Here is a 56,750-nt window from a genome sequence, read left to right as displayed (position 1 = left end):
TACGAATCGGCATTCGCGCAGCGCACCGCGGGCTAGTGCGTATACCGCAAGACCTACCCCAAAAAACAACCAAGCGCTCGTTTGTTTCAGTCGAGTAGCAGGGCTCATGCCCAAAACCGTCATCGTGCACAAAATGACGGTCGATTTCGTCATCCCATGCGCGAAATAGCGTGACGCCGAGATAATCACCGAAATCTACGGATTTGATTGTTACGACTACGTAACCGTCGCGCGCGCAGGTGGCTGAAATGCCCCTCAGGCTTCTAGTGTCGAGGCATGACAGAGAGCGGACAGCCCCTTGTCGTGGTCAAAGACGTACAGAAGCACTATGGCGACTTCCACGCACTCAAAGATGTAAACCTCACCGTGAACAAGGGAGAGGTCGTTGTCGTTATCGGCCCGTCTGGTTCCGGTAAGTCGACACTGTGCCGCACGATTAACCGTCTTGAGACGATCACGAGCGGTTCGATCACGATCGACGGCACAGAACTCCCCGCCGAGGGTAAAGCTCTCGCGCACCTGCGCGCGGAAGTGGGAATGGTCTTCCAGTCGTTCAACCTCTTCGCGCACAAGACGATCCTGCAGAATGTGACCCTCGGGCCCATTCAGGTGCTGGGCAAGAAGAAGGCTGAGGCAGAAGCCGAAGCCATGAAGCTGCTCGAACGCGTTGGCGTTGCCCACCAGGCACAGAAGATGCCGGCCCAGCTCTCCGGTGGCCAACAGCAGCGTGTTGCCATTGCGCGCGCACTCGCGATGCACCCCAAGGTCATGCTGTTCGATGAGCCGACGTCGGCTCTCGACCCTGAAATGATCAACGAGGTTCTCGACGTCATGATCGAGCTCGCGGCCGAGGGCATGACGATGATCGTCGTCACCCACGAAATGGGCTTCGCACGCAAGGCCGCGAACCGCGTCGTCTTCATGGCCGACGGCCAGATCGTCGAAGAAGCGACTCCTGACGAGTTCTTCACGAACCCCAAGAGCGCTCGCGCCAAAGACTTCCTTTCTAAGCTCCTCACGCACTGACGTGAGAAAAAGTAACCCTACCAAGGAGGAAAACATGCGTAAGTCACGCACCCTGACCGGCATCGGTATTGCAGCCGCTGCTCTGCTTGCTCTCACGGGTTGCCAGAGCGGCACCCCGGGCGACGGCGGAACCGGTGGCGACGGCGGCGACGCTGGCGCCGGCTCGGAGAACCCGTGGACGGTAGCCACCGACGTCAAGCTTGAAGGCTCGCCCACGTTCGACAAGATGACCGCTGACGGCAAGGTCATCGTCGGTGTCAAGGAAGACCAGCCCGGTCTCGGCTACCTTGACGTCACCACCAACGAGCGCACTGGTTTCGATGTTGACATCGCTCGCTGGGTCGCAGCTTCGCTCGGCTTCGATGAGGACGCCATCGAGTTCAAGGCCATCCCGTCGGCAAACCGCGAGCAGGCCATTGTCAACGGCGACATCGACTACTACGTCGGTACCTACTCGATCAACGACAAGCGCAAGGAACAGATCGACTTCGCTGGTCCGTACTTCATCACCGGCCAGGGTCTGCTCGTCGCGAAGGACAGCGAGATCACCGGTGAGGCAGACCTGAACAAGGACACCACGGTGTGCTCCGCAACGGGTTCGACGCCGATCCAGAACATCAAGGAGAACTTCCCTGAGGTTCCGACCAAGGAGTACGACCTGTACTCGCTCTGTGTCGAAGACCTGATCAGCGGCAAGGTGCAGGCAGTCACCACCGACCAGGCCATCCTCATCGGCTACGCCGCCAAGGACCCGGACCTGATCAAGGTTGTTGGCGAGCCCTTCTCGGTTGAGAAGTACGGCATCGGTCTCCCCAAGGGTGACGACGCTCTGCGCGAGCACATCAACACCATGCTGACCGATGGTGGCGACGTCTGGCAGGGTATCTTCGACAAGAACCTGGGTGACTCGGGTATCGAGGTCGAGCAGCCCGCGGTCGACAACTACTAAAAAGTCGAAGGGGGGGCGGAACCGTTCGTTCCGCCCCCCTCATCTGTTGCAGAGAGGAGGAACATGGACGCCATTACCGGCAACCTCGATCTATGGGGTGAAGCGATCGGTAACACGCTGATCCTGTTCTTCGGTGGTGCAGTTCTCGCACTTGTCTTGGGTACACTCGTCGGCGCTATGCGCGTTTCACCGGTGCCCATTGCCCGCGCCGTAGGAACGGTTTACGTCAACTGGATCCGAAACACGCCACTGACTCTCGTCTTCTTCTTCTTCGTCTTCGCTTACCCCCAGTTGGGTCTGCCGAAGATTGACTACGTGCCGACGGCAGTCATTGCCCTCGGTGTGTACACGGCGACATATGTCGCCGAGGCGATTCGTGCTGGCATCAACACTGTTCCAGTTGGTCAGGCAGAAGCGTCGCGTGCGATTGGCCTCAACTACGGTCAGGTCATGTCGCTGGTGGTCTTGCCGCAGGCCTTCCGTGCCGTGGTTCCGCCCATGCTTTCCGTGCTGATTGCACTCCTGAAGAACACCACCGTCGCTGCTGGCTTCTCGGTTGCTGAGCTCGCCGCCGTTCGTGCGGCCATCGCTGACAGCGCCGGACGCCCCGGAACCATGCTCGAAGTTCTCCTGTGGGTTGCCCTCATCTTCGTGGTCCTGGTCTTGCTCCTGAGCTGGCTCCAGCGCTTCCTTGAGAACAAGTGGAGGATCGCACGATGACTTCTGTTCTTTACGACGTTCCCGGCCCCAAGGCCATTCGTCGCAACCGCATCCTCGGTGCTATCACCGTCCTGGTACTGATTGCCATTATCGGGTTCGTGATCTGGCGTCTCATTGAGACCGGACAGTTCACCGCGCGCAAGTGGGCGGTCTTCACGTACGCCAGCGTGTGGACCGATCTGGTGCTGCCAGCGCTCGCCAACACGCTCATCGCGTTTGCCGTGGCAGCCGTGGGCTCGCTCATCTTCGGCATCCTGTTGGTCATCGGCCGCCTCAGCGACCACCGCGTCGTGAGCGTCGTTGTCACCTGGATCACTGAGATCCTCCGTGCCGTTCCGGTGCTCGTCATGATGATGCTGGTGTACTTCGGTTTGCCGGTGCTCGGGCTCAAGACGACCCCCTTCATTGCTGTTGTTGCTGCTCTCATTGCGTACAACGGTTCCGTTCTCGCCGAAGTTTTCCGTGCGGGTATTGAATCGCTGCCACGCGGTCAGGGTGAAGCGGGTTACGCGATCGGCCTCCGTAAGAGCGGTGTTATGGCGTTCATCCTGTTCCCGCAGGCTATTCGCGTCATGATGCCGGTCATCATTGCTCAGCTTGTTGTGACGCTGAAAGACACGTCGCTCGGCTCGATCATCACGTACGACGAGTTGTTGAAGCTCGCGAAGAACCTGATGAGCCAAGACGGCCGCCCGATCATCCCGACGACGATTGTCGTCTCGGTGATTTACATTTCGATGTGTTTGCTGCTGTCGTGGGTTGCCCACATCGTGCAGAAGCGCGTCTCCGCATCGCCGAAGGCTATTCGCCTCGAAGCTGACGAGACGGCCGTTATGCACGAAGGCACGGTGACCGAGGTCATCGCCGCGCAGACGACGCCGAAGAAGCCAAAGCGGTAAAACAACCCCGCGCCAAGACATGGTGCCCGCCGGTGAGTATTCCCGGCGGGCACCATCGGCGTTTCTGGGGGAGCGGAACCAGGGGAGCGGAACTACGGAACCGGGGGTGCGGAAATAAGGGGCGTGACGGCCGGTAGACTCGGTTATTGTGTCTGACTCACCAAACATCACTCCGGAAGCGGTCGCCGCAGCCGTGCAGGATGCCCTGGCCGCGTTCGCCGCAGCTGAGGATACTGCCGCGCTGAAGGCGGCTCGAGCCGCGCACTCTGCAGAAGGTTCGCCCCTTGCGAAGCTCAATGCATCGTTGCGCTCTGTCGCCCCCGAAAACAAGGCCGAATTCGGCAAGCTTGTGGGGCAAGCCCGAGGTGAGGTGAACAAGGCCTTTACGCAGCGCGAGGAAGAACTCGCGCAGGCAGAAACGGCCGCTCGCCTGGAGGCAGAGCGCGTCGACATCACCGCAATCGCTTCGCGCACGCGCGTGGGTGCTCGCCACCCGCTGACGTTGTTGCAGGAGCAGATCAGCGACATCTTTGTCGGCATGGGGTGGGAAATCGCCGAAGGCCCCGAGCTTGAGCACGAGTGGTTCAACTTCGACGCCCTGAACTTCGACGAAGACCACCCGGCACGCCAGATGCAGGACACGTTCTTCGTTGACCCGGTCGCTCGTCACCTCGTGATGCGCACGCACACGTCACCGGTACAAATGCGCTCGATGCTCGAGCGTGATGTTCCGATCTACGTGTTGTGCCCGGGGCGTGTGTATCGCACCGATGAGTTCGACGCGACGCACCTGCCCGTCTTCAGCCAGTTCGAGGGTCTGGTCGTTGACAAGGGCATCACGATGGCGCACCTCAAGGGCACGCTTGACCACGCCGCCAAGGTGCTGTTCGGACCCGAAGCGAAGACGCGGTTCCGCACCAACTACTTCCCGTTCACGGAACCGTCGGCGGAGCTGGATCTCTGGCACCCCACCTTCAAGGGTGGCGCCCGGTGGATCGAGTGGGGTGGCTGCGGCATGGTGAACCCCAACGTTTTGCGTGCCGCGGGGCTTGACCCCGAGGTGTACTCAGGATTCGCGTTCGGTATGGGCATTGAGCGCACGCTCATGTTCCGTAGCGACGTTCAAGATATGCGCGACATGGCCGAAGGCGATGTTCGCTTCAGTGAGCAGTTCGGAATGGTGGTCTGATGCGCGTCCCGCTTTCGTGGCTTCGCGAATACGTTGACATTCCGGCGGAAGCAACGCCCGAAGACATTCTCGCGTCGCTGGTTTCCGTCGGCTTTGAAGAAGAAGACGTTCACACGTTCGAGCTGACCGGCCCGATCGTTGTGGGTCAGGTTCTCGACTTTGTCGAAGAGCCGCAGTCCAACGGCAAGACGATCCGCTGGTGCCAGGTGCAGGTTGCTCCCGAGGGAGAAACCGCCGCTGACGGCGGCGAAGCCATTCACGGCATCGTGTGTGGTGCGTCGAACTTCCTCAAGGGCGACAAAGTCGTTGTGACGCTTCCGGGTGCCGTGCTGCCCGGCCCGTTCCCGATCGCCGCGCGCAAGACCTACGGTCACGTCTCCGACGGCATGATGGCCTCGGCGAAGGAACTCGGTCTCGGCACCGACCACGCCGGCATCATCCGTCTCGCCGAGTTCGGCGTTGACGGCCCGATCGGTTCTGACGCGCTCGCGTTGCTCGGTCTCGATGACGTTGCCGTTGAAATCAACGTCACGCCTGACCGCGGCTACGCCATGAGCCTGCGCGGTGTCGCGCGCGAATACGCGCTGGCTACCGGTGCTGAATTCCGCGACCCGGCAGATGTTGACTTCGCCGCTCTCGAGCAGGGCACCGGCTTCCCGCTGACCGTGCAAGACGACAACCCGATCCGTGGCAAGGCCGCGGTCAACGAGTTCGTCGTGCGCGTTGTTCGTGACGTTGACCCGTCGCGCCCGACGCCGCCATGGATGGTCGCGCGCCTCACGCTCGCGGGCATCCGCTCGCTCGGCATCCTGATCGACATCACGAACTACGTGATGCTCGAGCTCGGCAACCCGCTGCACGGCTACGACCTCGACACGCTCACCGGTGGCATCACCGTGCGCCGCGCGCACGAGGGTGAAACCTTCGAGACCCTTGACGGACAGAAGCGTAACCTCCACGTCGAAGACCTCCTCATCACCGATGACAAGGGTCCAATTGGTCTTGCCGGCGTGATGGGTGGCCTGCACTCGGAGATGAGCGGAACCACGAAGAACGTCCTCATTGAGGCGGCAAACTTCGACACGGTTTCGATTGCGCGCTCGGCTCGCCGTCACAAGCTGCCGTCCGAAGCGTCGAAGCGCTTCGAGCGTGGCGTTGACCCGCTCATCGGCTTCGTTGCCGCTCGCCGCGTGGCCGACCTCATGGTCGAACTTGCCGGTGGTACGCACGACACCACCGGTGGCGCCCTGTTCACCGAGGTCTTCACCGAGGCCATCGCGCTACCGCACGGTTTCGTGTCTGGCCTGATCGGCGTTGACTACACGTCAGAAGAGGTCGTTGACGCACTCACGCGTATCGGCTGCGACGTCACCGACGAGGCTGACTCGTACGAGGTCGTACCGCCGACGTGGCGCCCCGACCTCACCGACAAGTGGACGCTCGCCGAAGAGGTTGCGCGCGTACACGGCCTCGACCGCATTCCGTCGGTGCTGCCGACGCCGCCGTCGGGCCGTGGTTTCACCGCTGCCCAGCAGGCTCGCCGCCGTGTGTCCAACGCGCTGGCCGCAGCAGGCTTCGTCGAGACCCCGTCGTTCCCGTTCACGACGGCTGAGGCGAACAACCTGCACGGTTCCGCCGCCGGCGACGAGCTGCCCAGCATTAAGCTGGCCAACGCTCTCGACGGTCAGGCGCCGTTCTTGCGCCGCTCCCTGGTTCCGGGTCTCCTCGCCGTTGCTCACCGCAACGCCTCGCGCGGACTCACCGACCTGTCGCTGTTTGAAACCGGTGCGGTCTTCCTGCCCGAACCGGGTGTCGAATACGGCACCGTCGACGTTCCGCCGCTGGGGGAGCGCCCGAGCGAAGAGACGCTGAACGCGCTGTTCGCGGCCATCCCGCCGCAGCCGCGCCACGTTGCGGTGCTCCTCGCCGGCAATATCGCGCCGAAGCAGCCGGGCCGTGCCGCCGAGGCTGCCGGTCTTGCCGAAGCCCTCGACGCCGTGCGCGTCATCGCTGCTGCCGCCGGCGTTCAGATTGACGTGGTTCAGGGACAGCGCGCGGCGCTGCACCCAGGGCGCACGGGTCTGCTGAGCATCAACGGAACCACGGTGGGCTACGTGGGTGAAGTTCTGCCCGCGGTTGCCGAAGAAGCAGATCTGCACGGCCGCGTTGTCGTCGCCGAGCTCGACCTCGACGCTGTGATTGACGCTGTCGGTGCCCTCCAGGTCGCCGAGAACCTGAGCAGCTTCCCCGCGGCAACGCAGGATGTGTCGCTCATTGTTCCGGCGGAGGTTCCGGCGGTCGAGGTTGCCGCGGCGCTCGTTGCGGGTGCTGGCGATCTGCTGGAGTCAACGCGTCTGGTTGACGACTACCGCGGACAGGGCGTAGACGAGGGTTCCAAGAGCCTCACGTTTGCACTGCGCTTCCGCGCCGGAGACCGCACGCTCACGGCCGCTGAGGCGACCGAAGCGAAGCTCGCCGGTGTGACTGTCGCCGCCGAGAAGTTCGGCGCGCAGATCCGCGACTAAGAATTAACGAAAAGACCTCCGGGCGCGCACATGCGCTCCGGAGGTCTTTTCGTTGTGCTGGCAGCCAGCCCGCTGGTTCCGCAGCCCTATTCGGCAGACTTTGCCTGCTCAAGGTACGAGTACGCGGTCACGCGCGAAATACCGAGACGTTTCGCGATGGCCTCGACCGACTTGCGCATTTGGGTCGCGCCGCGCTGATCCAGACGCTGCAACACGAGGATCTTGTCGTCACGCGTCATCTGGGTGACCGGAACCCCAATGTCAGTGATGACTTCGGTAATCATGGCGTCCATGACCGTGACGAGGTCGGTTCCGAAGTGCTCGCGCGGAGAGGCGCCGGTGCGCTCGTCGGGCATGAGGGCCTGGAGCGCGAGCTTGGCGTTCTGCAGGGGGCTGAGGTCGACGTTGACGCACAGTGACGCGATGATGCTGCCCTCGTCGTTGCGGAAGTACATCGATGAACAGCGCAGGGGGCGACCGTCGCTCGTGGTTGCGCTGAAGCCGAACGCATTCTGCTCGCCCTGACGATCACGCATCACATCAAGACCGAGTGACGTTGACGGGCCGCCGACCTTGCGGCCGGTGACGTGACCGTTTGTAATCGCCATGATCGTGTGGTCGAGATCGACATCGCTGCCATCGAGATTGTGCAGCACGACCTCGACGTGGGGGCCGGCGGCTGACGCCAGCGTGCGCAAGACAGGGCCGTACAACTCGAGCACTTCGCCCGCGTTCTCAAACGTGCGATTGACGCTGCCGCCGGCAAACATGTCGGTGATATCGGGAACCCCTGTGTTCATGTACCCATCATGCTTTACAAAATGTCTCTACACCCTTTTACAAATTGTCTATTGCACGTACATGCTGTCTAGGTCGCAGTGGTTTATCGACAACGTACGTGGGGACGGCGTTGCTGTTCCCTCCTGTATTCACGGAGCAAGGAGGCTCACATGGCGGTTGGTGGCGATCGACTAAATCTCACCCCGAAGCAGCGCAAACCCATTGCTGGGGGTGCCATCGGCACCCTCTCCGGTGGTCTGATGGCTCCGAGCTCGACAACATCCTGGTTGAAATCGACGTGGTGGCAGCGCTTCCGCAGGCGTAATTCGCGCGACCAATGAGAGTGGCGGACGAGTGGGTAATCCACTCGCCCGTCACTTTTTGTTCACTGTCGCAATACCTATGGAAACTCTTAGTGACGATTTAGAGGTGGCTTAGGGGTGGTCTCCACGATGGAAATACCAAGACCTCAAGGAGTCATCATGGCCACGCAATCCATCATCATGCTGGGCGCGAACCTCGCCGCCGTTCTCATCCTCACACTCGCGTTGTACTACCCGCGTCATCACCGGCGTGACCTCGTTGTCGCCTTCACCGGTGTCAACATCGGTGTCTTCGCCGTCACCATCGTGCTCGGCTCAGCCGAGGTCGCGATGGGCCTGGGACTCGGACTCTTCGGCGTGCTGTCGATCATTCGCCTGCGGTCGTCAGAGATCTCGCAGCGCGAAGTCGCGTACTACTTCGCTTCTCTCGCCATCGGCCTGCTCTTTGGCCTCGGCAACGCTCAGCTGTGGGTTCCGGTCGCGCTCGCGGCATTGATTCTCACGGTCATGGCCGTCGTTGATCACCCGGCCGTATTTGCCAGCACGCGTCACCAGGTCATCAACCTCGATCGCGCCATCACGAACGACGAAGAACTGAAGTACACCCTGGAACAGCGCCTCGGTGCGACGGTGCGCTCGTTCTCGGTTGAGCGCCTCGACCTGGTGAACGACACCACCCTTGTCAACGTGTGCTTCCGGGTTCCGTCGACCAAGCGCCCCGTGGTTCCGGCACCGCCCGCGCCCCTGCGGTTCACAGCGCGTGCGCAGCAACCTGCAAGCGTGCTGACCGGTGGTGCCTGATGCGTGCCACACAGCGATTCGCCCCAATCAGTCTGCACGACCTCGTTTCCGACGCCGGGCTCATGACGAGGCTCGACCGCAAGTACCTTTTGCCGCTCGATGACGTTGCGCCGCTCCTTCACCAGCTCAACCCGGCGACGCGCGTTCTGCAAATCGATGATGAGCGCACGTTTCGCTACCGCTCGGTGTACTTCGATACGCCCGATTTGAAGAGCTATCACACCGCCGCGCAACCCCGCCGGCGCCGGTTCAAGGTGCGCACGCGTAGCTACGTTGACACCGGGGGAGCATTCATCGAAGTGAAGCTCCGCGGGCCGCGCGGCGTGACAGCAAAGAGGCGTCGCGAGATTGCTCAGACTGAGACTGATCGTCTCACTGATGACGTTCGTGCCGAGGTTGCCAACTTGCTTGAGTCCGGTGCCGTCGATGGTGCGATCGCGTGGGAGCTCCAGCCCACCGTGGCCTCCACCTACGAACGCACCACGCTGTTGGCTCACGAGGGGTACGCGAGGGCCACGATCGACACCGCGCTCGCGTGGGATGACCACGACGGTGACCGCCTGCGCATGGCCGACATGGCCATCGTTGAAACGAAGTCGTCAGCGCAACCGTCCGAGATTGATCGTCGACTGTGGCGCATGGGCTACCGCCCGCAATCGATGAGCAAATACGGCACCGGTATGGCGGCGCTGCGGCCGCATTTGCCGTCGAACCGCTGGACGCGATTGGTACGCGGGCCGTTCTCCGGCCACTGAATTTCGGCTTCATAACGGGGCGGCAGATTGCGAACGCGATTTGCCGCCCTCTGCCTTGGAAGAGTAACCTCACACCATGCCTTGCGCTCAGCCGTCGACCACGCTCGCTTCGAGCGTCTCTGTCGTGCGCCGACGCCGCGGCGGCCGCCGAATTTAGGCGACCCGCGTTCAGCGCTGCGTATGCAGAGGAATGCCGGTGTCGCCGCCTTGGGCCCCCATTCCGCTGAATTAAGGTAGAGATATGACGTATTCGGTCGCCGTATCCGGCGCATCCGGTTATGCGGGCGGCGAGATTCTGCGCCTCCTGGCAAACCACCCCGACGTTGAGATTCGCACGGTTACTGCGCACTCGAACGCCGGTCAGCCACTCGTGCAGCACCAGCCGCACTTGCGTTCGCTCACGCACCTGGAGCTGCAAGACACGACGCCGGAGATTCTCGCCGGGCACGATGTTGTCTTCTTGGCGTTGCCGCACGGTCAGTCGGGTCAGTACACCGACGCCCTCGGCGACACGCCTCTTGTGATTGACGCGGGCGCCGACCACCGCCTCACCGACCCCGCGTCGTGGGAGGCCTTCTATGGTGGTCACTTCAACGACCCGTGGACGTACGGCGTGCCCGAGCTCCTCGTCGGCGACGGTCGCAAGCAGCGCGAGAACCTCGTCGGGGCGAGCCGTATTGCCGCACCCGGCTGCAACGCATCGACCGTCAGTTTGAGCCTCGTACCCGGTATTGCTGCCGGCGTGATCGAGTCTGAAGACATCGTCACGGTGCTCGCAGTGGGCCCGTCGGGTGCTGGCAAGAGCGCAAAGACCAACCTTCTCGCCAGCGAGATCCTTGGTTCTGCTAATCCTTATGCCGTGGGCGGAACACACCGCCACATTCCCGAGATTCAGCAGGCGCTGAAGAACGCGGGTGCCGGAACCGTGACGCTGTCGTTCACGCCGGTGCTGGTTCCGATGTCTCGCGGAATCCTCGCGACCTCGACCGCGAAGATCGCCGATGGCGTCACCGACGCGCAGATTCGTGATGCGTGGGAGAGCGCGTACGGCAACGAAACGTTTGTGCAGTTGCTGCCCGAGGGGCAGTTCCCGCGCACCGCAGATGTCGTGGGCGCGAACACCGCGCTCATGGGCCTGGCTATTGACCATGCCGCTAACCGCGTCATCGTGGTGACCGCCGTCGACAACCTGGCCAAGGGCACCGCTGGTGCCGCAATTCAATCAATGAACATTGCGCTGGGGCTCAACGAGAGCACCGGCTTAAGCGTGAATGGAGTAGCACCGTGAGTGTCACGGCAGCACAAGGATTCGAAGCCGCAGGCGTTGCGGTCGGCTTGAAGTCGACCGGCAATCGAGATGTTGCTGTCGTCGTGAACCGCGGGCCGCTCAAGGTGGGTGCTGCCGTGTTCACGTCGAACCGCGCGCAGGCCAACCCCATCATTTGGTCGAAGCAGGTGTTGCAAGACGGCGTTGTTGAAGCTGTCGTGCTGAACTCGGGTGGCGCAAACTGCTTCACCGGTTCGTTTGGATTTCAGACCACGCACCAGACCGCTGAGAAGGCCGCCGAACTGCTGGGCGTGAGCGCAGGCGACATCGTGGTGTGCTCCACGGGCCTCATTGGGTTCGGTGACGAAGGCTTCCGTGCCAAGGTTCTCACCGGCGTTGAGCAGGGTATTGCCGAGCTGTCGACCGACGGCGGCGAAAACGCCTCGCTCGCGATCATGACGACCGACTCGAAGCCGAAGCGTGCTGTTGCCGAGGGCGACGGCTGGACGATCGGCGGCATGGCTAAGGGTGCCGGCATGCTGGCTCCGGGCCTCGCCACGATGCTCGTCGTCATCACGACCGACGCGGTGCTGACCGCTGAGCAAGCCGACCAGGCGTTGCGCGCAGCGACCAACGTCACGTTCGACCGCCTCGACTCCGACGGCTGCATGTCGACCAACGACCAGGTCACCCTGATGGTTTCAGGCGCTTCGGGCGTCACGCCTGACCTCGACGCTTTCACCGCCGCGCTGCGCGACGTGAGCGACAACCTCGCCGCACAGCTGCAGAGCGACGCCGAGGGCGCCAGCCACGACATCACGATCGACGTGCAGAACGCTGCGACCGAAGCCGACGCTGTTGAGGTGGGTCGCTCGGTTGCCCGCAACAACCTGTTTAAGGCCGCGATCTTCGGCAACGACCCGAACTGGGGTCGTGTGCTCGCCGCGATCGGAACCACGCAGGCAGCGTTTGACCCGTACGACGTTGACGTCTTCATGAACGGCGTGCGCGTCTGCACCGCCGGCGGCCCCGACCGCCCGCGCGAAGAGGTCGACCTGACTCCTCGCGCCACGAGCCTCGTGATCGACCTCAAGGTCGGCACCGCTGAAGCTCGCATTCGCACCAACGACCTCACGCACGACTACGTCCACGAGAACAGCGCCTACGCCTCATGACAGATAAAGAACTCCAGGTCACTGACCCCATCGCCGCGTCAGACCGCGCCGCGACGCTGATCGAATCCCTGCCGTGGCTGAAGCGCTACCAGGGTGCGATCATCGTCGTAAAGTACGGCGGCAACGCGATGGTCTCCGAAGACTTGCAAGACGCGTTCGCCGCTGACATCGCGTACCTCCGCTACGTCGGCATTCAGCCCGTCGTCGTGCACGGCGGCGGCCCCCAGATCTCGAACATGCTCGATCGACTCGCGATTCCGAGCGAGTTCAAGGGCGGCTACCGCGTCACGTCCACCGAAGCGATTTCGGTCGTGCGCATGGTGCTGACCGGCCAGATCAACCCGCAGCTGGTTGCCAAGATCAACGCCCACGGCCCGATCGCGACCGGTCTGTCTGGTGAAGACGCCGGCCTCTTCGGTGGCCGCCGTCGCGGTGTCGTTGTCGACGGCATTGAGGCCGACCTCGGCCGCGTGGGTGACGTCGTTCAGGTTGACGCGACCCCGGTGCTTGACCACCTCGCGGCTGGCCGCATTCCGGTCGTCTCGTCGATCGCACCCGACCTGGATCACCCCGGTCAGTCGCTCAACGTCAACGCCGATGCCGCGGCCGCAGCGCTCGCCGTGGCGCTCGGCGCCCAGAAGCTTGTCGTGCTCACCGACGTCGCCGGCCTCTACGCTGACTGGCCGAACCGCGATTCGCTGGTTTCGCACCTGAAGGCGTCGGAACTGCGCGAAATCATGCCGAGCCTGCAGTCGGGAATGATCCCCAAGATGCAGGCGTGCCTCGATGCTGTCGACGGCGGTGTTGGTTCCGCCGCCATCATCGACGGCCGCGTGCCGCACTCGGTACTCGTCGAACTATTTACCAGTAACGGAATCGGTACAGAGGTGGTTGCAGGATGACCTGGCAAGATGACGCAGCACGCGACTTGACGAGCCTGGGCGGACGCCTCGCGCTTCTCGAGCGCGGTGAGGGCTCAGCTGTCTGGGACGCCGACGGCCAGCGCTACCTCGACTTCCTCGGCGGTATCGCAGTGAACTCGCTCGGCCACTCGCACCCGGCATTTGTGAAGGCCGTGAGCGCGCAGGCAGCCGTGCTGTCGCACGTGTCGAACTACTTCGCCACGCAACAGCAGCTCGACATGGCCGCACGCCTCAAGCGCCTTGCAGAGACGGGGGAGTCGGGCCGCGTGTTCTTCGCGAACTCGGGCTCCGAAGCGAACGAGACCGCGATCAAGCTCGCTCGCCTGCACGGCGGCAAGTACGGCAAGTCAACGATCCTGAGCCTGAACCACGCCTTCCACGGCCGCTCCACGGGTTCGCTCGCGCTCACGCCGAAGCCGATGTACCAAGACCCGTTCCGTCCGCTGCTGCCGGGCGTGCAGCACATCGACAACACGATCGAGGCGCTCGAAGCAGCGTTCACCGATGATGTCGCGGCGATCTTCATCGAACCCATTCAGGGCGAGGCGGGCGTCGTTGAGCACCCCGAGGGCTTCCTCAAGCGTGCCCGCGAACTGGCCACCGAGCACAACGCGCTGCTCATCGTTGATGAGGTGCAGACCGGAACCGGCCGCACCGGCGCGTGGTTCGCGCACCAGCTGTACGGCGTGGTTCCGGACGCTATGACGCTCGCCAAGGGCATCGCCGGTGGCTTCCCGCTCGCCGCAATGGTGACGTGGGGCGACGCTAGTGACTTGTTCTACCCGGGCACTCACAACTCCACCTTCGGCGGCAACCCGCTCGCGACCGCCGTCGGCAACGCCGTGCTCGGTCACATCGAAGATGAAGACCTGCTCGCCAACGTGCGTGCCCGCGGTGCTGAGCTGCGTGCAGCCGTCGCGTCGCTGCCGCTGGTGACCGGAACCACGGGGCAGGGGCTGCTGATTGGTATTCACCTGTCGGCACCGGTTGCCGGAGAGGTTCGTGCTGCGGCACACGAGCTTGGTCTCATCATTAACGCGCCGACCGACGATGTCATTCGCATCGCGCCGGCCTTCACCATTGGCGACGCCGAGGTAGCGGAGTTCACTGACCTGTTTGGTCAGGCTCTTGCCGCTGTCGTTGCCGCCCACCCCGAACTTCGCACTGAGGAGAACAACTCGTGACCCGCCACTTCTTGCGTGACGACGACATCACGCCCGCCGAGCAGGCAGAAATTCTTGACCTTGCTGTCTCGCTGAAGGCAGACCGCTGGTCGCAGCAGCCGCTCGAAGGCCCGCAGACCGTCGCCGTGATTTTCGACAAGTCGTCGACCCGCACGCGCGTCTCGTTTGCCGTTGGTATCGCTGATCTGGGCGGCTCGCCGCTGATCATTTCGACTGCCAACAGCCAGCTCGGTGGCAAGGAGACCCCGGCTGACACCGCACGTGTGCTCGAGCGCCAGGTCGCTGCGATCGTGTGGCGCACCTACGCACAGGCAGGCCTCGAAGAGATGGCGGCTGGCACCCGTGTGCCCGTTGTCAACGCACTGTCGGATGACTTCCACCCCTGCCAGCTGCTCGCCGACCTGCTCACGATCAAGGAGCACAAGGGTGAGCTTGCCGGTCTCACGCTGTCGTTCTTCGGCGACGGCCAGTCCAACATGGCGCACTCCTACGCCCTGGCTGGCGCGATGGCAGGTATGCACGTGCGTGTCGCGTCGCCCGTCGACTACGCACCGCGCGAAGACATTGTCGCAGACGCTGACCGCATTGCTGCCGCAACCGGTGGTTCCATCACCCTGATGACCGATGTCAACGAGGCTGCCGCCGGCGCCGACATCATCGTCACCGACACATGGGTGTCGATGGGTAAGGAAGAAGAAAAGCTCGCACGCCTGCGCGACCTCGGCGCGTACAAGGTCACCCAGGAGCTCATGTCGCTGGCCGACGGTGAAGCGATCTTCATCCACTGCCTCCCCGCTGACCGCGGCTACGAAGTCGACGCTGACGTGATCGACGGCCCGCAGTCGGTTATTTGGGACGAGGCAGAAAACCGCCTCCACGCGCAGAAGGCCCTGCTGGTCTGGCTGCTCGCGAAGCAGGGAGAAGCAGCGTGACCGAAGAGCACGGAACCAATGAAGGCGCCCTGTGGGGTGCTCGCTTTGCGGGTGGACCGTCGGCAGCGCTCGCCGCGCTGAGTAAGTCGACGCACTTTGACTGGGCACTCGCCGACTACGACATCGCCGGTTCGCGTGCCCACGCGACGGCGCTGAACGCTGCCGGATACCTGACCGACGACGAACTCGTGGGCATGAAGAACGCCCTCGACCAGCTGCAGGCTGACGTTACCTCGGGTGCCTTCGTTGCCGCAGAGTCAGACGAAGACGTTCACGGCGCTCTCGAGCGTGGCCTGATCGAACGCGCTGGTGCTGAGCTCGGCGGGCGTTTGCGCGCTGGTCGCAGCCGCAACGACCAGATCGCGACGCTCGTGCGCCTCTACCTGCTTGACCACGCCGCGGTTATCGCGGGCGAGGTCGCTGGTCTTATCGACGCGCTCGCTGTGCAGGCTGACGCGCACCCGGGCGCCATCATGCCGGGCCGTACGCACCTGCAGCACGCACAGCCCGTGCTGCTCGCACACCACCTGCTGGCACACACCTGGCCGCTCGTGCGTGACCTGGAGCGTCTCCGTGACTGGCGTGAGCGTGCCAGTGTCTCGCCGTACGGTGGCGGAGCGCTCGCGGGCTCGACGCTGGGTCTTGACCCGCAGCTGGTTGCTCGTGAGTTGGGCCTCGCTCGCCCGAGCGAAAACTCGATGGACGGCACGGCCGCCCGCGACGTTGTCGCTGAGTTCGCGTTCATCGCGACGATGATCTCGATCAACCTGTCGCGTCTGGCAGAAGAGGTCATCATGTGGAACACCCGCGAGTTCGGCTTCGTCACGCTTGACGACGCCTTCTCGACCGGTTCCAGCATCATGCCGCAGAAGAAGAACCCCGACATTGCCGAGCTTGCCCGAGGCAAGGCTGGTCGCGTGTTGGGTAACCTCACCGGCCTGCTCGCCACGCTCAAGGCGCTGCCGCTCGCGTACAACCGCGACCTGCAGGAAGACAAGGAGCCTGTCTTCGACTCTGTCACGACGCTTGAGGTGCTGCTGCCTGCCTTCACCGGCATGATCGCGACGCTCACGTTTGATACCGACCGCATGGCCGAGCTGGCGCCGCAGGGCTTCTCGCTCGCGACGGACGTTGCCGAGTGGCTCGTCAAGCAGGGCGTGCCGTTCCGTGTGGCGCACGAGGTTTCGGGCTCGCTCGTACGCGCGTGCGAGATTCGTGGCATTGGCCTCGAAGACGCCGACGACGCGCTGCTTGCTCAGGTCTCCGAGCACCTGACACCCGAGGTTCGCAGCGTGCTGTCGATTGCTGGTTCGGTAGCCAGCCGCAACGGAACCGGTGGTACTTCGCCCGCACAGGTCGCGATCCAGCGTGAAGCGCTCGCAGAGCGCCTCGGCGATCTCGTAGCGGTGTGGTCATAGCCACACAATGATGGCAGAAGAACCACTGCGCGAGTGGCGCTTCTCAGGCGCTCTACGTGCCTCCCAACAACAGTTGCTTCAGGCGGTGACTGTTGTGCCCGGCGAGCCCGTGCACATCGTGTCACCGCCCGGAAGTGGCAAGACCCTGATGGGTCTGTTGCTGGCGATGCGACAGGGCGCTCGCACCGTGGTGTTTGCACCCACGACAACTATTGCCGGGCAGTGGGCGCGACAAGCGCGCACCCTCGCGCCCAGCGATAGGGCCGTGTCGATTGATGGTGAGTATCCCGCCGATCTGACGGTACTGACCTACCAACGAATCAGTACGACCGAACGCGGCGGCGCGTTCGATGAGCTGGCACGTCGCGCATGGCAGCAGGAGCTTGTCGATGGCGGCCGCGACACCGCTCACGCGAACGCATGGCTCGCTTCGCTTTCGACGAGCAACGAGAAGGCGTACACGCGTGGCATCGCGCGGCGTGCACGCGCTGTCAGAAAAGCCATGGCACGGCTCAGCCCTGACGAGTTGGCGGCGGGCCTGCACCCCAACGCGCGTGACCTCGTCGACAGGCTGGTCGCGCACGGCGTTAAGACGATTGTGCTTGACGAATGCCACCACCTGCTCGATCACTGGGCTCTCGTGATCGCCTATCTCGAGGCGCGGCTACGAGCGGCAGCAGTGCAACCCACACTCATCGGGCTGACCGCAACCGCGCCGTCGCCGCAAGATGCGACCGGATTTGAGAACTATTCCGCTCTCCTCGGAGAGGTTGACTTCGAGCAACCCACACCCGCCGTCGTAAAAGAAGGCAATCTCGCGCCCTACCGCGACCTGGTGTGGTTTACGGAACCCACCGCTCCCGAACGCGTGTTTCTGATGCGCAACGATGAGCTCCTCACCGCACTCATCGTGAACACGATCGGCTCGGCTGACGGTATCTCGAGCCTCCGATCCATCCTGTTGCCGCCGCTTTCCGAAACCAACGACACCGATGGTTCCGCTCGTCCTGTCGGCGCTGTCGTCACAACAGATGCCGACGTTTCGACCACGACGGCACGAATCGCAGCAGCATTTGCCGCCGACTTTCCGTTGGCGATCGCGGCGACATCCCTGCTGCGCAAAGTCGCGCCTCACGACGATCTCTTGCCCATGTTGCCACCCACCACCGGTGCGATTGACGACGCCGAAATTCGTGTGCTTGCGCGTTACCTGATGCAACGTGTGCTTCCCGACCCCGCACGTGAGCAGGATTGGAACCGCGCGCGAAGCCTGCTCGCGGACTTCGGGTACGCACTCACTGATCGGGGGATTCGAAAGACCCGCGACCCCATCGACACCCTGCTCGCCAGCACTATCGCCAAGGATCGGGCTGTCGCTGACATTCTGGCGTGGGAGTATGAGCACGGTGTCGGCGACCGGTTGCGTGCGGTCGTGGTGACCGACTTCGCCAAGCACGGCAACCGGGCCGGCAACCGTGCCTCGTCTGCTGGTGCCCTCCGCACTTTCTCCGTCATCGTCGCCGACGATAGATCGGCAGGAATGATGCCGGTGCTGGTCACCGCGCGACACTTGCGGATTGCTGCGCGCGATCTTTCTATGCTCCTCCCGCGCCTGGCTGAGATCACCGGCGTCGTTCCGGAAATCGTGCCAACAGATGACGACGATCAGGTTATCGAGCTGAAAATACCGGGCGTGAGCGCGGCGCACACCGTCGCGGCCGTGTCCAAGCTACTGGCGCGCGGGTTTGTTCGTGTCATCGTCGGAACCCGTGGCCTGTTGGGAGAGGGATGGGACAGTCCCGCAGCAAACACGCTCATCGACATCACCACGGCGAGTACCTCAACGGCGACGCAACAGTTGCGCGGCCGCACCATGCGGTTGGATCACGAGTGGCCAGACAAAGTCGCGCACAACTGGACTGTCGTCGCGATTCTGCCCGAAGCACGCACCGCGATTGCGCACAGCGATGTGCGCAGATTGCGCCGCAAACTCGACGCGCTCTGGGGCGTGCAGGTTGAGGGGCCGCCCCGGGTCGTACGGGGGGAAGCGATGGCATTGACACGCGCACAGAGCGAGAGTCTGCAGCGCCTCGGAACCACAATGGTGCGGGCGCAGACGCTGACAGCGGCAACGCTGGACACGGTTCTTCCCCGCAGCATGACCGCCCAGCGGTGGCGTGTTGGCGAGCCATTCACGGGCGTGGTTCGACGCGCGAGTCTATTTCCCACGACGACGTCGCCGCAAAGTGTGCTGATCTCGACCCGGCACCAGGACGGCATCGCGATGCGCGCTGGTGCGTACCTCGCTGGCGCGGTCGTCACGATCGGGGCAGGAGTGTGGACGCAAGTGGGGCTGGTAGCACCCATCATGGCCCTCATGCTCGCCGTAGCGGGCATCCTCCTGGGGGTGGGCGGCGTGCGCGGGATGCGTGTTTGGTGCGCGATGCGCGCCGTTCGCGCCGACGCGCTGGCCGGTCACGCGCAGATCGCCGACGTTGTCGCGACTGTTCTTCGTATGATCGGCGCGATTTCGGAGGGCGACCCTGAGGTTCACACCGTTGACGGTGGTGTGGCTGTCAGCCTGGCCAACGCCTCCGATGCCGACGCGCAGGTGTTCCGGCAGGCGGTGCAGGAGTTGTACGGACCGATCACAACGCCGCGGTTCTTGCTCGACGTGGATCCGGACCATAACCGCGCCGCACAATCCGAGGCTTCGCCCATCACCGCAGTGGCGGTTCCGTCCGTCATCGGTAAGCGCCGGCAATGGGCTGACATGTTCGCAGCTCATTGGGCGGAGACGGTGGCGCCGGCACAGCTGCGCGCCCTGGCCGCGGCGGAGGACGTCGCCATTTTGGTTTCGGCACGTGCCCAGCCTCGGGAAGACACACTCTCGGCGATCGCACGAGACGTCTGGTCCTGACCTCGTCATGCGTCACGGCCGCATGCGTACCCGCTGATAACCTGGAGGGTATGTCAACTCAACCGGTTAACACGGCCGCGGTGATGAACGACTCGACGTTTGAAAACGTCTGGGACGAAATCATCTGGCGCGGGCTCGTGCATATGTCCACAGATCAGGATGCGCTGCGTGCGTTGCTTGCTGGGCCGCCGGTTACGTATTACTGCGGTTTCGACCCGACAGCTCCCAGCCTGCACCTCGGCAACCTGGTTCAGCTCCTGCTGCTGCGCCGCCTCCAGCTCGCCGGCCACAAGCCCCTCGGCCTTGTCGGTGGTTCCACTGGTCTCATCGGTGACCCGCGCCCGACCGCGGAGCGCACGCTCAACACACGCGAGACGGTCGAAGAGTGGGTCGCGAAGCTACGCGGTCAGGTCGAGCGCTTCTTGAGCTTTGAGGGCGACAACGCCGCTCGCATGGTCAACAACCTGGACTGGACGGCACCGCTCAGCGCCATCGACTTCTTGCGTGAAGTCGGCAAGAACTTCCGCGTCGGTACGATGCTGAAGAAGGACGCCGTTTCGGCGCGCTTGAACTCCGACGAGGGCATCAGCTACACCGAGTTCAGCTACCAGGTGCTGCAGGGCATGGACTTCCTCGAGCTCTACCGCCAGTACGACTGCGTGCTGCAGACCGGTGGCTCTGATCAGTGGGGCAACCTCACGAGCGGTACCGATCTCATTCGCAAGAGCGAGGGTGTTTCGGTGCACGCGATCGGCACGCCGCTCATCACGAACAGTGACGGAACCAAGTTTGGTAAGAGCGAGGGCAACGCGATTTGGCTGGACGCCGATATGTGCAGCCCGTACCGCATGTACCAGTTCTGGTTGAACACCGACGACGCTGACGTGATCGCTCGCCTCAAGGTCTTTACGTTCTTGACGCGCGCGGAGATCGAAGAGTACGCGCAGAAGGTTGCTGACGAGCCGTTCCGTCGTGAGGCGCAGAAGCGTCTCGCGCTCGAGGTCACGGCATACGTTCACGGTGCAGAGACGGCCGCTCAGGTCATCGCTGCCTCCGAAGCGCTGTTCGGCCAGGGTGACCTCGCGTCGCTCGACGCCGGCACGCTGCGGGTATCGCTCGACGAGCTGCCGAACGCGACCCTCGCCGCTGGCACGACCGTCGTGCAGGCACTCGTCGACACCGGCCTCGTTTCGAGCGTCAGCGAAGCGCGTCGTGCGATTTCGCAGGGCGGCGTGTCGATCGACGGCGAGAAGGTCGCTGCTGATGACGCCGTCGTCGCCTTCACACTGCCGGGTGACGTGAGCGTGCTCCGCCGCGGCAAGAAGGCCCTCGCGGGTCTCTTCCGCGCCTAACACCGACACTGCAGACTCCCTGTGCCCTTCACCGCTAGCCATGCCGTTGTCGCATTACCGTTCCTTCGGACTCCGCTGATTCCAGCGGCAATCGCCGTGGGGGCCATGGCACCTGACCTTCCGCTGTTTGTGCGGCAGGTGGTTCCGTCGTATTCCACGACCCATGACCTCACGGCGATTGCGCTGACCACGGTCATCGCGCTGGCACTATTTCTGCTGTGGCGGTGCCTGCTGCGGCCCGCCGCCGCCCACCTGCTGCCCGGTTTCATTGGCGAGCGGTTGCCTGAGGCCTGGCAGCAGTCGACGGGGGCGACCCTGCGGGAGACGTTTGTCGGCTCCCGTGGCGCTACGTCTGGCGTCGCCCGCGTAACCGTTACCACGCTGACCCTCTTGCTCTCGCTGGCGCTGGGGATCGTCTCGCACGTCGTGTGGGACTCATTCACGCACGAAGGGCGACTGGCATCTGCGTGGCTCGCGGCGGATTGGGGCCCGTTGCCCGCGTTCAAATGGCTGCAGCACGGCTCGAGCCTCCTCGGACTCATCATTCTCGCGATCTGGGGAATCCGGTGGCTGAGGCGACACGAACGGGTTGCCGTTGCTGAGCGGCTACCCGGATGGGTGCGCACGTGGTGGATCATCGCGCTCCCGGTGTGTCTCATCGCCGCGACCGTGTGGGGCTTCATCACGTATGGCCCGCTCACTGCTGACTGGACGATCGCGCACCTGGCATACCGGGTACTCCCACCCGCCTGCGCTGTCTGGGCGGTGCTGACCGTGGGGCTGTGTGTCGTCGCCGTGGCGCGGTCGTCGCAACGCGCGCACGCATAGCCCTGTCATGGTTGTCGGTAGCGACGCTTCTGATCAATGCGGTTGGCTATGTCGGAGTCGTGCTCGGCTTCGGTTGGGGCCGCATCGTGTACAGCGTGGCCGGCAGGGGGCGCCTCCCACATTCTGAGTTCCCCCCTGCCCTGACTGGACGCGATTAGACTGGCGTCCGGTCTGAGGGGGAGTGCTTGTTAGTGACGTCGGAAGCAAACCGTGTGCCTGATGAGCGACCCGTTGATGCGGTCGACTCCCCGTCGCGCCCGCAGTACACACCGATGTGGCGCGCCCTGGCAGGAATGCTGGAGAAGCTCGAGAACTATTCGCGCCGCGTGGGCTCGATCAACCTGCGCGCGCCGATCATCATCGTCTTCGCGCTCATCAGCATCGTGCTCGGTGCGATGGCGATCGCGCCAGGCAACGCGTCGATCGATTGGCGTGGTGGTGGCGAAAGCCACAGCATCGCGACTTCCTGATCTCGCGCGAAGAGGACAAGAAACGCGGGCTCACGCGCTCGCGCGTCGGCATTTTGCTCGACCTCTTCATCGGCAGCACCGTCGTACTGATGCTCGCACAGCTGGCCATTATTCGTCAGCTCGCGTTGTCAGGCTCTTCGTCGCGCTGGCGGCTGCGGTGCTCGCGGCGGCCATCGGCGCTCTGGTGCTCGTTCAGCGGCACCCGCGCTGGGCGAACCGATTGGCAGGCTTCGCGGTATTCGCAGGGCTGGCGCTGCTCGTCGTACTCATCGTGGTCACCATTGGCCTCGTCGACCGCGGACCAGAGTATGCACCCACCCCGCTCGGTCCGAGCGCCTGGGCATGCATCGTTGCCATCATCACGGGCATCGTTGGCCTCGTGAAAGTCGCCAACCGATACAAGCGCGCCGAGCGCCCCCGCTCAACCCGCTGGCAACAGTGAGGGAGCGACTGACGCGCCCGGAAGAACCCCGCCCGATCAGCGAAATATGCATATCCCTGCCACTGCTCAGATACCGGTGATAGCATGGAAGCCCGTGGCGGATAATTTCTCTGGTAACGGCTCATCTTCTTCTTCGGCACCCCAGGCTTCGGCCAAGGTCACCAAACATATTTTCGTGACCGGAGGTGTTGTTTCCTCCCTGGGCAAGGGCCTCACCGCCGCCAGCCTTGGCAATCTGCTGACGGCCCGCGGCCTCCACGTGGTCATGCAAAAGCTCGACCCGTACCTCAACGTCGACCCGGGCACCATGAACCCGTTCGAGCACGGCGAGGTCTTCGTAACCGACGACGGCGCCGAGACCGACCTCGACATCGGACACTACGAGCGCTTCCTCGGCATCAACCTGTCGCGCGCCGCAAACGTTACGACCGGTCAGATCTACTCCGACGTCATCGCCAAGGAGCGCCGCGGCGACTACCTCGGCGCCACCGTTCAGGTCATCCCGCACATCACTGACGAAATCAAGCGCCGCATGCGCCTGCAGGCCTCGAACGACCCGCAGCCCGACGTCATCATCACCGAAGTTGGTGGCACCGTCGGTGACATTGAGTCCCAGCCCTTCCTCGAGGCGGCGCGCCAGATCCGCCACGAGCTCGGCCGCAACAATGTCTTCTTCACCCACGTCTCCCTGGTTCCGTTCATGGGCGCCTCGGGTGAGCAGAAGACCAAGCCGACGCAGCACTCCGTCGCTGCCCTCCGCTCCATCGGCATCCAGCCCGACGCGCTCGTGCTGCGCTCGGACCGCCCCGTCACCGAGTCGAACAAGCGCAAGATTGCGCTGATGTGTGACGTTGACGAAGACGCCGTCGTCAACGCCGTTGACGTGCCGTCGATCTACGACATCCCCAGCATGCTCAACAACCAGGGCCTCGACGAGTACATCGTTCGCGCCTTCGGTCTCACCGAGAAGGCGACCGACGTTGACTGGTCGCGCTGGCAGAAGGTGCTGAACGCCGTTCACAACCCGAAGAACGAGGTCACGATCGGTCTCGTCGGCAAGTACATCGACCTGCCTGACGCCTACCTGTCGGTCACCGAGGCGCTGCGCGCCGGTGGTTTCGCTCACGAAACCAAGGTCAACATCAACTGGATCGCCTCCGACCTCTGCGAGACTCCGGAAGGCGCCGAAAAGCACCTTGCCGCTCTCGACGGCATCGTGGTTCCGGGCGGCTTCGGCATCCGTGGCATCGAAGGCAAACTGGGTGCACTGAAGTTCGCCCGCGAGCAGGGCATCCCGACGCTCGGTATCTGCCTCGGCCTGCAGTCGATGGTCATTGAGTACGCACGCAACGTGGCCGGCATCGCCGGGGCGTCGTCGACCGAGTTCGACCCCGAGACTGCCGCTCCCGTCATCGCGACGATGGCGGAGCAGATCGACATCATCGCCGGTGGCGACTTGGGCGGAACCATGCGCCTCGGTCTGCAAGAAGCGAACCTCCTCGAGGGCTCGCTTGCCGCTGAGGTTTACGGTGCAACGACTGCTTCTGAGCGTCACCGTCACCGCTACGAGGTCAACAACGCGTACCGCGCTCAGCTCGCTGAAGCCGGTCTCGTGTTCTCCGGCACCAACCCCGACCACGGTCTGGTCGAGTACGTTGAGCTTCCTCGCGAGGTGCACCCGTACTACATCTCGACGCAGGCTCACCCGGAGCTGCGCTCGCGTCCGACCCAGGCAAACCCGCTGTTTGCCGGTCTGATTGGTGCTTCGCTTGACCGCCACAAGTCCAGCGAGCTCTTCCAGGACGACAACCAGGATGACTGAATTCCGCGACGAGCCCGCGGACGTGACGATCCAGAACACGGATCGTCCGTTCCGCGGGCGCGTGTGGGACGTGCATAACGACACGATCCTGTTCGGTGACGAGACCCTGCACCGCCACTACATCGCGCACCCCGGTGCGGCCGCTGTCGTGGCGCTCGATGAGAACGACCAGATGCTCATCCTGCAGCAGTACCGCCACCCGATTCGCGAACGCGATTGGGAGGTTCCGGCCGGACTCCTCGACGTGCCCGGCGAAGACCCGATTCTTGCGGCTCAGCGCGAGCTGGCCGAAGAGGTCGACCTCCAAGCTACGAAGTGGGATCACCTCGTTTCGTTCACCCCGACCCCGGGTTCAAGCAGCGAGGTCATTCACCTGTACCTCGCTCGCGAGCTTTCGCACGTTGTCACCGACTACGTGCGCGAGGGCGAAGAGGCGGAGATTGAGCCGCACTGGGTGAGCCTTGACGACGCGGTGTCGGCGGCGCTGACCGGGCAGTTCCGCAACGGAACCTTGGTGCTGGGTGCGCTGGCAACGGCTGAGTTTTTGAGGCGTGAGCGCGCCGTCTGAGCGCGTCACGCGTGTCTCTCGTGACGCGCCGGTAGCGTGGTGGCATGACTCCCGAGCGTGCTGTTGACCAGTATTTGCGTCACATCACGATTGAGCGCGGGCTGTCATCCCACACCATCGCGGCGTACCAGCGTGACCTGGCGCAGTATCTCGAATGGCTCGCCGAGCGTGACATCACTGACATCGCCGCGTTGACGCCTGAGCTCGTTGCCGAGTTCGGTGCCGAGCGCGCGAGCGCCGAACCGCCCCCCGCCGCGACGTCGCTCGCGCGCCTGCAGTCTTCCGTGCGTGGCCTGCACCGGTTCTTGGTGCGCGAAGGCCACACAACGGACGACCCCACCGGCCGGCTCAAACCGCCGAAGGCCCCGCAGCGGCTGCCGAAGGCGCTCACGATCACGCAGGTCGAAGAGCTGCTTGCCGCGCCGAGCCCGGAAGAGCCGCTCGGCATTCGCGACCGTGCGCTTCTTGAACTGCTGTACGCCACTGGTGCCCGCGTATCTGAAGCGATCGGCCTGGATGTCGACGATCTCGCTCACGGTGACATCCTGCGCTTGCGCGGTAAAGGTTCCAAAGAGCGCATTGTTCCGCTCGGATCGTTTGCTCGCGCCGCCGTCGACGCCTACCTCACGCGCGTGCGCCCGACACTCGCCATGCGGGGGAGCGCGACGCCGAAGCTCTTTCTCGGCGCGCGCGGTGCCCCGCTGTCGCGACAGAGCGCGTGGCTTGTCATTCAGGCCGCAGCCGAACGGGCGCATCTGACCGCCCACGTGTCACCGCACACGCTCCGACACTCGTTTGCCACGCACCTGTTGCAGGGCGGTGCCGATGTGCGGGTCGTGCAGGAATTGCTGGGGCATGCGTCGGTAGCCACGACGCAGATTTACACGCACGTTTCGGTCGATGCTCTGCGGGATGTTTATGTCACCGCACACCCTCGCGCACGAAAGTAATTTTCACAAACTTGGCCCGAGCTCTTCCCGGGCGGCGCTCGCCATTGTGTGACGGGCGAGTGGAACCGCGGGGGCGGTGCTGAGAGAATGGGTTCGTGATTGACGCCCCCACGATTCCCCTCATCGGCATTACGACCTACCGTCAAGACGCGCAGTGGCGTGGTGGCGAAGACAGCATTGCTGACGTACTGCCGGCGGAATATGCCCGGGCCATTGAAGCGGCGGGCGGCGCGGCCGTACTGTTGCCGCCGGTTGATTCCGTGCAACGCGCCGCCGTTATTGCCGCGCGACTGGACGGCATCGTTATTGCGGGTGGCGCTGACGTCAACCCAGCGCGGTACGGCGAAGAGCCCGACCGTCACGTCACGACCTGGTACGACGACCGTGACGAGAGCGAACTGATCTACATTGCCCAGGCCGACGAGCGCGGACTGCCGGTTCTCGGCGTCTGCCGGGGCATGCAGTTGCTTGCGGTTTCACGTGGCGGAAAACTTGTGCAACACCTGCCCGATGTCACCGGCACCGAAGTGCACACGGGTGGCGAGTACACCGGCAATGCCAACGGGTTCAGTTCGGTGACCGTTCACGTTGAGCCGGGTCACAAACTGAGCGACCTGGCACCTGAAAAGCTGACCGTAGCCTGCTACCACCACCAGTCCGTCAAGTCACACCCCGGTTTCGTGGGGACCGCCTTCAGCGCCGACGGCGTGCTGCACGCGATGGAGGCTGAGGGGGAGAGGTTCGTGGTCGGCGTGCAGTGGCACCCTGAGGTCATGATGCAGCAGTCACTGTTCCGCGGCTTTATCGAGGCCGCGCGCGTGCCCGCTGCGGTGTCAGCCTTCTAAAACTGGCCCTTCTGCGCAGTAATCTGCGTGGTTCCGCATGCCGAAACGCCCATGACCCTCGGCTATCGATACAATTTCGTGAGCGAGTACGAAAGCAGGTTCATCCGTGGCGGAAAATAAGGGCACACGCGGCGCAAAGGTCGACGATACGCCCATCGGACCAACAGGTCGTCCGTACAACGGTTTTGAGGTTCCTGCGAAGCTCGATAGTCACGGCCCCGCGCGCATCATTGCGCTGTGCAACCAGAAGGGTGGCGTCGGCAAGACGACCACCACGATCAACCTGGCTGCGTCTCTCGCCGAGTACGGTCGTCGCGTGCTCGCCGTCGACTTTGACCCGCAGGGCGCGCTTTCTGCCGGTCTCGGCATTCAGACGCACGATGGTGCCACCATCTACGATCTGCTGCTCGACCCGAAGCGCGACACGCGTGAGGTCATTCAGCACTCCGGCGTTGAGGGGCTCGACGTCCTGCCCGCGAACATTGACCTGTCGGCCGCCGAGGTTCACCTCGTCAACGAGGTCGCTCGCGAGACGATTCTGGCCCGCGTGCTGCGTCAGGTCGCTGACGACTATGACGTCATTCTGATCGACTGCCAGCCGTCGCTGGGCCTGCTCACCGTGAACGCGTTGACGGCGAGCCACGGCGTGCTGATCCCGCTGGAGTGCGAGTTCTTTGCCCTGCGCGGTGTCGCTCTCCTCATCGAAACCATCGACAAGGTGCGCGACCGTCTGAACCCGGCGATTCAGCTCGACGGCGTGCTCGCGACGATGTACGACCCCCGCACGTTGCACTCGCGCGAGGTGCTGGAGCGCGTTGTCGAGGCCTTCGGCGATGACGTACTGGAGACCGTGATCGGCCGCACCGTGAAGTTCCCGGACGCGTCGGTTGCCGGTATGCCGATTACGGAATTTGCTCCGGAGCACGCCGCCGCCCAGGCATACCTGCGACTTGCGCGAGAGTTGGTCTCTCGTGGTGCCGTCGCCTGACGCGAGCCTCTCAGAGGCTGCGAGTGACGCACCGGTCGCCGCGGCTGAGGGTATAGACGGCGCAGCGGAACCATCAGTGACGCCCGAAACGGCGGGTGCTGAGTCGGGGTTCCGGGTTTCGCTGTCGAACTTTGATGGTCCGTTTGACCTGCTGCTGACGCTGATTTCCAAGCATGAGCTGGACATCACCGAGGTGTCGCTGAGCGCGGTCACCGACGAGTTCTTGGTGTACTTGCGCGCCGCAGAGCACGCTGACGAAATGGATGAAGCGAGCGAGTTTCTCGTCGTCGCAGTCACGCTGCTCGACATGAAGATCGCCGGGCTCTTGCCGCAGGGCGAACTTGTCGACGCCGAATCGGTCGCGCTTCTGGAAGCCCGTGACCTGCTGTTTGCTCGCCTGCTGCAGTACCGCGCCTTCAAAGAGGTGTCGGTGTGGTTCCACACCAATACCGATCGCGAAGCGCGGCGCATGGTGCGCAGCGTACGGCTCGATGAGAAGTACCGCGCCCGCGTTCCTGAGCTGGTGTGGACGCACACCGCCGACGACTTTGCTGCGCTCGCACTCCTCGCGTTCACGCCGAAGGCGATTCCGACCGTTGGCCTTGACCACCTGCACGCGCCGCTCATCAGCATTCGTGAGCAGGCCGCGATCGTGGTGTCGATGCTGCGCACATCAGAGCAGTTGACGTTTAGAGAGCTCATTGTGGGCGTTAACGGGCCCGGCATTATCGTGGCGCGGTTTCTGTCGATTCTCGAGCTCTACCGTCACGCCGCCATTTCGTTCGAACAGCTCGAGCCGCTCGGCGAACTCACGCTGAGGTGGACGGCCGACCACTGGTCAGAAGACACCCTCGCAACCCTCGGAGCCGACTATGACCGCTGAGATCGTGACCGACATCGACGAGACGCCGGTACAGCTGACCGATGAAGAATTGGGTCGACGCCTCGAAGCCATTCTGCTGATCGTTGAAGAGCCGCAGAGCATCGTGGCACTGGCAACGGCCGTCAGCGCACCCGTCGCTGCGGTGCGCCGCGTCATTGCCGCACTTGTCGACGACTACGACGGCAATGGTTCCGGCCCCCAGCGTGGCTTCGAATTGCGTGAAGTGGGCGGCGGCTGGCGTCTGTACGTGCGCGAAAACCTCGACAATCTGGTGGCCGAATACGTCAACGCGCAGGCGCCGTCGAAGCTGTCACAGGCCGCAATGGAGACCCTCGCGGTCATCGCCTATAAGCAACCTGTCACCCGCAGCCAGGTAGCCTCGATTCGTGCCGTTAACGTGGACTCGGTCGTTCGAACCCTGTTGGGGCGCGGTCTCATCACTGAGCTGTTCCAAGATTCGGAGACCGGCGCCATTAACTACGGCACAACAGATCTCTTGCTTCAAAACCTCGGCATCAATTCGCTTGACGAGCTGCCGCCGATTTCCCCGCTTCTCGATGACGGCGCCGACGGCTTCGACGACTCATTGATTCGCTAATAATCCACCTCTCGCACTGATGGGAATCATTGCCGCAATGATTGACAATACAAACCAAGAACCCGAAGGCGTGCGCCTGCAGAAGGTGCTCGCCCACGCCGGCGTCGCCTCGCGCCGCGTCGTTGAAGACATGATCGTGCAGGGCCGCATTCGCGTGAACGGCGAAATCGTTTACGAACTCGGCCGCCGCATCGACCCCGATGTCGACCTCGTCGACGTTGACGGCACCGCCGTGCAGCTTGACGTCTCCAAGCGCTACGTCATGCTGAACAAGCCCACCGGCATTGTCAGCACGATGAAAGATGAGCAGGGCCGCCCCGACCTCCGCGAATTCACCGACGAGTACGAGGAGCGCCTCTACAACGTTGGCCGTCTCGACGCAGAGACCTCGGGCCTGCTGATTCTCACGAACGACGGCGAGCTCGCTCACGTGCTCGCGCACCCCAAGTTTGGTGTTACAAAGGTCTACATCGCACGCGTTGAGGGCAAGGTTTTGCCGCAGACGATCGCGAAGCTCACGAAGGGCATCGAGCTCGAAGACGGCCCAATCAAGGCTGACAAGGCACGCTTGCTCGACACGTCGGGCAACACGAGCCTCGTTGAACTCACCCTGCACTCGGGCAAGAACCGCATCGTGCGTCGCATGATGGCCGCGGTTGGTCACCCGGTGCGTGACCTGGTTCGTCGCCAGTTTGGGCCGCTTCATTTGGGAACATTGCCCGTCGGTCGCTCCCGCGAACTCACTAAAGTGGAACGCGGCGAACTGCTCACGCTGTCGCGTGCTGCGCAGGATAAGACGCCCGGTTTGGGAGAGAAGTGACCGATACTGCAGGTGCTCGTAGCGTTGCTGCACGACTGAACGGAACCGTTCGCATCGTTGGCGCCGGATTGCTCGGTGCCAGCATTGGTCACGGCTTGCGCCGCAAGGGTATCGATGTCGTCTTGACCGACACGTCACCGGCTCAGTTGCGCTTGGCTATCGACTACGGCGCCGGACGCGAGGCTGCACCGGACGATGCCCCCGTACTCATCGTCGTCGCGGTTCCGCCCGACGTCACGGCCGACGTGATCCAGGCCGAACTTGCCGCCTTCCCGAACGCCGTCGTGACCGACGTCGCCAGCGTGAAGCTGCAGCCGCTGATGGTGCTGCGCGAGCGCGGGGTTGACCTGACGCACTACATTGGCTCGCACCCGCTCGCCGGTCGCGAGCGTGGCGGCGCTATTTCTGCGCGCGCCGACATCTTCGTCGGTCGCCCGTGGGTCGTGTGCCGCGACGAAGAGACGCCGGCAAACGATCTCGCCCTCGTTGAAATGCTCGCGCTCGAGCTTGAGGCGATGCCGGTTGAGATGTCGCCGGAGGAGCACGACCGCTCGGTCGCCCTCGTTTCGCACGTGCCGCAGCTCGTGGCGTCGCTCCTCGCGAGCCGCTTCGCAGACGTCGACGAAGGGCTGCTGCGCCTCGCCGGCCAGGGCGTGCGTGACACGACGCGCATTGCGGCTTCTGCTCCGGAACTCTGGGTGCAGATTCTGGGGGCGAACGCGGAACCAGTGGCTGAGGTGCTCGATGCGCTCGCCGCCGACTTGGCTCAGGTTTCTGATGCACTTCGTTCTCCCGAAGCACCCGGCGCCCGGCGCACCGTGGCCGAGACGATTGCCCGCGGCAACGAAGGCGTTTCTCGCCTGCCGGGTAAGCATGGTCAGTTCCGCCAGTTTGAGAAGGTCGTTGTCATGGTTGATGACACGTCTGGTCAGCTTGGACGCTTGTTCGGCGACCTCGGTGAACTCAACATCAACGTGGAAGACCTGCGCTTGGAGCACTCGCCCGGCGCACAGTTCGGTCTTGCCGAGATCAGCGTGGTTCCGTCCATCGTGGGTCGAGCGCGCGAAGATCTGCAGGCGCGCGGCTGGCAGATTGCGAGCATGAATGACTGACCCGACAACGGCTGTGCCCCAGGAGGACACCCCCATGCCCGAAACCTTCATCGTCGCCATTGATGGGCCCGCCGGCTCCGGCAAGTCGAGCGTCTCAAAAGAGGTTGCTCGTCGCCGTGGCTACGGCTACCTCGACACGGGGGCTGCCTACCGCGCGCTGGCCTGGCACGTGCTGAACCACGACGCCGATACGTCAGACTCGACGGCCGTGCTCGACACGATCGGTGACTTCGAACTGCGTCTCGGCATGGACCCCGATGAGCGCCGAGTGCTCGTGGGGGAGCGCGATGTCACGGCAGAGATTCGTGAACCGCGCGTGTCTGACGCAGTGTCTGGTGTGGCCCGTGTGCCGGCGGTTCGGCAGTTCTTGAACAGCACCTTCCACGAGCTGGTTTCGCAAAGCGGCCGGGAAGCTGTCATTATTGAAGGTCGCGACATCACAACCGTTGTCGCACCGGAGGCTCCTGTTCGACTGCTGCTCACCGCAGCGCCCGAGGTTCGTGCTGCTAGGCGCAGTGCCGAACTGACCGGACACGACGCTTCTGCGGTTGCCGCCGCCATGCACAAGCGTGACGCGGCAGACTCCCAAGTGGTTGACTTTCTTGAAGCGGCCGAGGGCGTCACCGTCGTAGATTCGACGGATCTTAATTTTGAGCAGACGATTGCTGCGGTCCTCGCGGAGATCGATCGTGCGACAGGAGAATCCCATGCATGAAGATGACGAATACGACGACCAAGACAAGCTTCTGGAGCGTCTGGCCGGAGTAGACGACGAACTCGCTGACATCCGCGCCGCGGCGCTGCGCGACAGCCTCAACGAGTACGAACTCGATGACGAAGACGCCGAGCTGCTCGCCGGTGTCGTCGTTGGCGAAGACGGCATCACCTACTCGCCGGCACTTCCCGTGCTCGCGATCGTCGGTCGTCCGAACGTCGGCAAGTCTGCCCTCGTGAACCGTATTCTCGGTCGCCGCGAGGCTGTCGTGGAAGACACCCCCGGTGTCACCCGCGACCGCGTCACGTACAAGGCTGAGTGGAACGACCGCCGCTTCTCGCTCGTCGACACCGGTGGTTGGGAGCCCGACGCCAAGGGCATCGACGCTTCGGTCGCCGCGCAGGCTGAGGTCGCTATCGACCTGAGCGACGCGGTGCTGTTCGTCGTTGACGCCAAGGTTGGCGCGACGGCAACGGACGAGCACGTCGTGAAGCTGCTGCGCAAGACGAAGAAGCCTGTCTTCCTCGTTGCCAACAAGATCGATGACGCCCGTCAGGAGCCTGAAGCTGCGGCGCTGTGGAACCTGGGTCTCGGTGAGCCGTACCCGGTTTCGGCTATTCACGGTCGTGGAGTTGCAGACCTGCTCGACATGGTCATGAAGAAGCTGCCCGAGGTTTCGGCAGTTGCGAAGCACGAAATCGGCGGCCCGCGCCGCGTTGCGATTCTCGGGCGCCCCAACGTCGGTAAGTCGTCGCTGCTGAACAAGGCTGCGGGTGAGGAGCGCGTTGTCGTCAACGAGCTCGCCGGAACCACGCGCGACCCGGTCGACGAGATCGTTGAGCTCGGTGGCAAGATGTGGACCCTGGTTGACACGGCCGGTATTCGCCGCCGCGTTCACCTGCAGCAGGGTGCTGACTTCTACGCGTCACTGCGTACGTCGGCCGCGCTCGAAAAGAGTGAGGTTGCGGTTGTCGTTCTCGACGTGACGCAGCCCATCAGCGTGCAAGACCTGAACATCATCGACCTGGTGCTGGAGTCGGGCCGCTCGCTCGTGCTCGCCTACAACAAGTGGGACCTCCTCGACGATGACCGCCGCAAGTACCTCGAGCGTGAGATCGAGCAAGACCTCGCGCACGTTGCGTGGGCGCCGCGCGTCAACATCTCGGCCCGTACCGGTCGTCACCTCGACAAGCTGGTGCCGGCGCTTGAGCAGGCACTCGAGTCGTGGGATACCCGTATCCCGACCGGCAAGTTCAACGCCTTCATCACCGAGCTTGTTGCCGAGCACCCGCACCCGCTTCGTGGTGGCAAGCAGCCGCGCATCCTGTTCGGTACGCAGGCCGCGACGCGTCCGCCGACGTTCGTGTTGTTCACGACCGGCTTCCTTGACCCGGGTTACCGCCGCTTCATCACGCGCCGTCTGCGCGAGGTTTGGGGCTTCGAAGGTACTCCGATCAACGTGAACATGCGTGTGCGTGAGCGTCGTCAGCGCTAATTTCTGAACGTACTGATGCCCCGAGGTGAGCCCATGGTTCCGCCTCGGGGCATCTGTGTTTGGCGTGTCGTGTGTCGCGATGTGGCACATTTCGCCGCGGTGCCGACATGGTGTGACAATCTGGATAGGTGAGTATCGTCGAGCCGGCACCTGGTGAACCGCGTCGCCCGCAGGGGCCGCGGGATCCTGGGGACGCGTGGGTCGTGACGGAAGACGGAACCAAATACTGGGGTCGCTTCGGAGCCGCCGGTCTGCTGGCGGTGGATGATGCACGCGGTGTGCTGTTGCAGCAACGCGTTGGGTGGAGCCACTTTGGTGGCACGTGGGGGATTCCCGGTGGTGCGATGCACCAGGGTGAGACAGCCGTCGACGGTGCCATGCGCGAATCGCAGGAAGAAGCGGGCGTGCCGGATGGTTCCGTTCGCCCCCTGTTCACAGCCGTCTACGACATTGAGATTTGGTCGTACACAACGCTCGTTGCCGTTGTAGAGACACCCTTTGAGCCGGCGATTACTGACCCGGAGAGCCTGGCACTGGAGTGGGTGCCCGCGGCTGGCGTGACTGATCTGACCCTGCACCCGGGGTTTGCGGCGTCGTGGCCGATACTGCGCGACGCGATGACGGTGCGACCGGTGATCGTTGTTGACGTCGCAAACGTGATGGGCTCGACGCCCAACGGGTGGTGGAAAGACCGGGCTGGCGCTGCCGGCAAGGTTTTGTCGTCGTTTGCTGATGTCGCTTCTGGTGGCGTTGCGGCTGCTGAGCTGGAGCTGCCGGGGGCTGTGTGGTTTCCGCGCGTTGTTGCCGTGCTGGAGGGCGAAGCGAAGGCCGCGCCGGATGTTTCTGGCGTTGTCGTAGAGCGCGCTTCGGGCTCCGGCGATGACGAGATTGTTGCCGTTGTCACTCGTGAGGCTGAGCGGCCCGGTGCCGTCGTGCACGTCGTGACGAGTGACCGTGATTTGCGGTCGCGTGTTGATGCGCTCGGTGCGGTAACGCACGGCGCACGCTGGCTGACCGGCGCGTAGGGCTTACTCGTACCCGGCTACTCGTACGGCGTGAACTCGTCGCGGCCGCGGAGTTTGTCGATGTCGCGGCGTTCGCGCTTCGTGGGGCGTCCGGCCCCGCGGTCGCGCACAGCGTGCATGGCCATGTGTTCGCGGGGTGGGGGAGCAGGCGTGCGGTCTTCCATCGCGGCCGCGGCGATTGGTGCGCCGACGCGCTTCGTGAGGAGTTCTTTCACGACGAGGATGCGGTCAAAGCCCGCGATGCGCACTCGCAGTTCATCGCCGGGTTTCACCGCTTGTGCGGCCTTGGCCTTTTCGCCGTTGACTCGAACGTGGCCGGCACGGCAGGCGGTTGTTGCGGCTGAGCGCGTTTTGTAGACGCGGACGGCCCAGAGCCAACTATCGACTCGTACCGACATCTGCCTGCTTTCTGACGTGTGCGAGCACTCCGAATGCAATGAGGCCCTGTCCGAGAGTGTACGTGAGCATGACGGCGGGGCTCGTCCAGTCGCCGACAATCTCCGACATGAACAGCTGGAACGCAAGGATCGTGTCGGAGACCAGGAAGAACACGCCACCGAGCAGCACGATGAGGTTGCCGCGGGTTGCCGTTGCCGCGGTGAGGCCGAGGACAATGCCGTAGATCGCGACCGCGATGAGGAGTCCGCCGGTGTGCGGGCCGATGACTGCGACCATGGCGCCCCACCACAGGATGTACACGACTGCGGCCTTGGGTAGACGCCGGAGCGCGACGTGGCGCGTGAACAGCAGAATATAGGCCAGGTGGGCGATGCCGAAGAAGACGAGCATCATCGGAACTGCCGGCAAGAACGGCACGAAAGTTCCGGCACCGTCACCTAGCCACGAGAAGAAGATCGCGAACAGCAGGATCGCGATGGGCGCCGTTCGGGTGATGCGTCGGGAGTTCAGCACGACCGCGATTGCGAGCAGAGGCATGAGCCCGAGTTTGGTGGGAGCGGCGAGTGCCATGTTCTGCGTGAACAGCGCGACAACGTGCGCGATCGACAGAATCACGTATGGCACGAACGTAAGCCAGAGCACGCGGGTTCGTGCGGGCGCGATGGTGGGCACGGCGACACTCCTTCGAGTCGGGTAGACCTATCGTAGGGTTTGCCGTTGCGGGGTTCGGGGATGCGCGCCGCTACACCGTGAGCGCGACCACCGCCCGCGTGGGTTTTGGGTGATCCACGACGTCAAAGCCTGCGTCGACGAACGTGGAGAGCGCACCGAGAAACAGGTCGTTGTTCGATGTCTTACCGGCCGATGTGTCGACGGGGTAGCCTTCGATGACGCGTGCTCCGTGCTCTTTCGCATACGTGACGGCGGCGTCGAGAAGTGCTCTCGTGGTTCCGGAACCACGGTGCTCGCGGCGCACCACAAAGCAGGTAATTGCCCACACGGACTCGTCGTCGAAAGATTCTTTTGACGAGCCGGTGATCATTTTGGTGCGGGCGATTCTCGCCTGCCTCGTGCGTGGGCCGACGCGCACCCAGCCGGAGGGGGAGTCATCGATGTAGGCGATGAGTGCGGGTGGTGGGCCGGCCGTGATCTCAGCTTCGAGATAGTCTTTGCGCTGGTCGGCCGAGGAATTGTTGAACTCGGTGTTCGTGAGCGTCCACCACTGGCACTGGCAGCTTTTGCCGTCGCTACGACCAGAGAGGGCGTGTTGTGCGTCGGCGAAGCGGTCTGGGGTCGCCGGATTAATCGTGACGGTTGACATGCGGCGACGGTACATCGGGCCACCGACACGGCGCCAGGGTGGTTCGAAACACCCGTTTTTCGTGGGTAAGATAGGGGAGTTGCCTTCGCGGCAGCGATAACCAAATAACGGGCTGTGGCGCAGCTTGGTAGCGCACTTGACTGGGGGTTAAGGGGTTTACCCCGCTCCGGTCGGCCCGAACAACTGAAAATCCATGCCACGGGCTGTGGCGCAGCTTGGTAGCGCACCTGACTGGGGGTCAGGGGGTCGCAGGTTCAAATCCTGTCAGCCCGACGTAAAAGCCCAGGTGAGAGTAGGTTTCTCGCCTGGGCTTCATCATGTCCAGGGGTCGTTTTCCGTGGTCCCCCTCTGGTCCCCCTGGAGCGGCGCCGGACGGTCGCCTGTGGACAGCCGGACCGCCTCGGCCCGCTCCCCTGTGGATAAGGGGACCAAAAGGGGACCAGAACGATTGCGCGGCCACTCGCGCTGTCGCGGGCGCACATCACAGGCCCCTGGCCGAGGGGCTGCTGCGCCGGGCCTGCGTGCGCTGTCCAGCGGCGGAAAGGAAGGCGTTGGCCTGCTCGGCTGCCGAGGCGAGGTGCCGGTCGTCGGGGTGCAGGTAGCCGCGGGTGGTTTCCATCGAGGCGTGCCCGAGGATGTCTTGCAGCACGTGCAGCGGGATGCCGGCGTCGGCCATCCAGGTCGCCCCGGTGTGGCGCAAGCCGTGGCGGGTGAGGTCGGGCAGTCCGAGCCCCGCGACGATGCTGTCCCAGTCGGTGGCGTCGCGGACGGTCGCGGTGGTGAGGTAGCCGCCCTTCGGTCCAACGAGTAACGAGTCTTCCGGCTGCTTGCCCTCGGTGAGACGATCCAGGACAGGACGGAGCGGTTCGAGGATCGGCACCCGGCGCTCTTTGCGGCTCTTGGTCGGCTTGGTCACCAGGCCGCCCTTGCCGGGGAAGACCTGCCTGCGGATCACGACGAGGTTCTTACCGAAGTCCACGTCCCCGACCTGCAATCCGGATACCTCCGAGGACCGTGCGGCCAGCAGCGCGGCGAGCATCACGAAGTCGCTGTAGGACTGATGCACCTTCCCACATGCGCGCGCGAGGCGGTTGAGGGTCTTCATGTCGGGGATCGCGTGCGCCCGCGGGGAGGCGTGTTCGGCGGACTGGCCGCGGAAGGCGTTGCGGTTCAGGCTCCGCTTGGCGCGGTTCTTGGCGGGGTTGATCTGGATCAGCCCGTCCCGGACCGCTTCATCGAGTACGCGGACCAGCGGTGCGATGGTGTTCTTGATGGTCGAGGCACCGTGGCGCTGTTCCCACTCGTCGATGGTGCGCTCGATGATGCCGGCGGTGATCTGGGTGACGGGCAGGTGTCCGAGCGCGGGCAGCACCCGCAGTTTCAGCCCGTAGCCGTAGGTCTCGCCGGTGGAGGTCGGGTCCAGGCCTCGCGCCCACCGGTCGCCGATGGAGGTGACGAACTCCAGCAGCGTCATCGACACGTCCATGCCCTTGGTCGATGAGTTGCGGAGCTGGTCGAAGAAGGTGTGCGCGGCTGCCTCGTCGGGCACGATCTCCGACCGGATGACACGGCGCTTGGTGGTCGGGTCGGTCCACCGGGCTCGGGCGCGGATGCCGTAGGAGCGACGCTCCATGTCGGTGGACAGCTTCACCCCGATCGGCGGCACCGGCTTGGGCGCAGCGGTCGGCTGGGGCTCAGCTCTCCGCGGCATGGTCGTGTTCCAGCTCGGCCAGCCAGCGATCCACCGCATCGAGCCGGTACCGGGCGATCCCGCCGAGGCGCAGGAACGGCGGTCCGGTCCCGGCCGAGCGCCACCGTGACAGCGTGGACTCCGAGACCTTCAAGTACGCTGCGACCTCGCGGCTGTGCATCAGGGGTGACACCACGAGTGTTCCGCTGTCGCTCATGACACTTCTCCGGTGTCGGGGTCGAGGTCGTGGTAGAACGCTTCCTCGGCCTCGCGGCGGGCGGCGAGGTCGGCCATGACGAACTCCACGAACTCGGCGTCGCGGTCGATGATCGGGATGTCCTCGATCGGTTCGGCGGGTTCTTCGCCGGGCCAGACGGTCTGCCTGGTCGGCCGGTCGTGGTCGAGCTTCGTGCCGGACGCGGCGACCCATTCGCGGAGCCGCTGGCGGGCGTCGGCGAAGTCGCGGTGCCATCCCAGCGGTGCGCTGCCGTTCTGCTCGGGGTCGTAGGCGCAGAGCCAGTGCAGATGCAACGCGGAGAGTTCCCACAGCAGCTCGGGGTGCGTGTACCAGGCCGGCGGGATGACAGAGGCGGGAAGCCCGTAGGTGTGCCTGAGCCAGTCCACCCAGCGGTTGAGCTCCAGCCACTCGACCTCGGCGTCGTCGGCGTTCAGCAGGTTCCAGTTGATCGGGTGCGGGGGCTCAGCGATCAGCGGGTCGTCGTAGCCCTCATCCGTCTCGTCCAGGTCCGGGTCGGGAACGTTGCTCGCGGTCACGTCATCGGTGGCGTCGGACATGCTGTGCTCCTGTCTGCTCACGCGAGCGGTCATCGCGGCTCGCTGTGGCAGCGAGGTGAGCCGCGAGGCGACTGGCGCGTGTTCAGTCAGTGCGGCGCAGCAGAGCCTCAATCTCGGCGCGGTCGGCGGTGAACTGGGTGGCGTCGGGGCGCTTGGGCCAGGGGTGCAGGTCGGTGACGATCGGTGGTGCGGAGCGCAGCAGCACGATCCCGGTTCCGAACGGGAGCCGGCGGATACGGTCGGGCGGGAAGATCGGCACCCGCCTGACGGACCTCTGGTTGGAGCGGGTGCCGTGATCGCCGAGGGTCACGGAGTCGGTGTACTCGTCGCGTTCCCCGACGAGCGCGGACAGGTCTTGCAGGTCGCGACTGTTGGATGCGCCGCCGAGGATCACCTTGACGATCGAGGCGTCCCAGATCGCGCCAGCCTGGTGCTCGTTCCACTTGTCCCTGGCCTGGGCGAGGCTTTGCAGCACCGGCATCGCCGTGATGCCTGACCCGCCCCCTTCCGCCATCAGCGTTGGAAGCGACGGCAACGGGCTGAGGTTAGCTATCTCATCCAGCGCCAGCAGCAAGGGCGGATCGAGTCGGGCGCCGGGTGAGCGGGCGGAGAGCCGGCGGGCGGTTTCGATGAGGTCTTCCACGAGCGCGGCCACCAGCGCTGCGGATGCGCCGGCCCCTGAGCCGGTAGCCAGCAGGAACAGGGTGCCTTTGTTCTGGATGAACTGCTCGGGGTCGAAGCCCTCGCCGGGGCCGGGTGAGACGGCATCGAGCACCCGCGGGTCGGCCAGCGAGCCGAGAGCCAGGGAGACGCCCTGCCAGATGGAGTCGCGGGTGCGCGGGTCGGAGTCGATCATTGCCTCTAACGATTCCGCCCACCCGGTCGCCGCCAGAGGGGAACTGGTCAGGATCGCTACGGCATCGGCGGCCGCGGTGGGGTCGAGGGTCCAGCGGAACAGTTCGGCCGGCGGCCGGTTGTCGATCGCCGCTGCGTGCAGCAGCGATTGCAGGGCGGCGCGGGTCTTGCCCTCCCAGAACCCGCCACCATCGACTCCGCCGGCGGACAGTCCGGTGCCGGCGGCGAGCCCGGTGGCGCGGATCATCGCCGTCTGCGGCGACTCGCATCCACGGATCGGTGACCACCGCATCCCCGCAGGTAGACCCTCCGCCAAGTGTTGGGGGTCGAAGATCGCGACCGGGCCGATCCGACGCCGGGCGCGCATCGTCGCGGTCAGGTTGTCCGGCCGGGTGCTCGTGGCCACGACTGCGCCGGGAGCGTCGAGGATCGCGGGTATCACCAGGTGCAGGCCTTTGCCGCTTCGGGGCGGGCCGATGACCATGATCGAGTCCTCCACACTCGCCCACACGCCCGCGCCCTTGGAGACACCCAGCCGGTAGCCCACGTCCTGCGGACGCGGACTGTCCAGACCGGGCCGGAGGCTCCCCGCCCGGCGCAGCAGCGCCTTCTCAGAAGCGGCAGCGTTGACCTCCGAGCGAGCAGCGATACCGGCAATCCGACGCGGGTCCTGCTCGATCCGGTGCATGTGCCGGCGCAGCCGCGACCAGGCCCAGACCCCGCCGCTGACGAGGCCGGTAAGCAGCAGGCTCGCGACGATCCAGTAGACGACCGGACTCAGACCGGGCGCGCCGAGCGCACTGGCGGGATCGCCGGGATCGAACAGCACCCCGACGCCGGAGGCAGGACCGCCGGTCGGCTGGCTCGTGCCCGTGATCCATGCCGCAACCGACCCGGCGCCACGAAGCATAAGAGCGACGCCGAACAGCACGACCAGCCCGATCATGGCCGCGTTGGTCAGCTCGTCTCCAAAGGAGCCCGTCTGCCGGCCCTGACCGTTCATCGCGCCACCCGCTGGACGACGACCGTGCCCGAGACGCGCCCGAACAGCAGCACCTCAACGACTCCACCCGAGGCGTCCGCGCTGAGCTGTGCGGGGTCGATGAGGGCGCGAGCGGCGCCGGTCCCGGCGGCCTCGGTGTGCCCGGTGATGACACCGACGGCCACATCCTCACCCGGCACGAAGCCGTCGCCCTCGACAACGAGGAACACTGGAAGCGGTGCTGGCTTCTCGGCCTCGGGCTTCGACTGGGTTGCTCGACGGCGGCGGGGAGCGATGATGTCGGTGAAGCTCGTGCCGTCCGCCTCGCGGACCTCGACCCGCACCGCTGTCGTCCGGTCGTTAGTGGCGCGGTCGATGATCTGCCCGAACGAGGATCGCCGCCACGGCGGTGCGAACGGCTCCGGGGCCAGCGGCTTGCCGTCGATGGTGACGGCGAGCGTGCCGTCCTCGCGCACGTCGAGCACGACGAGCGGAATGGACACCGGGACTGATTCGGGCTCGGGTTTCCTCATGGTCGCGAGGTGAGCCAGAAGCCTCCTGACGCCGCACGTTCAGGATTCGTGCGGGGCACCGCCGGTCATGCGGGCGGTGGTGTCGAAGGCGGCCAGTTCTGCGGGGTGGAGCTGGTGCTGCACGACGAAGGAGCGGTCCTTGATGCGCCAGAGTCCCTGCCCGGTGCCGAGTCCGGGCAAGAGGCGCTGTTCGGTGCCGGTGAGGCCGAGCGCGGCCGCAGTGGGACCGAGCTGATCGGTCTCCTGCCGGTACACGATCCGGGTCTCGGCGTTCGCCAGGAGGCTGTTCGCGAGTGCCCGGTTCGCTGAGCCCAGGTCGCCGACGTTCTCCAAATCGGTGAGCTTGTGGAACACCAGCAGATTCGCCAGCCCGTAGTGCCTGGCGAGCCGCCAGTGCGCGTCCATCCGGCGCAGCAGCGCCGGGTGGGACATGAGCCTCCACGCTTCGTCGTAGATCACCCAGCGGCGGCCGCCGTTGGGGTCGAGCAGCGCGGCTTCCATCCATGCCGATGAGCAGGTCATCAGCACCGAAATCAGGGTGCTGTTCTCCGTGACCCGCGACAGGTCGAGGCTGACCATCGGCAGCGACGGATCGAACTTCACCGTCGAGGGGCCATCGAACAGTCCGCTGAGGTCGCCAAGGACGAGGCGGCGCAGGGCATGGCCTACTTCACGGCCGTCTTCGGTGAGCCTGCCGTCCGGGTCGTCGGCAGAGTCAGGGCGCAGCAGCCGGTCGACCACCATCGGCAGGATCGGAACCTCAGCATCGCGCACCGCTCCCGCGAGTGCGGTGTCGATCGCGGTGTGTTCCAGGGGCGTCAGTGGCCGGGCCAGCACGGTCTCGGTGAGCGCGCCGAGCAGATCACGGCGCCGCGCGGCGAGGGTCGTAGCCCACTCCTGATCCGAGAGGCCGCCGGGCCGGTAGCCCTCATCCAAGGGATTGAGGCGGTTGCCCATCCCATGCCCGAGGATGATCGCCCTCCCGCCCACGGCCTCCGCGACGCCGCTGTGCTCACCTTTCGGATCGCCGGGCACATAGACGCGGTACCCGAAGGGCAAGGACCGGGTATAGAGGCTCTTGGCGAGCGAGGACTTCCCGGAGCCGACGATGCCCGCCAGGATCAGGTTCGGAGCGGTGATGATGCCCCGCTGGTAGAGCACCCACGGGTCGTAGACGAACGATGAGCCCGAGTAGAGGTCTTGGCCGATGAACATGCCGGCCGACCCCAGCCCGGCCTCGGCGAGAAACGGGTACTGCCCGGCGAGCACGGCGCTGGTGTCCTGATGCCGGGGCAGCCGGAACCGGCCGGGCGAGCGGAGCATTGCCGGACCGGGCTCACCTGCCGATGGCAGGTAGACGGTGGCGCGACGCTCGGCGCGCTCGGCCTCAGCCTTCGCACGCGACGCTTCCTCCTCCACTTGGCGTGGCTCGGCTATCAGGCGTGCGGCGGCCTCCTTCCGGGCCTTGCGTAGCCGGCGTCGCTCCGAGGCGGGAGCGACCAGGACGGCGGTGTGCAGCTTCTCGTCCCGGCTCACAGCGAGAGCCCTCGGGACTGCTTGACCGAGGCGACGCCGGGATGCTCGAACCAGCCGCCCTCACGCACGGCGCCGCGCCGTGCGGTCGTCTCGCGCGCGGGAGCCGAGCGCCGCGCCGAGACGTGCGCCTGGTCGGACGGGTCGAGGGCGTCTTCAGCCGGGATCAGGCGCCGCCGGTAGAGGGCGACGTGCCCGGCCTGCGGGTTGTAGGTCATCGCGTAGTCGCCGGTCTCGGCCTGTCGATCACCCGTGTAGACGGGTGCGGAGTCGTGGACATAGCCGCCCTCCATCGCCGCGTCGGTGGTCTCGTCGCCGTAGTCCCACTGAGACAGATGCTCGATGCCCGCCTCGGCGCCTTTGGCGTCGATGAGGTCGAGCACCTTGTGGGCTTCCTCGCCTTGGAGGAACACGATGCCGACCCATCGCTCCACGAGGCGATCCTGCGGGTTCCACACGATGCGGCCCGAGTGCGTCATCGCGGCATTGAGGCGGTCGTGGGCTTGGTCGATGAGCGTGCCGGCCTGGTGCAGCTCGTCAGCCGCGGCCACCGCCTCGACCGAGCCGCCGCCGTACTCGCGCGACTCATCGGTGACCTGGTGCTGATGGTTCAGGTGGACGGTGGCGAGCTGGTCGAGCACCTGCCTGAGCGAGCGGACGCCGCCAAGCAGGTCACCGATCACTGCGTAGGTCTCGGACGGGTCCTCGAAGGTGCGGCTGGCGTGCGCGAGCCCGCGCAACGCCTCATAGGCTTCGCCGGCATCGGCAGCAGGGTTCGTGAACGTCGGCATGACGGCCTCCATGACTTTGGTACCTGGCAGGTGCGCGCCGCCGGTCCGATGTCAGTTCCCCTCCGTAGGCTGGTATCTATGCCCTATGTCGCCACCGTGTTGCGCGTGATGATCGCCTCGCCCTCAGACGTGCCTGAGGCTCGCGACGCCGTCGAGAAGGCGGTGCATGGCTGGAACGACGCGAACGCGAGGAACAAGAGCGTGATCCTGCAGCCGTGGAGGTGGGAGACCTCGGCAGTCCCCGTCATGGGCGCTCATCCGCAGAAGCTCATCAACGCGCAGGGGGTCGATGATTCTGACATCGTGTTCGCGCTGTTCGGTGGACGACTCGGTTCACCAACGCCTGATGCCATTTCGGGAACGGCCGAGGAAGTGGACCGGGCGCTGGAGCTGGGCAAGCCGGTCCATCTGTACTTCTCGACCGCCCCGCTGCCGAACGACATCGATACCGCGCAGCTCGACGCCCTCCGTGCCTTCAAGAAGGACATGCAAGATCGCGGACTGCTCGGCGAGTTCAGCAACCCCGAGCAGCTTAATCACGAGGTCTGGAAGGCGATCGAGCACGACATCGTCACCCTGAAAATCGACTCGACCCCTGCCGCACCGTCGCAGCCCGGTGGAGTGGACTTCCTGGTGCAGCCGCATCAAGAGCGCGAGGTCTCGGGAGTGAATTCGAAGGGTGCTCCGCGCTACACGACAAAGCACTGGCTCGACATCACCAACACCGGCGACTGCGATGCGGAAGGCGTCGTGTTCGAGAGCGTCGGCGAAGACAGCGCCATGTTCGTCGCAGGGCCGGACGGAGCGACAACCATTCACCGGGGCCAGACCCGACGCCTACCCGTGATGTTCACCTTCGGAGGCTCTGGCGATCCCGTACTTCGTATCCAATGGGTTGAGGACAATGAGAACAAGCATCGAGACTTCCACGTCGGGTAGCTCCGTCACACCGTCCGGCACAGCGGCAGCGCCGCCGCCGTGAACGCCGCGGCCTGCTGACCGACGAGCCTTCGGGTCTCGCAGGACGCCTGAATCGCGGACTGCTCGATCGCCGCGGTTGCCGCTTCCAGTTCGTCGAGCGTCGGCGCGGAGACGCTGACGAGGCCCGACACTCGGAGCACCCCGTGGCCGGCGGTCAGGTCGGCTTCTTGTTGGAGCACGTCTTGGTACTCGGCGGTCTGCGCGGCGTCCTCGATCTGCCCCATCCGGGCACGTTGAGCGGCATCCGAGATGTGTTCGACCTTCTTCTTACGGATGTCGCGTGCAGCCTGGTCGGAGCGCATCGGGGTGTAGATCAGCGACACCGAGCGTTGGATGCCGGTGGACAGCAGCACCGGGGCGAGGAACCCCGGATACACCATCGACCTCGGCCACTCCGAAACCCACAGCACGGCGTGCCAGGCGGAGTCGGTGCGCAGGTTGCCCCAGGTCTCTGTCACCGCGACCGGGCCGGCGGCGGCGAGCTCCTGCCCGAGCCGTCCGTGTCGTTCCAGCGTCGCGGCGACGGCCGGGTCGTAGGCCGAGCGCAGGATCACCGCGATCTGGCCGGGGCCGAGCCAGCCGGTCGGGGTCAGGTCCGCCGAGCGCAGCGCCGTCGTGAGCGTCGCCATCTCCTGGCGGAGTACCGCGGCGGCGCCGCGGATGCCGCCGCCTGCGGTTCTGATCTGCCGGGCGGCCGCCTTCATGTCCAGGGACAGGCTGATCGTGGTCGCGTGTCGCTCTCCGGCGGGGCCGGCGCGTTCGATCAGCTCGGCGTAGGTCTGGGAGGCCCAGGTGTCGTCGGCGGTGCCGTGCTTGGCCCACCACTCGGCCAGTCCGCTGCCGGAGTCCGGCAGGGTCCGTTCGAGCACTTGCAGGGTCGCGATCCTCCCAGAGCGGCACACCGTCGCGAGCACCCGCCCCCAGGCAGTGACCCGGCGTTCCTGCTCACCGGGGTCCAGCAGCACGAACGCGGGATGGGTGACTTCGCAGATCACCGTGAGCGTGCCCTGGCGGGGGTCGTGGATCATGCACGCCCCGGTCTCGGGGTCCAGATGCTCCCGGAGCCGGGCCATGTCGCCGGGCAACGCGAGATTCCCCGCCGGGCGGGGCTTCACGATCCGTCGCCGGTAGAGCAGTTGCCCGCCGGTCGTGCGCCACAGCCACCAGCACGCGACCGGGAGCCATTCGACCATCGGCCGCCCGGCGACAGGCACCCAGGTCAGCACCGCCGCGAGCACCCACACCGGCGCGGTGTAGGCCAGCAGCATCCCTGCCCCGCCGTAGAACGCCGCAAGCACGGTCAGCCCTCCGATGCCGAGGGTGATGAGCTGCGCGACCGAGAGGCCGAGCAGCACGCCCCGGCGGGTGAGCCGGCTGAACTTCATCGGCGTCAGCTCGCTACCGGACACCTTCTGTTCGGTCGGCATGGTCGTTCACTCCTTCGCGGTCTGCGGCGGCTCGGACTTGGGGGGTGCGGGGGTCCGCGGCTGCGGAGTCGAGGGCGGTGGCGGCGTCTTCGATGGCGCGGTGCTGCCGCCGTGGACCTCGGCGCCGCTCGCGGCGGTCTCGGCTTGACCGGCGACGGCCTGGCCTGCCTTCGGTCCGGCTTCGGCGGCGCCCTTGACGACCTGCGCGCCGACGACGACGGCTGCGGCAGGTCCCGCCGCCGCGCCCGCGCCCGCACTCGTGCCGGCCCCAGCGCCCGCGCTTCCCCCGGCACTCGCTCCTGCCCCTGCGCCGCCAGCACCGCCACCGGCGGCGGGTGCAGGCGTCTTGGGCGGTGGTGCTCCGCCCGATCCGCCAGACCCGCCCCCGGAGCCACCCCCGGAACTGCCGCCGCCCTTGGGGTCATTGAGCACCTTCTTGGGCTCGCTGCCCCCCTTGGGCCTGGATGGGATCGGGAGCGGACGGTTGAGCGCGTTCTTTGCCTCCTGCTCGGTGCCCATCTGCTGGTAGAGGTCGAAGCCGATGAACGACACGAAGCGGTAGACCATGTAGGGCGCGAAAGCCGCGATGCCCATCAGGACGATGCCGGTGATCGGCTCGGTCACGGCGGCGATGTCCGCCTCGATCGGAGTGGCGATCTGGGTGATCGCCAGCAAGAAGATGACGACCAGCACCAGCTTGGAGACGATCAGCGCGATCACGAACGCCGCCCATTTGCCGATCCAGCCGCGGGTGGCGTCCCAGGACGCGCCGGCGAACGCGATCGGCGCCAGCACCACGCCGACCAGCAGCAACGCCTTGCGGATCAACAGCGAGAACCAGACGATGAAGACGGCGGCGATCATCAGCCCGGCCAGGAAGATAGTGACGATCGCCCCGACACCAGGCGCGGCGATGTTGATGCCCGCGAGTCCGGCGGCGAGCAGGATGAGCTTGTCGCCCATCGTCTCGGTGGTCTCCCCGGATGCCTGGATGATGCCGATGCAGAGCTGGTCCACGATTTCCAGTGCGAGCGCGGTCAGCGTGACCACGACGAACGCGCCGAGCACCGACTTCGCGGCACCGAGTGCGGCACGAGACAGCGCAGTCGGGTCGCGCTTGATGAGCCCGGTGATGAGTTGCAGGCAGAAGAAGATCAGGACGAGGAAGACCCCGATCCCGAAGATCAGGTTGTAGACCGCGGTGAATCCATCGGCGGTCACATCGACCAGGGTGGTCGTGTCGAACACGGCCCACATCGCCTCGATCAGCCAGCCGGCCGCGCCGCCCATCGCCTGAGCGAGCCAGTCGAACGGGGCCGCCACGACCGTCGCGGCGGCCTCGCCTGCGACATCGCAGACGGTCGAGATGATCGGCACATCGCAGACGCTCATCGCGAATCTCCTGCCGCGAAGCCCGGCGGCCTCAGACGGCCTGGCCGACGTTCCAGAAGAAGTTCACGAGCGTCACCGCCGCACCACACACCACGGCGGCGCTGCAGGAGATGAGCACGCCCAGCTTCCCGCGTCCGGCCAGGTGCGGGTTCGAGCTGTTCGAGCCGTAGGCCCACACGATCGCGGAGACGATCAGGGCGAGCACGGCCAGGATGAGGCCGATGGTCATCACGGCGCCGACGATGGTGCGGAGCTGTTCGATGCCGGGCAGTCCGGAGCTGTTGGGGTCGATGTCGATCACGGTGGTTACTCCCTCGCTGAGCAGATGGCTTGTGACGGCGAGGTGAACCAGGAAGCGACTGGCACGAGCAGGCAAGGGAACGGCCCGCCCCAGGCAGCGAGCGGGCCACACGGGATCGTCAGAGGGTCAAAGCTGGTTGCCGACGGCGATGAGCCAGTTCACCCATGCGACCCCGGCACCGGCGAGGGCGGCTGCGCCGACGCCGACCAGCACGCCGACTCTGCCCTTGGACGCGAGGGAGTGGTTGCCGTGCGAGGCGCCCAGCGCCCAGCAGATCGCCGAGACGATGACCATGAGCACGGCGACCAGCAGCACGATCGTCAGCAAGGCTCCGACGACCTGTTTCAGATCGCCGATGCCGCCGAGTCCATCGAAGTCGGGAAAGACGCCCATCACGCGCCCACCTTGACGGTCACGTGCAGGTGGTCGTAGTGCCCGCCGGTCACGTCGCCGGGGTCGTGCATCCCGCCGCCGTTGTAGGGGCGCCAGCCTTCGGCATCGCGCGACAGCGACCAGATTTGGCCTTGCCAGATCAGGTACTCGACGCCGAGAGATTCGGCGTGGTCCTTCATCCAGTTCGTGACCCGCCACCCGTCCTCGAGCTGCACAGGCGTTGGGTGCGTGCCTATCCGATTCCCAAAGGTGATGTCACAGGCCCTGCCCAGCGGATGCTCCGACCTCGTGCCAGGCCGGGGCGAGTAGCACGCCCAGGAGGTGTCGGGGAACGCGGCGCGGGCCTGAGCCATGAGGTGCGCCATCCGCGCGGTGATCTGCCCGTCGCTGGTGGGGTCATCGACCATCTGGTCGGGGTCACCGTCCATCGGTGCGGGATCGCCCGGCGTGCCGCCCGTGGTGTCGCATCCGTTCGGGCTGCCCACACTGGCTTCGGGCAGGTCTGCCGCGTTGTGGTCGTTGAGCCACTTGGCTGCATCGACCGCCTCGCCGCTCGTGCCGCCGGGCCTGACCTCGAAGTGCAGATGCGGCCCCGTTGAGTTGCCGGAGCTGCCGACATCGCCGATGTGCTGACCGGCGACCACACGGTCACCGCGTGAGACGTGGATGCCGTGCTGCCACATATGCGCGTAGGCGGTCGCCACCGTCGCGCGGTCGATCTGATGCTCGATGACGATGAGCCCGCCGTACCCGCCACTGAACTCCGCCACGGTCACGGTACCGTCTGCCGCAGCCAGGATCGGCGTGCCATCAGGGGCGGCGAAGTCCGTGCCGGTGTGGAACGAGGGCTCACCCGTGATCGGGTGGATACGCGGCCCGAACTCACTGGTCAGCACCCACGTCCCCTCCGGAAGCGGGAACACCACGCGAGCGGACTGAGCCACCGGCCCCGCGGCGAGCACGACGCTCGCCGGGCCGGCCTCGCCTGCGCCACCGGTGAGCGCGTCGAGGATGGCTTCAGCGACCGGCTCGTAGTTGCGGTAGCGATCCGGGTAGGCCGACACCTCGAGGGCTTGCGCGGCCTCGCCGGGGTCCATCTGCTGCCACCCCGGAATGTCCAACAGACCGCGCGGGCTCGGGTAGTTCGGGCCGGTCGGCCCGCCGAAGAACGCCCGCGCCTGATACTGCGGGTCCATCAGCTCCGCGACGGTGCCCCAGCCCGACTGCGGCCGCATCTGAAACAAGCCGAGCGAGTCGTGATCCGAGCCGTTGCCGTCATTCGGGTAGTTGCCGCTCTCGGGGTACGCGCTCGTGTTCGCCAGCATCCGCAGAGTGGACTCGGTGAGCGCGGCCATCAGCGCGATCGTGATTCCGGGCCGGCCGACGCCCTCGATCCCGCCACCGATAGTGATGATCGTGGCCGCGTGCGTGAGCTGGGTCTTGTTCAGCGTGAATGTGGTGCCGTCTCGGGTGGTGACGGTCAGCGAGTCGGGGACATTCGCCACAGTGACGCTGCCGCCCGGGACGACGCAGCTCGCCGCCGCCGGGTTCATCAGTACGCCGATGGCGAGCAGGATGCTGGCCGGCCCGAACAGCACGAACGCGAGCCCAAGAATGAGGAGCTTCTTCGCCATGACGACTCCCGGCTATCGGAGCGGGTTGTCGAGCTGCGACAGGCGCAGCACATGACACAAGCCGGTGCGGAACTGCGGTGCCGGCGGCGGGCAGGCCAGGAACACAGTGAAGCTCGCCGAGTGCTCCGAGGTCACCGGTTCGCCGTTCCAAACGCCCTCGCGATGGCGGGTGCCTTCGATCGTGACCGCGGTGGCACCGGGCGGGAGCTGGCCGTGCTGCGCCTGCTCGACCGCCTGATCCCACGCCTCGGGCACGAAGGAGTCGTCGATCACCAAGTGCTGAGTCGTAGCGTACTGGCGCAGCTCAACCCATGCGTCACGGGTTGGCAGGTAGGCGGCGATGTCGGAGGCGAGGCCGGCCTGCTCGTGACCGGACGGGTCCCCGACCTCCAAAATCGCGGCGGAGTAGTCCAGTGGCATCAGCCCCGAGCCGGTGTCCCAGCCAAACAGCGCCTCGGCGACGTTGCGGGCGAACGCATCCGGGTCGTGCGAGGGGATCACCTGCGGCGGCTCCGATCCACTGGGTTCGGACTCACCCGGAGCGGTGACGGTCGGAACCGGATCGGGAGAAGGATCGTTCGGCTGTCGCGGGCCGGTGATGAGCCCGTACACGCCGACGCCGATCAGGAGCAGCAGGGCGAGGCCGGCGGCGATCACGGCGATGGGTCGACCACGAGGCCAGGAGGCGAGATTCGTCTTCATGCCCGCCAGGTGAGCCCGCCCGCGACTGGCGCGTCGGCATGGCTCAGAGGGCGCGCAGCAACGGCCGATCCTGTTGTGCCTCAGTGCGGGCGGCGCGGAGCCGAGCGGCGAACTCGGTCGTGCCCTCGACCGTGGCGAAGAACGCCTCGACCTGCTCATCGGTGAGTTCGGCGGCCAGCTCGTCCACGTCGTAGTGGGTCCACCACGCCTCCAGGTCGCCCCAGGTCAGCACGAACGCGCGCACCGAGAACCGCGCCGGCCGCTCATCCGCGTCGACCGGACGGCGAGACCGTGCGGCCGGCTTCGCGGCCTTGCCGGCCTTCGCGGCGTGGACGCGAGCGAGTGCTTGGTCGGCCAGCTCGTGCAGTTGGCGGTCTCGCTCGGTGGTGTCCTCGGCGTGCGCGGCTCGGAGGCTCTGGAAGATCGGGTTGACCGGCGCGCCGGCCTCGATCTCCATCAGCCCATCGCGCGCCTGGGCGCGCATCTGCGCCGGCATGGCGGGGTCTTCTGCCAGGCGTTGCAGGAATCCGATCTGCTCCAGTCTGGTGTAGGAGGAGGAGCCGGTGACCATGCGCGCCGCCTGCGCGCGGGCGTCCCCGAGCTGACCGGGTGCCGGTGGTCCCGCCGAATCGGCGGGACCATGCTTTCCGGGCTCGTGACCGTCTCGGAACTGGGTGGCGGCCTTCCTCCGGGCGGCGTCCTCGGCCACGAGTTCCTTGATTTCCCGGTACAGGCCGGCGGCCTCGATCGGTGTCAGCGGCTTGTGAAGCTGGTTGTCGTCCTGTTCGGCCAGCAGATGCCCGAGCCGGTCGGAGATGCCCGAGCGCACCCACACGCTGACCCGCCGCTGGCCGAGCTTCTTGATCGCCGCGAGCCGGCGTGCCCCGCACACCAGCGTCCCGTCCGGGGTGATCGTCGGCGGCTGCAACAGACCGTCGCGCTCGATCGACGCGACCAGCGCGTCGAGGTCGCCCAGGTCGGTGCGATGCCGGTGACCGACGGTGATGGACTCCACCGTCCGCTCCAGCTCGATGTGCCCGGCAGGAGTGCTCATCCCGCACCCCGCGACTTCTTCGTGCCCCGGTCGTGGGTGCCCGGCACCGCCAAGGAGAGCGTGAGCACGAGGTCGTCGTCACGCAGCAGCAGCGGTAGGGTCTCGCCGATCAGCAGCCGCAGCAGCAGGCCGCGTCCCGCGCCGGTCGCCGCCAGCTCCGTTCCCGGGGTGCCGAGCAGGGCGCGCAGCAGCACCGCCCACGAGCGGCTGGGTAGATCGAGCAGCGCCCGGGCGTGCTTGTCGCGCCGCAGCGTCTCGTAGGCGGTGTGCCGGTTCCCGACACGGGTCAGCGCCGCGCAGACATGCTCCACCGCCGCTCGCGCGGTCCCGGCGGGCCAGCCCAGCAGCACCAGCAGCGTGATCGCATCCTCCACGGCCGCGGTCGCGCTCGTCACTCCTGAACTGTCGCGATCCGGCGGCGCCGTCTCGTCATCCTTGCCGTGATGCGCGTCGGTGACGTGGAAGGCCGGGTGGTAGTCGTCCAGCGGGTTCTCACGGTCGGAGAGACGCTCGGGGTCGTGGAACACCGAATAGCGGGGCCGGCGGGCCTGGTGGGTCGAGCACAGCAGACCTTGGCCGCGTTCCTCGGCGATGCAGGTGATCCGCACCGCGTGCGTGACGACCGCCCACGGATCATCGGCCGTGCGGGCGGCCTTGGTGCGCATCACGTCGAACGCCGCTGACGCGGCCTCCCACGGATCGAGGTGATGCTTGTGCGCAAGCGCTGCGTACTTCTCGGCGGCGAACGCCATCAGCGCCGCCGCCACCGGGTCTCGCTCCCAGGCACCGCGACCGGCGGCGTGGAGCCGATTCAGCAGGGCGCGCAGCCCCTCGCTGCTGCGGTAGTCCTCAGCCGATCGATCATCGCGTGCGTCGGTGGGCGTGGTGTTGTTGGTCATGGTCGGGGCACCTCCTGGCGAGCAGGTGCACCCGCAGGCGACTGCGGGTTCTACCTCGACCAAGAGGGTGTCCATGACTCATCACCACCCGGGCTACCGCATCCCGACCCCGGACCGGACCTGGCCCTGATCGGAGCCGCCGTGGCGTCCGAACGCCGATAGCGGCGGCAGGTGTCGGGCGCGCTCACCGACCCACCGCGCGCCCGCCTCGATCGGAGCCCGAACCTTGCGGCTACCGGCCGCAGTGAGGTCGATGCCTCGGCGCGACAACCCTCCACCGCTCCAGGCGAACAGGTCGGTTGGGCGCACCCAATCCACGCCCCGGCCCCGCACCTGCGCCAACTTCTCCTTCGCCGCCCTACGAGCCTCGGACTCCTTGATCGCGTCCGGCGTGCCCGCCACCTCGGCATCCTCGGCCGGGTTCGAGGTCGTCCGCACCCGCTGAGCCGGTTCGGGCTCGGGATGGCGGTTGTACTGGTCGGCCGGGTTCTTCTGGTCGTGGTCGCTCATGGTGCGGCTCCTTCCATCGCGGGCTCGGACCCGGACGGGTCCGCCTCATCGGTGTGGTGAGCACGAGCCGTACCGGCGTGCTCGGGACGGGGCAGCCACCGGCCGACCGTCGAGGGATGCACGCCCAGGTGCCGCGCGATGGCCTTGTTCGACCACTCCTGCTCACGCAGCTCGGCCGCCAGCGCCCGACGATCCGGGCCGCCGTCCTCAACCGCCTCAGCCGTGCCGGGCTCGGGATCGGGCAGGTCGGGTGGTTCCGCCTCGCTCTGTGACGACACGGCCGGGATCGGCGCAGCCGCCGGCAGATCGGTGGCTCGGGCGGCGGCGCGGGCCAGAACAACGGTGAGGTGCGTGATCGCCAGCAGCACCACCGGCGGCACCGCGGCCACCGCAGCGGCCAGCGAGCCGGGTACATCGGCGTCGGCGGCGACGACGGCATGCAGGGAGTTCGCGGTCACCGACACTGCCGCGCCGCCGATCAGCAATGTCCACGGATACCAGGCGGCCTTCTCGCCGGCGAGTGCGACCACGGCAACGGTAGACACCACGATCACGCCATCGACGATCAGCGGCCATGCCCACGCCTGGCCGGCCCCGATCCCGGAGCGGAGGGCGAGGTCAGCCAATGCGGTGAAGGACAACCAGAACGCGCCGGCCGCGACGAACACCGTCCCGGCAACCGAGGTGATGACGGTCCAGCGCCGCCCTTGAAGCCTGCTCATGCCAGCCCTCTCGATCTGGATGCCGACCGTTGCGCCGCATGACGGGTGAACCCAGCGGCCGCCCGGCTGGACGGAGCGGGGCGCTCCCGGTGTTTGGTGGCGTCGCCGACGCTGCGGTAGGCGCTGTAGACGGTTCGCGTGATTTCCCGCTCGCCGAAGTCCGGCTGCTCCGCTCGGACCAGCGCATCCAGGGCATCGGAGACGGGTACGTTGCCTTCGGCCAGGCGGCACGCGGCCCAGAACAGCTTGTAGTTGCGATCGCCCTTGACCTGACGCGCCAACCACGCAGCGAGCCGGTCCGCGTCCTCCCGCCCAGCGACTCTGCGGTTCTCGGGCATAGGACGGCGCGGCGGTGCAGGGGCGAGGAAGTTCCGTAGCCGCACAGCATCCACCGGCTTCACCAGGCCCGCGGCGACCTGCTCGACTCGGTACGGGATGCGTGCGCCGTCGAGCATGCGCACCGAGGATGGAGCGATGATGTAGCCGCCGTCACCGCGGCAGTCGACGCCGGCCTTGCCGACCGCCCACGACCGTTGCTCTTGGGCTGGGTCGGCTGGGAAGTAGGCGTGCCGCCCGCCGGTCGGCGTGGTCACTGTCGCTAGCGGCTCAGGGATCAGGCCCGCGCGAGCGGCACGCGCGTAGGAGGCGTACCCGTTCGCACCGTGCACATCGATGTCGATCACGACCAGCCCCGACGCGGCGCCGGTGGGGATGCCGATGTTCGCAGTTGGTTGCCATCGCCACCAGCCCTGCACCCGCCGCAGATCATCCGTCGCCTGCTGGAAACCCGAAGGCACGAGCGGCGTCTTCTCACCTGGCGCGCAGGGAAAGACTGGCACCCCAGCCCGCGCCAGTTCGCGTGCCGCATCCGGCAACGACAGACCGTTGAGCTGCTCAAAGACGGTGGCGAGTGCTCCGGGGGCGACCATCACAGCCCCCGCCCCGGCACCGCCTGCACTCTCCGCAGCTCGCGTTCGGGCAGCGGTGTTCGATCCGGTGCCCGCTCGGGTTCCGAGTGTTCGTGTCCGGCACGTTCGGGGGCGTCGATCCGCAGTGACACCGGGTTGCCGTTGCCGAGCTGGATCGTGTTCAGCTCGCCCAGGACCTCGGTGGCGGTGCGCCGGACCTTCTCGCCGGTATCGCGAATCACCTGTACCGGGTCCTTGCCGTCCACGTTCGCCGCCCACCCGGCCACATAGGGGATCGTGTAGTCGCTGGTGTCCATGCCGTGCGCGGCGGCGATCATCAGCGCCACCGACTCGGCCTCGACCTCGCCGATCCCGCGATGCTGGCGGGCCTCCTCCTGGTTCGGCCCGTGCAGGCGGACGTGACCCAGCTCGTGTGCGAGTGTCTTCACCTGCGCGGCCGGGTCCATGTCGGTGCGCACGAGCACTTGCCGGGTCTCGTAGTCGGTCATGCCGTTCGCGCCTCGGATCGCGTCACTGTCCGGCATCCGCAGCACCTCGTAGCCCAGCGACTCGACCTGGGTGGCCAGTCCTTCCCACAGTCCGGCGGGTGCTTCGCCTTCTAGGAGCTTCGGGCTCGGCAGTTCCGGCAGTTCGGCGCCGTGAGTCCGGGACACATCCCAGACATGGGCCGGCACTACGTTGACGACCCGCCGTTGCACGACTTCGCCTGGACGCGGCTTCTCGCCCTTCATCAGACGTCGCCACGAAGCCGGGTCCTTCGGCGTCGCCGTCGCGAACCTCACCCGCACCGGGCTGCGAATCTCATAGCCGCCGCCGGCCTCGGCCCAGCGGCCCATCTTCTTCCAGTCCTGAAACCCGGCCACCCACGTCGGCGTCGGCGTGGGCACTCGGCCTTGCTCGTATGCTTCGAGGTGCTGAGCCCAGATCAGCAGTGTGTTGTTGAACGAGCGGGACCGGAACCGCGCGGCGAACTCCATCGCCTGCCGCCAGTCGTCACCGGACACCAGTTCCTCGACTGAGCGCACGATGCGTTCTTCGAGAGCTTCGAGCTTCGCTTCCCGCGTCTCGTTCCTCATAGCCATCGCCTGACCTCCCTCCGCCGGGGCCGCCCGAGAGGGAGCAGCCGTGCGACCACGAGGTACGCCGGGCGGATCAGGAAGACGAGACGGACGACGGAACGATGCTGGCGACCGTCAGGCTCCGCGACGAACCCGACGAGTCTCTACCGGACTACCGGAGCGAGGGTGTCCTCGGGTGTCGCACGAGCTGATGCCGCGGTTATCGCCGGGGCAGATGCGCGTTTCCGCCGGTTGATTGCGGAACCTTCTCCGTTTCTCAAAGCCCGATAACCGGCGGGAGTCAGCCCGACGCCACGGCGGAACTGGCGCGTAGCGAAATCTGAATCGCTCCAACCCACCTCGCGAGCAATCAGAGCGATCGGCGCATCGGATTCGCGCAGAAGCGCGGCCATCCGCTCGGTGCGAAGCATCGTGAGATAGGCGATAGGAGACTTCCCGAACGCCTCCACGAACAAGCGGCCGAGCTGCGACTTTGAGAGATGTACCTCATCAGCGAGCTCAGCCGTAGACCATCGCCGCTGCGGCTCAGCACGCAGGAGATCCGCTGCCCTGCGAACTTCCGCTCGCAATGGCGCGAATCGGCGATGTCGTGGCGCGGACGGCCACGTTGTAGCGCGCTGCGTCGGCGACACTCGCACCTGCGAAGTCTTGACGAAGGGCGCGATCACATCGACCAGGCTGAACCAAAGAGCCTGCATCCGGTAGAAGTTCTTCGCGGGACGTCCTTCGATGCTTAATGCCGCCAACTCATCGAGCCAGGGCATCATCCTCTGGGTGCGATCCTCGCCGAGACGGAGCACCTGCGCAGGTTCGGTGTACATCGTCGCTGCGAAGTCCTGGGCGTCGAGACGGTGGCACAAGCTGCCGACATGCTGCCAGAACACCTGGTCGATCACATAGTCCGTGTCTGCGTAGATCGTCGTTACCGTGATGTGACCCTCGGGCTCGCTGCCACACAGAGTGTTCGCGCCCAGCAGGATCACGTCGCCGGGCCCAACGGGCTGTTCACCAAACTCGCTGAAGAGGATCGCAGAGCCATCGCGAACGATGATCACCTTCACGCAGTCGTACGCGACCGGCACCCGGGCACGGGAGATGGTTGCGGTACGAACCATGAATGGTTCGTACC

The 56,750-nt window shown here is 65.6% G+C and carries 57 protein-coding genes and 2 tRNA genes (1 of these 59 running past the window's edge); 35 read left to right on the top strand and 24 right to left on the bottom strand.

The genetic code is table 11. The features are described from left to right. The 7 genes from ACQUSY_RS05585 to pheT all read left to right on the top strand — a co-directional run. Window positions 1-36, top strand: the final stretch of a protein-coding gene (locus tag ACQUSY_RS05585) for a TrmH family RNA methyltransferase (protein WP_428903522.1). It extends 771 nt beyond the left edge of the window; the window shows 36 of its 807 coding nt (coding positions 772-807); its start codon lies off the left edge, out of view; it ends in the stop codon at window positions 34-36. Window positions 37-276: 240 nt separating this feature from the next. Further along, window positions 277-1,026 carry an amino acid ABC transporter ATP-binding protein gene (locus tag ACQUSY_RS05580; RefSeq protein ID WP_428903521.1) on the top strand — a complete coding sequence of 250 codons (750 nt, stop codon included), beginning with the start codon at window positions 277-279 and terminating at the stop codon, window positions 1,024-1,026. A 34-nt stretch (window positions 1,027-1,060) separates the two neighbouring features. Next, window positions 1,061-1,975 carry a glutamate ABC transporter substrate-binding protein gene (locus ACQUSY_RS05575; protein ID WP_428903520.1) on the top strand — a complete coding sequence of 305 codons (915 nt, stop codon included), beginning with the start codon at window positions 1,061-1,063 and terminating at the stop codon, window positions 1,973-1,975. Window positions 1,976-2,038: 63 nt separating this feature from the next. Continuing rightward, window positions 2,039-2,695, top strand: a complete 657-nt coding sequence (locus tag ACQUSY_RS05570; RefSeq protein WP_428903519.1) for an amino acid ABC transporter permease — start codon at window positions 2,039-2,041, stop codon at window positions 2,693-2,695. Continuing rightward, window positions 2,692-3,594, top strand: a complete 903-nt coding sequence (locus ACQUSY_RS05565) for an amino acid ABC transporter permease (RefSeq protein WP_428903518.1) — start codon at window positions 2,692-2,694, stop codon at window positions 3,592-3,594. Before ACQUSY_RS05570 ends, ACQUSY_RS05565 begins: the two co-directional genes overlap by 4 nt. A 148-nt stretch (window positions 3,595-3,742) precedes the next feature. Beyond that, entirely contained in the window at window positions 3,743-4,783 is a 1,041-nt protein-coding gene (pheS, locus tag ACQUSY_RS05560; protein WP_428903517.1) for a phenylalanine--tRNA ligase subunit alpha, read from the top strand. Further along, complete coding sequence (pheT, locus tag ACQUSY_RS05555) at window positions 4,783-7,308, top strand: phenylalanine--tRNA ligase subunit beta (RefSeq protein ID WP_428903516.1); 2,526 nt, start codon at window positions 4,783-4,785, stop codon at window positions 7,306-7,308. The genes pheS and pheT overlap by 1 nt, the downstream gene beginning before the upstream one ends. A gap of 86 nt (window positions 7,309-7,394) precedes the next feature. Here the strand turns inward: pheT and ACQUSY_RS05550 are convergent, their stop codons facing one another. Then, a complete protein-coding gene (locus ACQUSY_RS05550) occupies window positions 7,395-8,108 on the bottom strand; it encodes a helix-turn-helix transcriptional regulator (RefSeq protein ID WP_428903515.1) in 714 nt (237 codons plus the stop codon). 462 nt (window positions 8,109-8,570) lie between these two features. Between ACQUSY_RS05550 and ACQUSY_RS05545 the strand changes: the two genes are divergently transcribed. The 25 genes from ACQUSY_RS05545 to ACQUSY_RS05425 all read left to right on the top strand — a co-directional run bounded on the left by ACQUSY_RS05545 (window position 8,571) and on the right by ACQUSY_RS05425 (window position 34,699). Continuing rightward, window positions 8,571-9,212 (top strand): DUF4956 domain-containing protein, encoded by a 642-nt coding sequence (locus ACQUSY_RS05545; protein ID WP_428903514.1) that lies wholly within the window; start codon window positions 8,571-8,573, stop codon window positions 9,210-9,212. After that, the gene (locus ACQUSY_RS05540; RefSeq protein WP_428903513.1) at window positions 9,212-9,967 is read left to right on the top strand and encodes a polyphosphate polymerase domain-containing protein; all 756 of its coding nucleotides are present in this window, start codon (window positions 9,212-9,214) and stop codon (window positions 9,965-9,967) included. The genes ACQUSY_RS05545 and ACQUSY_RS05540 overlap by 1 nt, the downstream gene beginning before the upstream one ends. Before the next feature lie 241 nt (window positions 9,968-10,208). Then, entirely contained in the window at window positions 10,209-11,255 is a 1,047-nt protein-coding gene (argC, locus tag ACQUSY_RS05535) for an N-acetyl-gamma-glutamyl-phosphate reductase (protein ID WP_428903512.1), read from the top strand. Then, window positions 11,252-12,409: a bifunctional glutamate N-acetyltransferase/amino-acid acetyltransferase ArgJ gene (argJ, locus tag ACQUSY_RS05530; protein WP_428903511.1), complete on the top strand. Its 1,158-nt coding sequence runs from the start codon at window positions 11,252-11,254 to the stop codon at window positions 12,407-12,409. The genes argC and argJ overlap by 4 nt, the downstream gene beginning before the upstream one ends. Continuing rightward, entirely contained in the window at window positions 12,406-13,311 is a 906-nt protein-coding gene (argB, locus tag ACQUSY_RS05525; RefSeq protein WP_428903510.1) for an acetylglutamate kinase, read from the top strand. Before argJ ends, argB begins: the two co-directional genes overlap by 4 nt. Continuing rightward, a complete protein-coding gene (locus tag ACQUSY_RS05520; protein WP_428903509.1) occupies window positions 13,308-14,516 on the top strand; it encodes an acetylornithine transaminase in 1,209 nt (402 codons plus the stop codon). The genes argB and ACQUSY_RS05520 overlap by 4 nt, the downstream gene beginning before the upstream one ends. After that, window positions 14,513-15,448: an ornithine carbamoyltransferase gene (argF, locus tag ACQUSY_RS05515; RefSeq protein WP_428903508.1), complete on the top strand. Its 936-nt coding sequence runs from the start codon at window positions 14,513-14,515 to the stop codon at window positions 15,446-15,448. Before ACQUSY_RS05520 ends, argF begins: the two co-directional genes overlap by 4 nt. Then, the gene (argH, locus tag ACQUSY_RS05510) at window positions 15,445-16,866 is read left to right on the top strand and encodes an argininosuccinate lyase (protein WP_428903507.1); all 1,422 of its coding nucleotides are present in this window, start codon (window positions 15,445-15,447) and stop codon (window positions 16,864-16,866) included. Before argF ends, argH begins: the two co-directional genes overlap by 4 nt. Window positions 16,867-16,873: 7 nt before the next feature. Beyond that, the gene (locus tag ACQUSY_RS05505; RefSeq protein WP_428903506.1) at window positions 16,874-19,786 is read left to right on the top strand and encodes a DEAD/DEAH box helicase; all 2,913 of its coding nucleotides are present in this window, start codon (window positions 16,874-16,876) and stop codon (window positions 19,784-19,786) included. A gap of 50 nt (window positions 19,787-19,836) precedes the next feature. Continuing rightward, the gene (gene tyrS / locus ACQUSY_RS05500) at window positions 19,837-21,138 is read left to right on the top strand and encodes a tyrosine--tRNA ligase (protein WP_428903505.1); all 1,302 of its coding nucleotides are present in this window, start codon (window positions 19,837-19,839) and stop codon (window positions 21,136-21,138) included. A gap of 21 nt (window positions 21,139-21,159) precedes the next feature. Continuing rightward, window positions 21,160-21,966 carry a DUF4184 family protein gene (locus tag ACQUSY_RS05495; RefSeq protein ID WP_428903504.1) on the top strand — a complete coding sequence of 269 codons (807 nt, stop codon included), beginning with the start codon at window positions 21,160-21,162 and terminating at the stop codon, window positions 21,964-21,966. 191 nt (window positions 21,967-22,157) lie between these two features. Then, on the top strand, window positions 22,158-22,436 hold the full coding sequence (locus ACQUSY_RS05490) for a hypothetical protein (RefSeq protein ID WP_428903503.1): 279 nt from the start codon (window positions 22,158-22,160) through the stop codon (window positions 22,434-22,436). Between the two features lie 157 nt (window positions 22,437-22,593). Then, on the top strand, window positions 22,594-22,878 hold the full coding sequence (locus ACQUSY_RS05485; RefSeq protein WP_428903502.1) for a hypothetical protein: 285 nt from the start codon (window positions 22,594-22,596) through the stop codon (window positions 22,876-22,878). Window positions 22,879-22,924: 46 nt separating this feature from the next. Beyond that, complete coding sequence (pyrG, locus tag ACQUSY_RS05480) at window positions 22,925-24,700, top strand: CTP synthase (RefSeq protein WP_428903501.1); 1,776 nt, start codon at window positions 22,925-22,927, stop codon at window positions 24,698-24,700. Further along, window positions 24,693-25,268: an NUDIX domain-containing protein gene (locus tag ACQUSY_RS05475; RefSeq protein ID WP_428903500.1), complete on the top strand. Its 576-nt coding sequence runs from the start codon at window positions 24,693-24,695 to the stop codon at window positions 25,266-25,268. The genes pyrG and ACQUSY_RS05475 overlap by 8 nt, the downstream gene beginning before the upstream one ends. 44 nt (window positions 25,269-25,312) lie before the next feature. Then, complete coding sequence (gene xerD, locus ACQUSY_RS05470) at window positions 25,313-26,218, top strand: site-specific tyrosine recombinase XerD (RefSeq protein WP_428903499.1); 906 nt, start codon at window positions 25,313-25,315, stop codon at window positions 26,216-26,218. Between the two features lie 95 nt (window positions 26,219-26,313). Next, the gene (locus tag ACQUSY_RS05465) at window positions 26,314-27,063 is read left to right on the top strand and encodes a gamma-glutamyl-gamma-aminobutyrate hydrolase family protein (protein ID WP_428903498.1); all 750 of its coding nucleotides are present in this window, start codon (window positions 26,314-26,316) and stop codon (window positions 27,061-27,063) included. Between the two features lie 106 nt (window positions 27,064-27,169). Further along, on the top strand, window positions 27,170-28,051 hold the full coding sequence (locus tag ACQUSY_RS05460; protein WP_428903497.1) for a ParA family protein: 882 nt from the start codon (window positions 27,170-27,172) through the stop codon (window positions 28,049-28,051). After that, window positions 28,035-28,934, top strand: a complete 900-nt coding sequence (locus ACQUSY_RS05455; protein WP_428903496.1) for a segregation and condensation protein A — start codon at window positions 28,035-28,037, stop codon at window positions 28,932-28,934. The genes ACQUSY_RS05460 and ACQUSY_RS05455 overlap by 17 nt, the downstream gene beginning before the upstream one ends. Continuing rightward, window positions 28,924-29,532, top strand: a complete 609-nt coding sequence (gene scpB / locus ACQUSY_RS05450) for an SMC-Scp complex subunit ScpB (RefSeq protein ID WP_428903495.1) — start codon at window positions 28,924-28,926, stop codon at window positions 29,530-29,532. The genes ACQUSY_RS05455 and scpB overlap by 11 nt, the downstream gene beginning before the upstream one ends. Before the next feature lie 37 nt (window positions 29,533-29,569). Further along, window positions 29,570-30,352: a pseudouridine synthase gene (locus ACQUSY_RS05445; protein ID WP_428903494.1), complete on the top strand. Its 783-nt coding sequence runs from the start codon at window positions 29,570-29,572 to the stop codon at window positions 30,350-30,352. Next, window positions 30,349-31,464, top strand: a complete 1,116-nt coding sequence (locus ACQUSY_RS05440) for a prephenate dehydrogenase (protein ID WP_428903493.1) — start codon at window positions 30,349-30,351, stop codon at window positions 31,462-31,464. Before ACQUSY_RS05445 ends, ACQUSY_RS05440 begins: the two co-directional genes overlap by 4 nt. 34 nt (window positions 31,465-31,498) lie before the next feature. Beyond that, window positions 31,499-32,179, top strand: coding sequence for a (d)CMP kinase (gene cmk / locus ACQUSY_RS05435; RefSeq protein WP_428903492.1), 681 nt, complete (start codon window positions 31,499-31,501; stop codon window positions 32,177-32,179). Beyond that, complete coding sequence (gene der / locus ACQUSY_RS05430) at window positions 32,172-33,674, top strand: ribosome biogenesis GTPase Der (RefSeq protein ID WP_428903491.1); 1,503 nt, start codon at window positions 32,172-32,174, stop codon at window positions 33,672-33,674. The genes cmk and der overlap by 8 nt, the downstream gene beginning before the upstream one ends. Before the next feature lie 128 nt (window positions 33,675-33,802). Further along, window positions 33,803-34,699: an NUDIX domain-containing protein gene (locus ACQUSY_RS05425; RefSeq protein WP_428903490.1), complete on the top strand. Its 897-nt coding sequence runs from the start codon at window positions 33,803-33,805 to the stop codon at window positions 34,697-34,699. 17 nt (window positions 34,700-34,716) lie between these two features. Here ACQUSY_RS05425 and ACQUSY_RS05420 read toward each other — a convergent pair whose 3' ends face one another. From ACQUSY_RS05420 to ACQUSY_RS05410, 3 genes are all read right to left on the bottom strand, one after another. After that, window positions 34,717-35,097, bottom strand: a complete 381-nt coding sequence (locus ACQUSY_RS05420) for an RNA-binding S4 domain-containing protein (protein WP_428903489.1) — start codon at window positions 35,095-35,097, stop codon at window positions 34,717-34,719. Further along, entirely contained in the window at window positions 35,078-35,770 is a 693-nt protein-coding gene (locus tag ACQUSY_RS05415) for a lysoplasmalogenase (RefSeq protein WP_428903488.1), read from the bottom strand. The genes ACQUSY_RS05420 and ACQUSY_RS05415 overlap by 20 nt, the downstream gene beginning before the upstream one ends. Window positions 35,771-35,840: 70 nt before the next feature. Further along, window positions 35,841-36,419, bottom strand: coding sequence for a GNAT family N-acetyltransferase (locus tag ACQUSY_RS05410; RefSeq protein ID WP_428903487.1), 579 nt, complete (start codon window positions 36,417-36,419; stop codon window positions 35,841-35,843). A 108-nt stretch (window positions 36,420-36,527) separates the two neighbouring features. On the opposite strand from ACQUSY_RS05410, the gene ACQUSY_RS05405 reads away from it, so the two are divergent. Then, a tRNA-Pro gene (locus ACQUSY_RS05405) sits at window positions 36,528-36,598 on the top strand. Window positions 36,599-36,618: 20 nt separating this feature from the next. Continuing rightward, window positions 36,619-36,692 (top strand) — tRNA-Pro (locus ACQUSY_RS05400). 208 nt (window positions 36,693-36,900) lie between these two features. Here the strand turns inward: ACQUSY_RS05400 and ACQUSY_RS05395 are convergent. The 7 genes from ACQUSY_RS05395 to ACQUSY_RS05365 all read right to left on the bottom strand — a co-directional run bounded on the left by ACQUSY_RS05395 (window position 36,901) and on the right by ACQUSY_RS05365 (window position 43,598). Continuing rightward, window positions 36,901-38,070, bottom strand: a complete 1,170-nt coding sequence (locus tag ACQUSY_RS05395) for a tyrosine-type recombinase/integrase (protein ID WP_428903486.1) — start codon at window positions 38,068-38,070, stop codon at window positions 36,901-36,903. Window positions 38,071-38,113: 43 nt separating this feature from the next. After that, a complete protein-coding gene (locus ACQUSY_RS05390; protein ID WP_428903485.1) occupies window positions 38,114-38,326 on the bottom strand; it encodes a helix-turn-helix transcriptional regulator in 213 nt (70 codons plus the stop codon). Beyond that, window positions 38,323-38,904, bottom strand: coding sequence for a hypothetical protein (locus ACQUSY_RS05385; RefSeq protein ID WP_428903484.1), 582 nt, complete (start codon window positions 38,902-38,904; stop codon window positions 38,323-38,325). Before ACQUSY_RS05385 ends, ACQUSY_RS05390 begins: the two co-directional genes overlap by 4 nt. Window positions 38,905-38,986: 82 nt before the next feature. Then, complete coding sequence (locus tag ACQUSY_RS05380; protein ID WP_428903483.1) at window positions 38,987-40,762, bottom strand: type IV secretory system conjugative DNA transfer family protein; 1,776 nt, start codon at window positions 40,760-40,762, stop codon at window positions 38,987-38,989. After that, window positions 40,759-41,244 carry a hypothetical protein gene (locus tag ACQUSY_RS05375; protein WP_428903482.1) on the bottom strand — a complete coding sequence of 162 codons (486 nt, stop codon included), beginning with the start codon at window positions 41,242-41,244 and terminating at the stop codon, window positions 40,759-40,761. Before ACQUSY_RS05375 ends, ACQUSY_RS05380 begins: the two co-directional genes overlap by 4 nt. A gap of 69 nt (window positions 41,245-41,313) precedes the next feature. Further along, the gene (locus tag ACQUSY_RS05370; protein WP_428903481.1) at window positions 41,314-42,810 is read right to left on the bottom strand and encodes an ATP-binding protein; all 1,497 of its coding nucleotides are present in this window, start codon (window positions 42,808-42,810) and stop codon (window positions 41,314-41,316) included. After that, window positions 42,807-43,598, bottom strand: coding sequence for a hypothetical protein (locus ACQUSY_RS05365; RefSeq protein WP_428903480.1), 792 nt, complete (start codon window positions 43,596-43,598; stop codon window positions 42,807-42,809). Before ACQUSY_RS05365 ends, ACQUSY_RS05370 begins: the two co-directional genes overlap by 4 nt. A 78-nt stretch (window positions 43,599-43,676) precedes the next feature. On the opposite strand from ACQUSY_RS05365, the gene ACQUSY_RS05360 reads away from it, so the two are divergent. Then, the gene (locus ACQUSY_RS05360) at window positions 43,677-44,537 is read left to right on the top strand and encodes a DUF4062 domain-containing protein (protein WP_428903479.1); all 861 of its coding nucleotides are present in this window, start codon (window positions 43,677-43,679) and stop codon (window positions 44,535-44,537) included. A gap of 5 nt (window positions 44,538-44,542) precedes the next feature. On the opposite strand, the gene ACQUSY_RS05355 is transcribed toward ACQUSY_RS05360, so the two are convergent. The 13 genes from ACQUSY_RS05355 to ACQUSY_RS05295 form a co-directional block, all read right to left on the bottom strand. After that, entirely contained in the window at window positions 44,543-46,006 is a 1,464-nt protein-coding gene (locus tag ACQUSY_RS05355) for a PrgI family protein (RefSeq protein WP_428903478.1), read from the bottom strand. A 6-nt stretch (window positions 46,007-46,012) separates the two neighbouring features. Further along, window positions 46,013-47,398, bottom strand: coding sequence for a TrbL/VirB6 family protein (locus ACQUSY_RS05350; RefSeq protein ID WP_428903477.1), 1,386 nt, complete (start codon window positions 47,396-47,398; stop codon window positions 46,013-46,015). A 31-nt stretch (window positions 47,399-47,429) separates the two neighbouring features. Further along, entirely contained in the window at window positions 47,430-47,699 is a 270-nt protein-coding gene (locus ACQUSY_RS05345; protein WP_428903476.1) for a DUF6112 family protein, read from the bottom strand. A gap of 126 nt (window positions 47,700-47,825) precedes the next feature. Further along, window positions 47,826-48,092 (bottom strand): DUF6112 family protein, encoded by a 267-nt coding sequence (locus ACQUSY_RS05340; protein WP_428903623.1) that lies wholly within the window; start codon window positions 48,090-48,092, stop codon window positions 47,826-47,828. After that, window positions 48,092-49,726 (bottom strand): M23 family metallopeptidase, encoded by a 1,635-nt coding sequence (locus ACQUSY_RS05335; RefSeq protein WP_428903475.1) that lies wholly within the window; start codon window positions 49,724-49,726, stop codon window positions 48,092-48,094. Before ACQUSY_RS05335 ends, ACQUSY_RS05340 begins: the two co-directional genes overlap by 1 nt. A 12-nt stretch (window positions 49,727-49,738) precedes the next feature. Beyond that, entirely contained in the window at window positions 49,739-50,428 is a 690-nt protein-coding gene (locus ACQUSY_RS05330; RefSeq protein WP_428903474.1) for a hypothetical protein, read from the bottom strand. Between the two features lie 43 nt (window positions 50,429-50,471). Beyond that, a complete protein-coding gene (locus tag ACQUSY_RS05325) occupies window positions 50,472-51,482 on the bottom strand; it encodes a ParB N-terminal domain-containing protein (RefSeq protein WP_428903473.1) in 1,011 nt (336 codons plus the stop codon). After that, a complete protein-coding gene (locus ACQUSY_RS05320) occupies window positions 51,479-52,381 on the bottom strand; it encodes a hypothetical protein (protein WP_428903472.1) in 903 nt (300 codons plus the stop codon). Before ACQUSY_RS05320 ends, ACQUSY_RS05325 begins: the two co-directional genes overlap by 4 nt. Before the next feature lie 93 nt (window positions 52,382-52,474). Further along, window positions 52,475-52,891, bottom strand: a complete 417-nt coding sequence (locus ACQUSY_RS05315; RefSeq protein ID WP_428903471.1) for a hypothetical protein — start codon at window positions 52,889-52,891, stop codon at window positions 52,475-52,477. Beyond that, on the bottom strand, window positions 52,888-53,613 hold the full coding sequence (locus ACQUSY_RS05310; protein ID WP_428903470.1) for a DUF2637 domain-containing protein: 726 nt from the start codon (window positions 53,611-53,613) through the stop codon (window positions 52,888-52,890). Before ACQUSY_RS05310 ends, ACQUSY_RS05315 begins: the two co-directional genes overlap by 4 nt. Continuing rightward, on the bottom strand, window positions 53,610-54,542 hold the full coding sequence (locus ACQUSY_RS05305) for a bifunctional DNA primase/polymerase (protein WP_428903622.1): 933 nt from the start codon (window positions 54,540-54,542) through the stop codon (window positions 53,610-53,612). Before ACQUSY_RS05305 ends, ACQUSY_RS05310 begins: the two co-directional genes overlap by 4 nt. Continuing rightward, window positions 54,542-55,624, bottom strand: a complete 1,083-nt coding sequence (locus tag ACQUSY_RS05300; protein WP_428903469.1) for an ImmA/IrrE family metallo-endopeptidase — start codon at window positions 55,622-55,624, stop codon at window positions 54,542-54,544. Before ACQUSY_RS05300 ends, ACQUSY_RS05305 begins: the two co-directional genes overlap by 1 nt. 140 nt (window positions 55,625-55,764) lie before the next feature. Further along, window positions 55,765-56,682: a helix-turn-helix domain-containing protein gene (locus ACQUSY_RS05295; RefSeq protein ID WP_428903468.1), complete on the bottom strand. Its 918-nt coding sequence runs from the start codon at window positions 56,680-56,682 to the stop codon at window positions 55,765-55,767. Between the last annotated feature and the right edge of the window lie 68 nt (window positions 56,683-56,750).

It is taken from the genome of Microbacterium daqui (assembly GCF_050408675.1).
GTDB lineage: Bacteria > Actinomycetota > Actinomycetes > Actinomycetales > Microbacteriaceae > Microbacterium.
The sequence above is the reverse complement of the archived record's forward strand: the minus strand, read 5'-3'. Positions and strand labels throughout refer to the sequence as shown.

Excerpts from the sequence above, each read along its gene's own strand:
- ACQUSY_RS05580 (WP_428903521.1), top strand. The coding sequence starts at position 277 with ATGACAGAGAGCGGACAGCCCCTTGTCGTGGTCAAAGACGTACAGAAG.
- ACQUSY_RS05575 (WP_428903520.1), top strand. The coding sequence starts at position 1,061 with ATGCGTAAGTCACGCACCCTGACCGGCATCGGTATTGCAGCCGCTGCT.
- ACQUSY_RS05570 (WP_428903519.1), top strand. The coding sequence starts at position 2,039 with ATGGACGCCATTACCGGCAACCTCGATCTATGGGGTGAAGCGATCGGT.
- ACQUSY_RS05565 (WP_428903518.1), top strand. The coding sequence starts at position 2,692 with ATGACTTCTGTTCTTTACGACGTTCCCGGCCCCAAGGCCATTCGTCGC.
- pheT (WP_428903516.1), top strand. The coding sequence starts at position 4,783 with ATGCGCGTCCCGCTTTCGTGGCTTCGCGAATACGTTGACATTCCGGCG.
- ACQUSY_RS05550 (WP_428903515.1), bottom strand. The coding sequence starts at position 8,108 with ATGAACACAGGGGTTCCCGATATCACCGACATGTTTGCCGGCGGCAGC.
- ACQUSY_RS05545 (WP_428903514.1), top strand. The coding sequence starts at position 8,571 with ATGGCCACGCAATCCATCATCATGCTGGGCGCGAACCTCGCCGCCGTT.
- ACQUSY_RS05540 (WP_428903513.1), top strand. The coding sequence starts at position 9,212 with ATGCGTGCCACACAGCGATTCGCCCCAATCAGTCTGCACGACCTCGTT.
- argC (WP_428903512.1), top strand. The coding sequence starts at position 10,209 with ATGACGTATTCGGTCGCCGTATCCGGCGCATCCGGTTATGCGGGCGGC.
- argB (WP_428903510.1), top strand. The coding sequence starts at position 12,406 with ATGACAGATAAAGAACTCCAGGTCACTGACCCCATCGCCGCGTCAGAC.
- ACQUSY_RS05520 (WP_428903509.1), top strand. The coding sequence starts at position 13,308 with ATGACCTGGCAAGATGACGCAGCACGCGACTTGACGAGCCTGGGCGGA.
- ACQUSY_RS05505 (WP_428903506.1), top strand. The coding sequence starts at position 16,874 with ATGATGGCAGAAGAACCACTGCGCGAGTGGCGCTTCTCAGGCGCTCTA.
- tyrS (WP_428903505.1), top strand. The coding sequence starts at position 19,837 with ATGTCAACTCAACCGGTTAACACGGCCGCGGTGATGAACGACTCGACG.
- pyrG (WP_428903501.1), top strand. The coding sequence starts at position 22,925 with ATGCATATCCCTGCCACTGCTCAGATACCGGTGATAGCATGGAAGCCC.
- ACQUSY_RS05475 (WP_428903500.1), top strand. The coding sequence starts at position 24,693 with ATGACTGAATTCCGCGACGAGCCCGCGGACGTGACGATCCAGAACACG.
- xerD (WP_428903499.1), top strand. The coding sequence starts at position 25,313 with ATGACTCCCGAGCGTGCTGTTGACCAGTATTTGCGTCACATCACGATT.
- scpB (WP_428903495.1), top strand. The coding sequence starts at position 28,924 with ATGACCGCTGAGATCGTGACCGACATCGACGAGACGCCGGTACAGCTG.
- ACQUSY_RS05445 (WP_428903494.1), top strand. The coding sequence starts at position 29,570 with ATGATTGACAATACAAACCAAGAACCCGAAGGCGTGCGCCTGCAGAAG.
- cmk (WP_428903492.1), top strand. The coding sequence starts at position 31,499 with ATGCCCGAAACCTTCATCGTCGCCATTGATGGGCCCGCCGGCTCCGGC.
- der (WP_428903491.1), top strand. The coding sequence starts at position 32,172 with ATGCATGAAGATGACGAATACGACGACCAAGACAAGCTTCTGGAGCGT.
- ACQUSY_RS05420 (WP_428903489.1), bottom strand. The coding sequence starts at position 35,097 with ATGTCGGTACGAGTCGATAGTTGGCTCTGGGCCGTCCGCGTCTACAAA.
- ACQUSY_RS05410 (WP_428903487.1), bottom strand. The coding sequence starts at position 36,419 with ATGTCAACCGTCACGATTAATCCGGCGACCCCAGACCGCTTCGCCGAC.
- ACQUSY_RS05390 (WP_428903485.1), bottom strand. The coding sequence starts at position 38,326 with ATGAGCGACAGCGGAACACTCGTGGTGTCACCCCTGATGCACAGCCGC.
- ACQUSY_RS05385 (WP_428903484.1), bottom strand. The coding sequence starts at position 38,904 with ATGTCCGACGCCACCGATGACGTGACCGCGAGCAACGTTCCCGACCCG.
- ACQUSY_RS05380 (WP_428903483.1), bottom strand. The coding sequence starts at position 40,762 with ATGAACGGTCAGGGCCGGCAGACGGGCTCCTTTGGAGACGAGCTGACC.
- ACQUSY_RS05365 (WP_428903480.1), bottom strand. The coding sequence starts at position 43,598 with ATGCCGACGTTCACGAACCCTGCTGCCGATGCCGGCGAAGCCTATGAG.
- ACQUSY_RS05360 (WP_428903479.1), top strand. The coding sequence starts at position 43,677 with ATGCCCTATGTCGCCACCGTGTTGCGCGTGATGATCGCCTCGCCCTCA.
- ACQUSY_RS05355 (WP_428903478.1), bottom strand. The coding sequence starts at position 46,006 with ATGCCGACCGAACAGAAGGTGTCCGGTAGCGAGCTGACGCCGATGAAG.
- ACQUSY_RS05350 (WP_428903477.1), bottom strand. The coding sequence starts at position 47,398 with ATGAGCGTCTGCGATGTGCCGATCATCTCGACCGTCTGCGATGTCGCA.
- ACQUSY_RS05340 (WP_428903623.1), bottom strand. The coding sequence starts at position 48,092 with ATGGGCGTCTTTCCCGACTTCGATGGACTCGGCGGCATCGGCGATCTG.
- ACQUSY_RS05335 (WP_428903475.1), bottom strand. The coding sequence starts at position 49,726 with ATGGCGAAGAAGCTCCTCATTCTTGGGCTCGCGTTCGTGCTGTTCGGG.
- ACQUSY_RS05330 (WP_428903474.1), bottom strand. The coding sequence starts at position 50,428 with ATGAAGACGAATCTCGCCTCCTGGCCTCGTGGTCGACCCATCGCCGTG.
- ACQUSY_RS05325 (WP_428903473.1), bottom strand. The coding sequence starts at position 51,482 with ATGAGCACTCCTGCCGGGCACATCGAGCTGGAGCGGACGGTGGAGTCC.
- ACQUSY_RS05320 (WP_428903472.1), bottom strand. The coding sequence starts at position 52,381 with ATGACCAACAACACCACGCCCACCGACGCACGCGATGATCGATCGGCT.
- ACQUSY_RS05315 (WP_428903471.1), bottom strand. The coding sequence starts at position 52,891 with ATGAGCGACCACGACCAGAAGAACCCGGCCGACCAGTACAACCGCCAT.
- ACQUSY_RS05310 (WP_428903470.1), bottom strand. The coding sequence starts at position 53,613 with ATGAGCAGGCTTCAAGGGCGGCGCTGGACCGTCATCACCTCGGTTGCC.
- ACQUSY_RS05305 (WP_428903622.1), bottom strand. The coding sequence starts at position 54,542 with ATGGTCGCCCCCGGAGCACTCGCCACCGTCTTTGAGCAGCTCAACGGT.
- ACQUSY_RS05300 (WP_428903469.1), bottom strand. The coding sequence starts at position 55,624 with ATGGCTATGAGGAACGAGACGCGGGAAGCGAAGCTCGAAGCTCTCGAA.